This is a genomic window from Nonomuraea gerenzanensis, from assembly GCF_020215645.1.
Taxonomy (GTDB): domain Bacteria; phylum Actinomycetota; class Actinomycetes; order Streptosporangiales; family Streptosporangiaceae; genus Nonomuraea; species Nonomuraea gerenzanensis.
On record NZ_CP084058.1, the window covers coordinates 7,245,623 to 7,302,897 of the forward strand.

Consider the following 57,275-nt stretch of genomic DNA (forward strand, 5'->3'; position numbering starts at 1 on the left):
CCGAGCGGCTGACCGAGCCGGGCATCGTCCTGGTCACCGGCGCCTCAGGGGTCGGCAAGTCATCGCTGTTGCGGGCGGGGTTACTGCCTGCCCTGGCTCGCGGGTTGCTGCCGGTGCCCGGCTCCCAGGACTGGCCGTGCCTGCTGCTCACCCCGACTCGTGCCCCGTTGACCGAGCTTGCGACTCACCTGGCCGCACTCGGCGGGGCTGACCCGCTCGTCCTCCAGCGAGCGCTGACCGACCACCCCGGCGACGCCCACCTGCTGGCTCGCCAGGCCGTACTGGCGTGTGGCGCGCCGGATGGAGCCTCCGTGCTGATCGTGGTGGATCAGTTCGAGGAGCTCTTCACCTTGGCCGAGGACCCGCGCCAGGACGAGGCGTTCGTCTCGGCGCTCAGCGCGATGGCCACCGCCTCGGCCTGGCCGGACGGCGAGCAGGCCGGGCTGGTGGTGATCGGGGTGCGGGGGGACTTCCTGGACCGGTGCGCCGCGTTCCCGGCGCTGGCCGAGGCGATGAGCAACGGACAGTTCGTTCTCGGCCCGATGACGGAGAGTGAGCTTCGACGTGTCATCACGGGTCCGGCTGCCGCGGCGGGGCTAACACTTGAGCACGGGCTCGCGGAGACGGTGCTCGGGGAGCTCGGCTCGCACGACGGCTACGGCATAGGCACCCTGCCTCTGCTGTCCCAGGCGATGCTGACGACCTGGGACAACCGTGACGGCAACCGGCTGACCATCTCCGGTTACGGGAGCGGAGGCGGGGTAGCGGACGCGGTGCGGATCAGCGCGGAGGCCGCCTTCGACAGCTTGACCACCGACCAGCAGCGTCTTGCCCACCGCCTGTTCCACCGGTTGACGGTGATCTCCCGCGACGGCCAGGTGGCCTGCCGCCGCGTCAGCAGGCGGGAGCTGTACGAGCAGGCTGACAGTGACGCCGACGTCAACGCCGTCGTGGAGGCCTTCGCGGCACGGCGGCTGATCGTGCTCGGTGAGACGACCGTGGACATCGCACACGACCACCTGCTACGGGCCTGGCCGCGACTACGCGGCTGGCTCAACGAGGACCAAGCCAGCCGCGTGCTCTACAGCCAGTTGGTGGACGACGCCGCGGACTGGGACCACCATCACCGGGATCAATCGTTCCTCTACCAAGGCACTCGTCTGGCTGCCGTCCACCGGGAGCAGGACGCCTGGGAGGCGGTCGCCGGCAGGTTTGCTCCTCTGTCGGAGGTCACACGAGCGTTCCTCGCCGCGAGCGACCAAGCCGCGGCGCAGGCGCACGCGGCGGCGGCGCGGCGCAGGCGTTGGACCCGCCTGGGCGTCGCCGCACTCACGGTGCTGGCGATCCTCGCCGTGTACGCCGCGGCGACCGCCATCAGCTCGGCCGACGCGGCCGAGGCACAACGCAGGCAAGCCCTGTCGCGCCAGTTGGCGGCGCAGAGCCAGGACCTGATGGACACCGACACCACGACAGCGAGCCTGCTGGCCGCCACCGCCTGGCGCTTCGCCCCTACCGGCGAGGCCCGGCATGCCATGGTCAGCGCACTGGCCGCGCCGAGCCGCAGGGGTCTCACGTCGTACGCCGGCCCCATGGGAGTGGTGGCGTTCAGCCCGGACGGCAAGATCTTGGCGGCCAGCGAAGGCGGCTACCCGGGCAGTGTCCGCTTGTGGGAGGTGGCCACTCAGCGGCAGATCGGCGAGCCGATGTCCGGGGAAACCGGCGTGGACGTCCTGGCGTTCAGCCCGGACGGACGGACGCTGGCAGGCGCGGCCGGTGACGGGGCCGTCTGGCTGTGGGACGTCGCGACCCATGAGCAGATCGGCGTACCGTCTGCCGGGCGCGAAGGCGTGAGCGTGGTCGCGTTGAGTCCCGATGGCCGGACCGTCGCCACCGGCGAGGACGACGGGACCGTCCAGTTGTGGGACGTCGCCACGCGCACGCAGGTCGGCGAGTCGCTTCTGCACAGCCACATCGTCGAAGCGATGGCGTTCAGCCCGGACGGCAGGACGCTGGCCACCGGAGGGAACCATCAGCCGGTACACCTGTGGAACCTCGCCACCCGCGAAGAGATCGGCGCCCCGTCCATGGGACCTTCGGATGGCGCGCCCGCAATGGCCTTCGCTCCGGACGGCAAGCTACTCGCCACCAGCCTGGACGGCCGGACCGTACGGTTGTGGGACATCGCCACCCGCGAACAGATCGGCACGCCGTTCGCGGGACACGGATACATCATCGACACCCTGGCCTTCAGCCCGGACGGTCAGACCCTGGCGAGCACCGGTCTGCCTGAGGATGCCCATCTTCTGTCTTCCGACCCCTCTCGCGACAGCGGGGCCGTGTCGTTGTGGGACGTGGGCACCCACCAGCAGTCCGGCCGGCTGAACACGGGTGGCCACGACATCGTGATCGCCTTTGGTCCGGACAGCAAGATCCTGGCCGTCATCAGCGACAGATTCTCCCTCAGAGAGACCCCCGACCCGATCGAGGAAGGCGTTCGGTTGTGGGACGTGTCCACCCGGCAGCAACTGGGCGCACCCTTCACGTCCCCGTACAACGATCTCGTGCGTTCGGTGGCCTTCAGCCCGGACGGCCGGATCTTCGCCACCGCGACGAAGTCGACCATTCAATTCTGGGACGTGTCCACCCGCACTCAGGTCGGCGCACCGATCGCCCTCGATGCGAGTGAATATGGCTTGGCCTCGATTACTTTCAGCCCGGACAGCCGGACTCTCGCTGTCGATGACAATGGCGGAACGATCCGATTCTTGAGCGTGGCCACGCATGAGCAAGTGGGCGAGCCGCTGTCAGCCGGCCCCTCCGCAGACGCGATGGCGCTCAGTGCCGACGGCACGAAGATGGCCGTTTCTAATGGGACGACTGTCTGGTTGTGGGACGTCGCAGCCCACCAGCCCAGCGGTGCGCCGCTCATCTTGCCTGTCCACAGCCAGGACATGCGGTCGGTGGCACTCAGCCCCGACGGCCGGATCCTCGTCACGAGAGGACGCTCCGACTACACCATACGGCTGTGGGACCTCGCCGATCGCAGACAGCTTGGTGCGCTCGCGGAGCACGAAGGAAGCACGGAGGTGATCGCGTTCAGCCCGAACGGGGAATACCTGGCCGCCGGAGGCTATGGCGACGGAGGCGTCCGAGTGTGGCATGTCCTCAGCCAGACGGAGGTGGGTAAGCCGCTCCTCGGACACACGGAAGGCGTGAGCTCGCTGGCGTTCAGCCCGGACGGCTTGATTCTGGCGACCGGAGGAGGCAGCGGTGACGGAACAGTACGGTTGTGGGATCTGAACACGCAACAGCAGATCGGCGCACCGCTTCGTGGGCACAGCGGTCCTGTGGGCTCGGTGGTGTTCAGCCCGGATGGACGGACCCTGGCCAGCAGCAGCAGTGAAGACCCACTTACCGAGAAAGACCATGGGTCCGTCTGGCTGTGGGATCTCACCATCCACAGAGAGGCCGGTACGCTGCAGGCCTCCACAGAAGCAGGTTTCCTGCGCGTGGTGACATTCAATCCCGACGGCAAGAGCCTGGCGGTCTACACCGGCGCTCTCAGCCTGTGGGACGTGGCCACCCGCACGCGCATCGGTGAGCCGTTCACCCCACTCGGCAGCTCCTACGGCCCGATGGCGCTCACCCGTGACGGCAAGACCCTGGCCACCAGTGACGACGGCTTACCCAGCAGTGATGATGAGGGGACTGTCCGGCTGTGGGACCTTGTCGCCGGTACCCAGATCGCTGAGCTGCCCACCCGGGAGTACTCTGTGCGCTCACTCACGTTCAGCCCTGATGCCGGGACCGTGGCGGTCGGTACAGGAGACGGGAGCGTCCGGCTATGGGACATCACGGCTCGTGAGCTGACCGGCCGACTCCTCCCCGGCGAACAGGAGCCCATGTACTGGCTGACGTTCAGCCCGGACGGCGGAACACTCGCCGGCATCGATGCGAACGGCACGGTCTGGTTGTGGGACGTTTCCCTCCCTGAGCAGGGCGGCTCGCCACTCACCGGACGCAGCGGCCCTGTGTCGTCGATCGCGTTCAGCCCTGATGGCAAGACTCTCGCCACGGGTGGCTACTACGACAACGAGACCGTGCGCCTGTGGGAGGTAGCGACCGGCAGGCAACTCGGCGCGCCGCTGGCCGGACACCGCGGCCCGGTGACGGCTGTGCAGTTCAGCCCGGACGGCACGACCCTGGCCACCGGCGGACACGACAGGACCGTGCGGCTGTGGGACCTGGCCACCCACGAGCAGATCGGTATCCCGCTCACCGGACATAGTGACGGGGTGCGATCACTGGCGTTCAGCCCTGACGGCAGCATCCTGGCCTCAGGCGGTGAGTTCGACCCGACCGTTGCTCTGTGGGACGTCTCTCAGCCCACGGATCCGTCCTCGGCCATTTGCACGCGTGCGGGCCGCTCGCTCACCCGGCAGGAATGGGACCAGTACATACCCGGCGAGCCCTACCAGACGACCTGCCCCTAGGGAATAGCTTCGGCTCAGCTGGTGATCAGCGTGAGCCCGTAGGCCGACAGGGCCTCCGCCACCGGCTGGTAGAACGTGTTCCCGCCGGTGGCGCAGTTGCCCGTGCCGCCGGAGGTGATGCCCTGGGCCTGGTCGCCGGCCAGGAACGGCACGCCCCACGTGCCGGGCTCGGCGCACACGCTGGTGCGTACCAGGCCGGTGACCGTGCCGCCGGGGTAGGTGATGGTGGCGTTGCGCTGCAGGACCGTGCCGCAGAGCCAGCCGGTGACCGGGCTCGCCTGGCAGACGCGCGAGCCGACGGGGGCGGGGGCGGCGCCGTGTACCGGGCGTTCGGTGCCCAGGGCGACGACGGTGCCGCGGGGTGTCCAGCCCGGGTTGAGCGCGACCCAGGCGTGGTCGTCGCCCGGGTAGGAGGAGGCTTGGAAGACGCCGATCGGGGTGCCGCCGTAGCCGGTCAGGGCCACGTCGCCGGGCTCGCCGCAGCTTCCGGCGGTGAGGAAGCCGCCGGTGGTGCCGCGGCGCACGGTGAAGGCGACCGTGCAGCGGCCCTTGCCCTGGACGACGAAGCTGTCGCCGCCACGGATGTCACCCAGCACCGCCTGCGCCACGCCGGCCTTCGCCACGCCGGCCTGCACTGCGCCGGCCTTCGCCACGCCGACCTGCACTGCGCCGGCCTGCGCCACACCAGCCTGCGCCGTGGCGGTCTCGGCCGCGCCGGGGGCGAGGGCGGTCAAGGTGAGGGCGGCGGCCAGGGCGGTGGCGGCCGGGCGGAAGAACCTCATGCGAACCTCCCGCGCCCACCTTAACCCGATCACACCCCACCGGCACCCCTACCACTTGAGCAGGAGGCACGGCGATATGACGGCTGAAGTGACAACCCGGCCGGTTACGTTAGGTACATGACCGCTCACGATGGCGTCACGGCGTCTGGCTCGGCAGCGCCGGCGGCGGAGCGTGCGGCGATGTTCGGCGCGCTGATCTCCGCCAGCCACACCTCCACGCTGGAGCAGATCCCCGCGCTGGTGGCCGAGCAGGCGGCCAGGGTGGGCCTGCACGACGTGCTGATCTACCTGGCCGACCTGCAGCAGGAGGTGCTCTCGCCGCTGACCGCGCGCCCGGCCCCGTCCGGGGCCAAGGAGCGCGGGGAGATCTGCATCGAGGGGACGGTGGCCGGCCGCGCGTTCCAGCACGGCAAGATCTTGCCTGCCTCGGTACGCGACCCGAGCCGGTGGTGGGTGCCGCTGGTGGACGGCACGGACCGGCTCGGCGTCCTGCGGATCAGCGCCACCGGCGCCGACGCCGCGACGCTGCGGGACATGGAGCGCCTGGCCGGGCTGGTCGCCCTGCTCGTGGTCTCCAAGCGGCCCCTGAGCGACACCTACGCCAGGCTGGTGCGGCGCAGGCGGATGAGCGTGTCGGCGGAGATGGAGTGGCGGCTGATGCCGCAGCGCACGTTCGCCACCGACCGGTTGGTGATCAGCGCGGTGATGGAGCCCGCGTACGACGTCAGCGGCGACGTGTACGACTACGCCCTCGAAGGGCCCGTCGCCCATCTGGCGATCTTCGACGCGATGGGCCACGACACCGCCGCCGGCCTGACCGCCAACCTCGCCCTGACGACCCTGCGCAACAGCCGGCACGAGGGCGAGGGGCTCGTCCGGGCTGCGCGGCGGATCGACGAGGCGCTCACGGGGCAGTTCGGCGGTGAGCGGTTCGCCACCGGCGTGCTGGCCACGCTCGACATCACCAGCGGCGAGCTGGCCTGGGTCAACTGCGGGCACCACCCGCCCGTGATCGTCCGCAGGCGGGCCACCATCGAGCTGGCCTGCGATCCCGCGCCACCTGCGGGCACCGGCCTGCACCTGCCGGTGACGGCGTGCCACGACCACCTCCAGCCCGGGGACCGGCTGCTGCTCTACACCGACGGCATCACCGAGGCCCGCAACCAGGAGGGCGAGGAGTTCGGCATGGCCCGGTTCACCGACTTCCTCATCCGGCACCAGGCCGACGAGCTGCCGGTGCCCGAGACGTTGCGGCGGCTGATCCTGCATCATCTCGACTACCACGAGCGCCGGCTGCGCGACGACGCCACCGTCGTGCTCGTCGAGTGGCCGGGGACCCCGTACACCAAGAAGGAGGCCGAGGCGCTGACCGGCGTCCCCGAGGGGTCCGACGGCCTGTCCTAGCCGCCGCCGGGATGGCGCGCCGGCGCGGGCGGAGTGAGACTCGCAGGTGTGAACTCCGATCACGGCGCGAGTTTCGGTGTGCTGGGCCAGGACGCGCCGTCCAGGTGCTGGACCCCGGGACGAGGGCGCTGCGGATCGTCGCCGACCGGGGCTTCGAACAGCCCTTCCTGGACTCTTCGCGGCCGTGGCGTGCGCTCCACGCCCCTGCTCGATCGGAACGGGGAGCTGCTAGGTGTGTTGTCGGTCCATCATCGCGACCGGCAGGAGCCCGGCTCAGGGCTGCTCGGCCGCCGGGTCGAAGCGGCCGCGGGCGACGAGCTCGACCGTGACCACGGTCGCGATGGCCTCGGCGGCCAGCAGCGCCACCAGCACCACGAGCTGGACGATGCCCGCCTGGATCGGGCTCGCCCCGCCGAGCAGCACGCCCACGAACGCCCCCGGCAGCGTGACCAGCCCCACGGTCCTCGTCTGGTCCAGAGCCGGCACCAGCGCCCCGGCGGCGGACGGGCGGCAGATCTCCATGGCCGCGTCCCGTGGCAGGAACCCCAGCGCCAGCGCCGCCTCCACCTCTCCCCTGCGCCGCGCCAGCTCCTCCACGGCGCGCCGCCCGGCCAGCGCGGTGGCGGTCAGGCAGCCACCCAGCAGGATCCCCGCGATCGGGATGACCACGATCCCGGACATGGACGCCACGCCGCTGCCCGTCAGGATCGCCAGCACCGGGGCGGTCCCGGCGGCGATCGGCAGCCCCGCCCACCACCATCCCGGCCCGCCCGCGGTGATGCGCCGCCCGGCGGTGAGGGCGGCGACGCCGTACATGAGCAGGATGAAGCCCGCCACCGTCAGGGAGTACGCGACGACCCAGGTGATCACCAGGGACACGACACCGAGCTGCAGCGCGGCCCGCAGGCACGCTGTCACGACGGCGCGGCCGTGCCCCAGCCGCCCCAGCCACGCCACCGCGCCGCCCAGCGCGGTCAGCAGGAGGACGATCACGAGCAGCAGCGGCGTGACGGCGATCATGGACGAGGACGACGAAGACACGGCAGCAGTCTGGCGGAGCCACGGCGACCCGCTCTAACCGGCCTCCCGCAGGCGGACGGGGCCGAACAGGCCGGTGGTGCGCTGGCCGGGGAAGACGAAGTGGGTGGGGCTGACCTCGTCCAGGTAGGGGGCCAGGGTGCCGAGGATCAGGATCTCGACGAGGTTGTCGCCGTCGTCCAGCTCGACGTCGAACACGTACGGCGAGCACACGCGGACGCCGCACGGCCGCCCGTTCACGCGCACCTCGGCGCTGCCCCTGACCCGGCCCAGGTCCAGTTGCCCGGGGCCGGAGCGGGCGGGCACCGTGGTGCGGTAGCGCACGCCGCCGCTGTACCCGGCCAGCCCCTGCTCCTCCCAGTCGCCCAGCCGCATCCGCCCCGGCCCGCAGGTGAAGCGGACGGGACCGGCCAGGGCCGCGCCCGCCTGCGCGTCTGGAGTGGTGTGCAGCACCAGCTCGACCGGCGCGGGCGGCACGGGAGGCTTCTCCGGCGCGCCTGGGAGCGGGCGCTCAGCCTGCGTGCCCGAGAGCGGGCGCTCAGCGTGCGCGCCTGCCTGCGGGCGCTCCACCGGCGCGCCTCGGACCGGGAGCCCTGGCGGCCATCGCACCTCCCACTCGCCCACGGCGTCCACCTCGATGCCGGTCGCTCCCGGCGGCGGGTCGAGCAGGAACCGCTCGGTGCGCGACCGAGCGCCGGGCACCGCGAACGCGGCGGGCGGCGCGACGGGCCCGCCATCCAGCCAGCCCGCCTCCGGCAACGGGTGCGGCCGCCGCAGCAGCCAGAGTGCGGCGGGATCGCCGTACTGACGCCGCCGTACGCGAGGCGCAGGCGACCACCCGGGCCCGGAGACCACCAGCCCGTCCACCAGCACCCACCCCTCGCACTCGACCCGCACGCTGTTGTCCCCCTCCCGCAGGAGGTCGGTGACGTCGTACCGGCGCACACGCGGGATGTCCGCCTCCTCGTACGGATCGAACCCGCCCTGCCTGCCCGCCTCGACACCGTTCACGAGCACCCGGCAGAACGCGGTGGACGCCACCTGCAGCAGCCGCCGCCCACCCCCGTCCACGTGCACGACCGTCTCCAGCGGCGTCCCCCCGATCCACTCAGGACGGACCGCGTCGGCGGGGTCGCTCACCAGGCACGCGTACGCCCGCAGGTCCAGCTCCTCCTCCGGCACCAGCAGCACCTCCAGCAACTGCTCACCGGCAGGAAGCGGCGACCGCGTGACAGCGGAGTACCCACGGTCGTCCAGCGGTCGTTCGGCGCCGTCGATCCACACGGTCTTGGCCGCGCCCGCGCCGAGGGCCAGCCACGCGCCGCCCGCCGGGACGGTGACGAGCGTGCGGAACCGGGCCTCGCCTCCAGCCGCGACCCGCCCGAACGCCAGGAACTCGACCGGCACCCGCCCCTTGGGCCCGAGCACCTCGCGATGCACGGGGTCCTTGCGCAGCCCGCGCGAGAGCGACCACACCGACGGCGTCCAGGGCCCGTCGCCGACCCGCTGCTCGCCGCGCGGCCCGAACGTCACGTCCACCGGCTCACCGTCGGGCGTCCGCAGCGTCCAGCACTCGACGCCGCCGCCAGGCCCGGAGCCGAAGTCGGACCAGGTGTCGTCCAGGGTGGGGACCAGCTCGGCGTGCCATTCTTCGCCGAGGTCCCGTTCCACCGGGTACGCGGGGCGCGGGGCGGGCGCGGCATCCGTCCCGTCGAACACCAGCAGCGCGGCGGGCCCGTCGTCGAAGGGCACGACCACCCGTACGGTGTCGCCGTCGCGGGTGTGCGGCAGCGGCACGGGGTGGCCACCGGCGAACGGGCGCAGCAGCAGCGGCGTGCCGGAGACGCCTCTCACGGTGATCGGCATCTCGCGCGCGTAGCGGCCGGGCTCGAAGTCGATGATCGCGTCCAGCCAGCCCAGGTCCACCCCGCGCTCCTCGGGCCGTCCGACACGGATGCGGCTGGCCATGGGGAACGTGGCGGGCAGGAACACCAGCGTGGTCTCGCCGTCCTCCCGCACGAGCGCGGGCACGGGCGCCTCCACCCGCCGCTCCAGCCCGCCCAGCGCCTCCCCCAGCCGGTCGGCGGAGTCCACGAACCGAGCACCCAGCCCGGAAACGGCCGCAGCGACCGCGCCCGCCGCCGGGTCACCAACCGACGCGACCGCGCCCGCCGCCGGAACGCCAGGCCATACAGCCGCCCCCGCCGCCGGAACGCCAGGCGGCGCAGCCGCCGGCGCGCCGACCGCGACGAGCAGCCCGCCACCTTCGGCGAACTCGGCGAGCCGCGCGGCGACCTCCTCGTCCAGCGTCGTGACGGCGGGCAGGATGACCACCCGGTAAGCCTCGGTCGCCACCGTCAGCCGCCCGTCCTTGACGACCGCCCGCCGCACCGAGTCCTCATCGACGACATCCGCGTCCAGCCCCAGCCGATCGAGCACCCCAGGCGAAGTGGCGAACCACGCCATATCACCCACCAGCTCCCGATAGACCTCCTGCGCCCGCGCCGCCCCGGCACCGACCACGCCATCGGCACCGACCCCCGCCTGGGCGGTGGCGGTAGGCAGCAGGACGGCCACGTCGCAGGCGTGCCGCCCCAGCGACAGCGCCGCGCACAGCCGCGTGACGGCCTCGGCGAAGACCCGGTGGTGCCGCCAGTACGGCTGCCTCCAGTCGGTGGACGGCGGCGCCCACTCCCACCAGCCGCGCCTGGTCGTGTAGTAGACCGCGTGCGGGTTGTAGAGGGTCGCCCCGGCTCGCAGCCAGGGCACCAGCCAGTCGAACGTCTCCTCCAGCGTGCCGCCCCACCCGCTGGAGTGGAACGCCTCGATCCAGGTGCGCGGCCGCCCGTACAGGTGGGCGAGGGAGGAGTGCAGGCGGGCGTCGCCGTGGTGGTCGGAGCCGGGCGCGCCGAACCAGCGGTGGGTCCGCGCGTAGTCGGCGTACAGCCGCACCCCGTCGGCGGGATGCCCGGCGCGGGCCGGGTCCTGCTGGTCGCAGCCGTGCACCAGGCCGTGCCGTTCGTGCCACTCGGCGAGCGGCCGGAAGAACGCCTCCTCGGCCAGCTCGGCCCGGGTGAGCTGGTAGGCCCGCCGGTCCCCGGCCGAGTACGGCCGTCCCCTGCGGGCCAGGTGCTCCTCGGCGAAGCGGGCGGACCAGGTGGGCAGGGTCGGCAGCTCGTCCTGGAACGACCCGGCGATGACCTTGCCGAACCAGTGCCCGACCCGCCGCTCGAACTCGCCGTGCACCCGGTCCAGCAGCACCGCGCACGCCTCGCGCGACAGGTAGTCGAAGCCCCGCAGGCTGACGGACCCGTCGGGGGCCAGCCACTGCCCGGCGAACTCGGGCCGCTCCTGCACCAGCCGCGCCTGCAGGTCCGCGCCGGAGAAGCCGAGCTGGTCGTAGAACCACAGGTACGCGCCCAGCTCGTGGGCGTCGGCGCACACCCCGTCCAGCAGCTCCCACCACGCGTCGGACAGGAAGGGCGGGTCGTCGGCGTCGGCCCCGAACATCGGCCCGGAGGGGGCGAGGTTGAGGATGACCAGATTGTGCACTCCGCCGGCGACCAGCCGCTCCAGCTGCCAGCGCAGCCGGTCGCGGCGCAGCGGCTCGCCGCTCCACCACCAGATGGCGGCCGGCGAGTACGCCCGCGGCGGCTCGCGGAACACCTCGAAGACGCTCATCCCTTGAGTCCGCTCGCGAAGCCCTTGATGACGTAACGCTGCAGCGCCAGGAAGACCAGCACGATGGGCAGCGCGCCGAGCACCAGCCCGGCGAAGACGAGGCCGTGCTGGGAGACGTACTGGCCGACGTAGGCGAACACGCTGACCGGGACGGTCTCGTAGCCGGACCCGCCGAGGTAGACCAGCGGGGTGAAGAAGTCGTTCCAGATGAAGACGGCGTTGAGGATGAGCACGGTGCCGGTGATGGGCCGCAGCAGGGGGAAGACCACGCGGGTGAACGCCGTCAGGTGCGAGGCGCCGTCGATCTGGGCGGCGCTGGCGTACTCGCGGGGCAGCGCCCGGATGAAGCCGGTGTAGAGGAAGACGGTGAACGGGAGCTGGATGCCGGTGTAGAAGAGGATCATGCCGGCGTGCGTGCCGATCAGGCCCAGGTCGTTGACCAGCTCGTACAGCGGGATCATGCCGAGCTGGAAGGGCAGCACGATGCCGAGCAGGAACAGCACGTACAGCCCGTAGCCCAGGCGGGTCTGGACCCGGGCCAGGAAGTAGGCGGCGAACGAGCCGAGCGCGATGAGCGCGACCAGGCTGGCCGCGGTGATCACGGTGCTGTTGACCAGCGACGGGCCGAGCGCCGCCGCCGACCAGGCGCTGGCGAAGTTGTCGAAGGTGGGCGGGTTCGGCGGGGCCAGCGGCGAGCGGGCGATCTGACCGGGGTCCTTGAGTGCGAGCGAGATCAGCGTGTAGACGGGGAACAGGAACGCCACCGCCACCACGATCATGACGATCTCCAGCACGAACGTCCTTCTCACGCCGTCACCTCCCGGCTGCGCAGGTAGTAGACCTGGATGAGGGACACCGCGGCCACGAACAGGGCGAGCACCAGGGCGACGGCGGTGCTGTAGCCGAACTTGCCGAAGACGAACGCCTGCTTGTAGAGCACGGTGGACAGCGTCTCGGTGGCGTAGCCCGGGCCGCCGTTGGTGGCGGCGAAGACCTGGTCGAACAGCTTCAGCCCGCCGATCGTGGAGAGCATCAGGTTGATCGTCAGCGCGGGGGCCAGCAGCGGCCAGGTGACGTAGCGGAAGCGCTGCCAGGTGCCCGCACCGTCGATCATGGCGGCCTCGTGCAGCTCGCGCGGCACGCCTTCGAGCCCGGCCAGGAAGATGACCATGGAGTAGCCGGCGTTCTGCCACACGACCATGCCGGCGATCGACCACAGCGCGATCGACGGGTCGCCGAGCCAGTCCACCTCCAGGCCGAGCAGCCCGTTGAGGCCGGCCGTCGGGTCGGGGTTGTAGATGTACTTCCACAGGAAGGCCACCATGACGGGGCTGACGACCACGGGAGCGAAGAAGACGACCCGCAGCAGGGCCCGGCTCTTGAGCTTGACGTGCACGCCGAGCGCGAGCAGCAGCCCGACGCCGTTCTGCACGACCACGATGGCCACGGTGAGCAGCAGGGTGTTGCCGATGGAGCCCATGGCCTGCTCGTCGCCGAGCAGGGTGCGGAAGTTGGCCAGGCCGACGAACGACATGTCGCGGCCGATGCCACTCCAGTCGGTGAACGCGTAGATCACCCCCGCCACGGCCGGGTACAGCACGATCAGCGCGTACACGGCCAGGGCGGGCGCGGCGAACAGCCAGGAGGGGGCGGCCGCGGAGAAGCGTCGCCGCCGCCGGACGTGCGCGGGGCGGGCGCGGCCCGCGGTTACGGGAGTCACTTGCGGTAGGCCTCGTCCATCTTCTTCAGCGCCTCGTCGATCGTGGAGTCGCCGGCCAGCAGCTCCTGGACGACCGCGAAGTGCACGGGCTGGACCTCGGCGTTCGGCCAGCGCTGGTCCATGAACGGCACGGCGCGGTCCTTGGTGAAGGGCAGGAACGACTGGACGGCCGGGTCGATGGTGGAGCCGGCGTCCTGGGTGAGCGGGATGGCGGCGATGGCCTTGGCCCAGGCGTTGATGTTCTCCTGGCGGCCGAGGAAGTCGATGAACGCCTTGGCCTGCTCGGCGTTGCGGCCCTTGGCCGAGGCGCCGAGCCCGACGACGACACCGGCCGGGATCCACACCTGGTTCGCGTCGTCGGCCCCCGGCAGGGGGAACATCGACAGGCCGTCGGGCGAGGAGGCGGCCTTGCGGAAGTCGGGCAGGACGGCGGAGACCTGGACGGCCATGGCCGCCTTGCCGGTGGCCACCATGGAGGTCTGCTGCTCGAACGTGGTGCCGTTCGGCTTGTCGTTGAAGAAGCCGCGTTTCTGCAGCTCCAGGTACATCTCCATGGCCTGGCGCCAGCCGGAGTCGGCGAAGCTGGCCTGGCCGGCGAGCTGCTTGTCGTCGAAGGTCGGATCCTTGGCGTAGACGGTGGAGGGCACCAGCGCGTACGTGATGAGCTGGGTGACCCACGGCGTCTGGGCGCCCAGCGCGATGGGCGTCACCCCGGCCTTCTTCAGCTTGTCGCACACGGCCAGGAACTCGCTCCACGTGGTGGGCGGCGCGTCGATCCCGGCCTGCTGGAAGACCTTCTTGTTGTAGACGGCGCCGATCACGGAGGAGCCGGCCGAGTACAGGTAGGTCTTGCCGTCGAGCTGGAAGGCGGGCTTGAACCCGGCGGGGATGGTCTGCGTCCACGCCTGCGCCGACAGGTCGGCCAGCAGCCCGGCCTGGGCGATCTGGGTCATCGACATCGCGCTGCCGTTGCCCGGGTAGACGACGTGCAGGTCGGGCGCGTTGCCGGCGCCGAGCTGGGTGCGCAGGGAGGTCTGCACCTGGTCGGTGGGCGCGTAGGACGCGGTGACGCGGACGGTGGGCGTGGCCTTGGCGTAGGCGGCGACCAGCTCGTCCATGGGCGTCTTCTGGTCGGCCACGCCGATGAACTTGAGCTCGGTCGTGGCCCCGCCGCCACCGGTGGTGGCGGTGGTCTCCGGCCTGGTCGAGCAGGCCGTGGTGGCGAGGGTGGCCGCGGCCAGACCGCCCATCATGCGCAGGAACTGGCCGCGGCTGACCCTGGCGTGGTGCAGCAGGTCGGTCATGTCGCTGTCTCCTCGGTCGTGCGAAGTGCTAGAAATCCCCCGAGTGCATCCGGCGATCACGGGCCGGATGCCGATGCGAACGTTTTAATGATTGTTAAATTAACAGTCAATCGTGTTAAAAGTAGCGGTGGGTGGAGGGTACGAGTCGCCCGAGCGGGGTGTCAAGGGTAGGATGCGCAGCCGTCCGAACAGGGTGGAGACATTGGTGAATTCGCGTCAGCACACCTCCAGCAGGTCCACGCGATGGCAGGGCATGGCCGAGCACATCGTGCGCCAGGGCTCCGCCTCCGTGACCGAGCTCGCCGAGAGCTTCGGCGTGAGCCTGATGACCGTCCACCGCGACCTCGACGAGCTCGAGCGCCAGGGCATGGTGCGCAAGGTCAGGGGCGGGGCGACCGCCCAGGCCAGCAACGTGTGGGAGAGCAACATCGCCTACCGGCTCAAGGCCCACACGGCGGAGAAGGACGCCATCGCCAGGGTCGTGGCCGGGCTGATCGAGCCGGGCAGCTCGGTGATGCTCGACGACTCCACGACGGCCCTGGCCGTGGCCCGTCACCTGGGCGAGCTGGCGCCGCTGACCGTGGTGACGAACTTCCTGGAGGCGATCAGGCTGCTGGCCGCCGAACGCGACATCAGACTCATCGCGCTGGGCGGTGAATATCACGCCACCCATGACTCGTTCCTCGGGCTGGGCTGCGTGGACGCGGTGGAGGCGGTGAACACCGACCTGGCCGTGGTGTCCACCTCGGCGGTCTCCGACCAGTACGCCTACCACCAGGAGCAGGAGATCGTGCTGGTCAAGCGGGCGATGCTGCGCTCGGCGTCGCGCCGTGTGCTGGCCGTCGACGGCTCCAAGCTGGCCCGCGTGGCGCTGCACCGGGTGGCGCCGCTGGACGACTTCGACGTGGTGGTGGTGGACGCGAACGCGCCGGCGGAGCTGCTCCAGCGGCTCCGCGACCACCACGGGGACGTTCGCGTGGCGGAGATGTAACGCGAAGATGCGTTATTTGTAACTTGTATCTTGTTAAGAGCGGGCCTGCTTGCTAGAAAGTGAGGGCTTCGTCCCCCAGCTTAGGAAGCAGCATGCCGCACCCTTCACGCCGGGGCTTCCTCGGCTTAGGCAGCGCCGCCTTCGCCCTCGCCTTCACGACCAACCTGGCCGACCCCTGGACCGCGCCCGCCGCGGCCGGCACCGACTACCCCTTCCGGCTCGGCGTCGCCTCCGGTGACCCGCTGCACGACCGCGTGATCCTGTGGACCCGCCTGGCTCCCCGGCCGCTGGAGCCGCTGGGCGGCCTGCCGTTCAACCGGATCCGGGTCGACTGGGAGATCGCCGAGGACGAGGGCTTCGCCCGCCGCGTCCGCTCCGGCTCGACCTGGGCCACGCCCGAGTACGGCCACTCGGTGCACGTGGACGCCAAGGGCCTGCGCCCCGGCCGCGAGTACTTCTACCGCTTCCGCTCCGGCGGCGAGCTGAGCCCCGTCGGCCGCACCAAGACGGCGCCGGCGCCGCGCAGCAGCCCCGAGGCGCTGCGCCTGGCGTTCGCGTCGTGCGCCTCGTGGCAGGACGGCTACTACACCGCCTACCGCCACCTCGCCGAGGAGACGCCCGACGTGGTCTTCCACCTCGGCGACTACATCTACGAGTACGGCATCGTGCCGATGGGCGGCAACCGCAACACCCCGGTGCCCGAGCAGTTCCGGGTGCAGTGCGACACGCTCGACCGCTACCGCGTCCAGTACGGCCTCTACAAGAGCGACCCCGACCTCCAGGCCGCCCACCACAGCGCGCCGTGGATCGTCACCTGGGACGACCACGAGGTGCTCGACAACTGGGCCGGCCGCTTCGGCCCCGGCGGCGAGGTCACCGAGCAGGACTACCTGGTGATCCGCGCCAACGCCTTCCGCGCCTTCTGGGAGAACATGCCGGTCCGCGTCCCGTCCATCGAGGGCCCGGACGCGCGCATCTACCGCAGGTTCACCTTCGGCGACCTGGCCGAGTTCAGCGTGCTGGACACCCGGCAGTTCCGCGACGACCAGGTGTGCGGCGACGGCCAGCAGGTGGACTGCGCCGACCGGCTCGACCCGGCCCGCCAGATGCTCGGCGCCGAGCAGGAGGCGTGGCTGCTCGACGGCCTCGGCGCCTCCCGCGCCAGGTGGAACGTGCTGGCCCAGCAGATCGCCATGATGCAGCTCGACTTCGACGCCGGCCCCGCGCAGAAGCTCAGCATGGACCTGTGGGACGGCTACAAGGCCGCCAAGGACCGCCTGCTCACCGGCCTGGTCGAGCGCCGGGTCAGCAACCCGGTGGTGCTGACCGGCGACATCCACTACAACCTCGCCGGCGACCTGCGGACCGACTTCGACGACCCCGCCTCGCCCGCCGTCGGCGTCGAGTTCGTCTGCACCTCCGTCAGCAGCGGCGGCAACGGCAACCCGAACACGGGCGTGCCGCCCGGCGGCTCGGACCCGGTCAACCCGCACCTGCGCTTCTCCAGCTACCAGCGCGGCTACGTCTCCTGCGAGGTCACCCGCGGCCAGTGGCGCTCGGACTTCAAGGTCGTCCCGTACGTGGACCGCCCCGGCGCCCCCGTCTCCACCCGCGCCAGCCTGGTCACGCTCGACGGCGTGCCCGGCCTGCAGGTGCTCTAGGAAGGAGCCGATCATGCGTGTACTGGCCGCCGCCCTGGCCGCCGCCACCGCCCTGACCACCACGGCCGCCGCCTACGACCCCGAGCCGGCCCCGCCGGCCACGTCCGTCAAGGTGCAGCCGGGCGTCTCCAAGGGCACCGGCAGGCTCACCCCCGTCGCCGGCGCGGACAAGCTGGTGGCGCCGCTCGGCGTGGACCCGGCCTGCCCCGCCAAGATCAAGATCGGGATGCGCAGTGACGCCCGCAAGGCCGCGTACGCCACGATGAACGTGGAGCTGGACCCGCCGCTGACGGCCTCCCGCTCGATGCTGACCAGCTACCTGCCGCCCGGCTACCAGGTCGGCGCGAACCTGCTGGTCGCCGTCCCGCCCGGCACCCAGCAGGGCTCGTACGGACTGCGCCTGCGCACCCCGGACCGCACCCTGGAGGTGCCTGTAGAGGTGGTGCCCGTGGACGGGCTCGACAACGGCGGCAACCTCGCGCTGCGCCGCCCCGTCACCGCCTCCTCCCAGCACGTCAACGCCAACTACCCGCCGTGCAGCGTCGCCGACGGCGACCGCTCCTCCAACGGCTGGGCCGGCGGCAACGGCTGGAACGACGCCACCGCCAGGGCCTGGCCCGACACGCTGACCATCGCGCTAGGCGCCGCCCGGCAGATCTCGCGCGTGGACCTCTACACCCTCGACACCGAGCGCTACCCCGCCTCCCGGTACGGCGTGCGCGACTGGGACGTGCAGGCGCAGGTCGCCGGGCAGTGGCAGACGGTCGCGCAGGTCCGCGGCAACACCGCCGGCACGGCCCGCTCGGACTTCGCCCCGGTCACCGCGGACGCCGTCCGCATCGTCGCGCTGGCCTCGAACGGCGCGAACGACTACACGCGCGTCATCGAGGTCGAAGTGCGCTGACACTGATGAGGAGAAACCCGTGAACACCTTCCCCCACATCGCCCCGCCCCGCGTCAAGGTGGGCCTGGTCGCCGGTGGGCTGGGCGCCTACTGGCCGCAGTTCCCCGACCTGCTGCCCCAGCTCCAGCGGTCGGCGGAACGGGTGTCGGAGCGTATGCGCGGCTTCGACGCGGAGATCGTGGACGTCGGCTTCATCTCCGACGCCCGCGAGGGGGACGAGGCGGCCGAGAAGCTGCGGGCCGCCGGCTGTGACCTGATCGTCGGGTTCCTGACGACGTACATGACGGCCACCATGCTCGTCCCGATCGCGCAGCGCAGCGGCGCGCCGGTGCTGCTGATCAACCTGCAGCCCACCGAGTCGATGGACCACGCCACCTTCGACACCGGGCAGTGGCTGGCCTACTGCGGCGCCTGCCCGCTGCCGGAGATGGCCAACGCCTTCACCCGCTGCGGCATCCCGTTCCGCTCGGTGTCCGGCTACCTGGAGGACGAGCGGGCGTGGGAGCGCATCGGCCGCTGGATCAGGGCGGCGGGCGTGCGCGCGGCGCTGCGCCACGGGCGCCACGGCCTGATGGGCCATCTCTACCCGGGCATGCTGGACGTGGCCACCGACCTGACGCTGGTCAGCGCCAACTTCGGCGGTCACGTGGAGGTGCTGGAGTTCGACGACCTGCGCGTGCGTACGGAGAAGGTCACCGACGCCGAGACCGGGGAGCGGGTGAAGCTGGCGCGGGAGGTGTTCGAGCTGGCCGACTCGGTCAACGAGGAGGACCTCGCCTGGGCGGCCCGCGTCTCGGTGGGCCTGGACCGGCTGGTCGAGGACTTCGGGCTGGACAGCCTGGCCTACTACCACCGCGGCCTGGACGGCGAGATCCACGAGCGGCTCGGCGCGGGCATGATCCTGGGCGCGTCCCTGCTCACGGCCCGGGGCATCCCGGCCGCCGGCGAGTACGAGCTGCGCACCTCGCTGGCCATGCTCATCATGGACCGGCTGGGCGGCGGCGGCTCGTTCACCGAGTTGCAGGCGCTCGACTTCGCCCGCGGCCACGTCGAGATGGGTCACGACGGCCCCGCCCACCTGGCCATCAGCTCCCACCGGCCGCTGCTGCGCGGGCTGGGCGTCTACCACGGCAAGCGCGGGTGGGGCGTGTCGGTGGAGTTCGACGTGACGCGCGGCCCGGTGACCGCGTTCGGGCTGCGGCAGGCCAGGGACGGCAGCTTCGGCTTCGTCGTGTCAGAAGGCGAGGTCGTGGCGGGGCCGCTGCTGCAGATCGGCAACACGACGTCCCGGGTGGACTTCGGCTGCGACCCCGGCGAGTGGACGGACGCGTGGAGCGCCAGCGGCATCTCCCACCACTGGGCCCTGGGCACCGGCCACCGCCTGGCCGACCTGCGGGCCGTGGCCGACCTGCTCGGCGTGGAGGTCACGCACGTCCAGCCCTGACCCTCAGCCCGGCCTCTCCCGATCGCGGCCCGCCGCCGGCTCCTCCAGTGGCGCGGTCACCACCAGGGCCGCGATCAGGACGGCCTCCCCCGCGTCGCCCAGGATCGGCACCGCCGCGGCCCGCGACCGGCGGCCCCGACGGCTCGGCGGAGACCAGCCGCAGGGTGCCCGCCCCCCACCGGGGCTCCAGTCCCGTCCACGGCCCCATGGGGATGCGGGCACGCTCGAAGGACACCTGATACCGGCCCTTCCTCGCCGCACCACAGATCTCCGCACCCGCGCGGTCCTTGCGTGCGCCTCCGGTCACCTTTCTCCTCCGCGATCCGTCAGTGCGGTGACAGACCGTTGAGAATCCGGAAGGGAACCTCCCGACATGACCACGACGACCACCGACCAGTCGCGCCTGCCCAACCCCGCCAAGCTCGTGCCCGAGCTCGGTGAGGTGGGCAAGGCGCTGTTCAGGGCCGCCGGCAACGGCTCGGTCCCGCAGACCACGATCAGCCTCGTGCAGCTGCGCGCCGGTCAGCTCGTCGCCAACACGTACCTGACCGTGCTGCACACCGGCAACCTGCGCAAGGCGGGCGAGCCGGAGGAGCGCATCACCGCCGTGGCGTCCTGGCGCGACGCGCCGTACTTCACCGGCGCGGAGCGGGCCGCGCTGGCGCTGGTGGAGGCCGTCCTGACGTCGAACGCGACCGGCCAGCGCGTCTCCGACGAGCTGTACGCCGAGGCGTCGGCGCACTACGACGACCGGGCGCTGGCCACCCTGTGCATGGCGATCGGCCAGGTGTGCTTCTTCATCCCGCTGGCCCTCATCGGCAGGCCGCTGCCCGGCGTGTCCCCGGCCGAGCAGTGGCGGGACTGACGCGCCGGTGACGCCGGGCGGATCCGCTCACGCGGGGCGGATCCGCTCAGGCCACCAGGGGCTGCTCGGCCAGCTCCGTCAGCGTCACCGTGCACAGCCCGCCGCGCTCGGCCTTGACGTCCGTGACCTCCAGCTGCGTGCCCGGCGTGAGGATGAACTCCTCCTCGCCGGTGAACGCGGAGAACCTGCGGATGCCCACGGCCCTCCTGGGGCGGACCTCGAACAGCGTCCGCTTGCCGCGCCGCCCGAGGAACGCCTGCGCCACGCTCAGCTTGGACGTGCACGAGGACACGCCCCACCACGTCACCGTCCGGCCCCTCGGGTACTGCGCCCGCAGGTCGAGCGACACCCCGCGCCACAGCGGTTCCGTACGGACCGGCAGGCGCGACACGGCCGAGAACAGCAGCCGCAGGTACGGCAGGTACGGCACGATGCGGCTGCGGTCGGGGTTGCGCAGGGTGGCGTTGATCTGGCGGTAGAAGGCCGACTCGCAGGTGTAGAGGTACAGGGCCGCGATCTCGTCGGCGGACAGGCCGGAGGTGTCGGTGTCCGGCAGGGCCTCGCCGAACCGGTACGACTGCTCCACGTGCCAGTCGAGCCCGGCCAGCAGCTTGGCCACCGGGGCGACGGACTCGCGGAAGGGCATGACGGGGGTGCCGAACACGCCGGTGATCGCCGGCAGTACCAGGCCCTCGTCCTTGACGCCGGCGAGCCGCTCCAGGTAGAGCTTGTGCAGCTCCATGGTGGAGGCGATGAACGCGCCCATGCGGTCGGCCGTGTCGGCGTCCGCCCCGCCGTTCTGACCGGAGTCGTTCCAGCCCTTGCCGGGCAGCCAGTCGATCGCGTCGGCACCGAGCGCGTTCAGCGCCGCGTTCACGTGGGCGAAGTGCTCGCCGTCGCAGAAGATGTCGCCCTGCGCCGCGGGGTTGGGGTGGTCGATGTGCCGGACCTCGACGCCGGGGTACTTGCGCTGCAGCCGGAGCACGACCTCCTTGAGGTTGCGGGCGTGCACGCCCCACCACGCGAACACCACGCCCCGGTCCTGCTCGTCCTCGGCGTCCTGCTTGGCCCGCAGGATCTCCTCGACGATGCGCTCGACGACCGGCCGCCAGAACGCCGTGTGCTGGTCGGTGGCCATGGCGCCGTCGCTGCTGGCGGTGAGCGCCGCGTTCAGCAGCAGCACGCCCTGCGTGAGCATCGCCTGGAACCACTCCGGCGGCTGCACGGTGTCGTGCTGCTTGAGCAGCTTGCGGATGTCGGCGATCGGCGTCTTCTTCGGGATGCCGTGCTTCCACATCGCCGCCGCCTTGATGATGCAGCGGATCGACACGGTCTTGCCGAACTGGCTGTCGGCCCAGTCGTGGAAGGTGTTGTCGAACATCGCGATGCCGGTCGCGCTCTCGGCCCGCGGGTAGGGGTTCTGGCCGAAGACGACGACCTTCCACTTGTGCGGCGGGTTCGGCTTGAGCGCCTGGAAGGTCAGCTCCCGCACGGGCACGACGTTCGGCCCGCGGCTCGCGCCGATGAACGTGGCCGCTGCCGGACGCGCCTCGATGACCGGCTTCAGCAGCGGCAGCCAGGGCTCGCCGCCGCCGTTGAAGAGCTCGGCCAGGGCCAGCGGGTCGTTCGGATCGGCGGGGGTGGTGTCGTCGCTCATGGTCGGCTTTCGGGTCGGCTGGGCGGGCACAAGATCGGATCGGGGGAATTGTGCCGCATGTGGTGCGTGGATGCGATCCCGTCCGCGCAACCCATTCAAGATCCGGAATTGTCGGTGCCGCGCGGTATCTTCGTGGCCTCTTGGAAGATCCTCAACCCGTCCGGAGTGATTTCATGACCGTCAAGCCCGCGCAGCCGCCTCTCAAGGTCGTCCTGGTGGACGTCAACGCGAAGGTGGTGCAGGAGTGGCTGGCCGCCTTCGCCGACACCCCCGAGGTCGAGATCCACAAGGGCTCGCTCCTCGACGAGCGCGTCGACGCCTGGGTCAGCCCCACCAACGCGCGCGGCCGGATGGACGGCGGCGTCGACGCGGCCATCAAGCGTCACCTCGGGGCGGGCATCCAGCTGCGCGTCCAGCGGGCGATCCGTGACCGGTTCGGCGGCTCGATGCCGGTGGGCAGCGCCGTGTGCGTACCGTCGGGGGCGACCAACCCGCGCTTCCTGATCTCGACGCCCACCATGGTGCAGTCGGCGCAGGACGTCAGCCAGACGCTCAACGTGGCGATGGCCTGCGCCGCCGCCTTCCAGGCCATCCACATGCAGAACGAGCTCGAGCCGGGCAGCATCGGGTCGGTCGCGCTGGTCGGCATGGGCGCGGCGACGGGCCAGGTGCCGCCGCAGGTCTGCGCGAACCTGATGTGGACCGGCTACACCCTGTTCAACGACCACTCCTTCGGCGACTACGACGAGCTGCGCGCCACGATCAGGGAGCAGCTCGACGACATCGACGACCGCCCGGAGGAGCGCGTCCGCATCAAGCCGCCGGCCGCCCGCCCCCGCGGCTGACCCACCGCCACCGGCCTTCCCGGTCGCGGCCCCAGCCTGTTCCTGGCCGCCGGCCACGTCGGCAACAGCATCGACCTGGCCACGATGGAGGGCGGCAACGAGGCCGGGCTGTTCGAGCTGTACGTGCCGCGCGAGTTCAAGCTGCTGCACGACGACGCCCGTTACCTGCTGGGGCTGCCGAACAAGTTCGACCTGTTCAGCCCGTACTGGCCATGACGGTGCCCCCACCGGCCCTGTGCCTGGGAGGGGACGGCGGCGCCGAGCGGGCGGCCGGCGAGCAGGTCGGCGTGCGCCCGCCGCAGCTCGCGGTTCGGCTCCACGCCCAGCTCGCGGGTGATGGCGGCGCGGATCCGCCCGTACCAGCGCAGCGCCTCGGCCTGGCGCCCGCACCGGTCGAGCGCGACGAGCAGGCGCAGGCACAGGGACTCGCGCAGCGGGTGGCGCGTGACCCACTCGGCCAGCTCCGGCACCGTGTCGTCCGCGCGGCCCGCGAGGATGTCCAGCTCGGCCCGCCGTTCGAGGGCCGTGAGGTAACGCTCGGTCAGGCGGGGCGCCTGCACCTCCTCCAGCCAGCGGGAGGCCACACCCTCGAACGGCCGGCCCCGCCACAGCGCCAGGGCCTCCTGGATCAGGGGGCGTTCGCGGGGCGAGCCGCGCTCGGCGGACGCGCGGTGCAGGGTGCGCTCGAAGCGCAGGGCGTCCACGTCGCCGGGGTCGGCGCGCAGCAGCAGGCCGTCCTGGCGGGTCTCGATGCGCTCGCGGCCGAGCGCGTCGCGCAGCCGGGCGGCGTAGATCTGCAGGCTGCGGCGGCTGCTGCGGGGCTGCGCGTCCGACCACACCGCCTCGGACAGCCGCTGCATGGACACGGGGGCCGGGGCCGACAGGGCCAGCACGGCCAGCAGCGTCCTGAGCCTGCCGGTAGTCAGCGGCACCGGCCGGCCGTCCACCGCGACCTCCATCAGGCCGAGCACCCCCACCGTCAGCCCGGCGGCGGTCCGCTCGCGCATCGTGGTCACCTCTCCTCCTCCCCGTGCCGCGCACCGGGGGGTGCGCGGGCATGCCCAGCATCGGTGCCGGGCCCGGCGGGGTGATCGAGCCGGCGGGCGGCCCGTCCGTTCCTCTGGGGATCCTGTCCGTACGGCTCGGGTGGGGCCGTACCGTGGACCCATGGTGGAGCCGCTGATCGTCATGGTCGCCTATGACGGCATCGAGCTCGTGGACGTCGCGTCCGTGACGTCGGGGTTCGACTACGCCAACCGGCTGGGGGCGAGCCCGGCGTACGAGGTGAGGCTGGTGACCCCGCTCGGGCGCCCGGTGCGCTGCGACTCAGGGCTGGAGCTGCGCGGGCAGGGCCGCATCGAGGAGGTGGACGGCCCGATCGACACGCTGGTCGTCTCGGGCGGGCAGGGGCACGAGGCCGCCGCGGCCAACCCCCGGCTGGTCGGCCAGGTCATGCGGCTGGCCGGGCTGGCGCGGCGGGTGGCGTCGGTGTGCACCGGGGCGAGCGTGCTGGCCGCCGCCGGGCTGCTCGACAACCGCAGGGCCACCACGCACTGGTACGAGGCCGCCCGCTTCGCCGCGCGGTACCCGAAGGTGAACGTCGACCCGGCGCCCATCTTCGTCAGGGACGGCGAGATCTCCACCTCGGGCGGGGTCACGGCGGCCCTCGACCTCACCCTGTCCTTCATCGAGGAGGACCACGGGCCCGAGATCGCCCGCCGGGTGGCCATGGGCATGGTCACCTACCTGCAGCGGCCAGGCGGGCAGACGCAGCTCAGCCTGTTCACCAACCTCCCGCGCTCCGACCAGGCCCTGGTGCGGCGGGTCATCGACCACGTGATCAGCCATCTGGACGAGGATCTCGGCGTCGCCCGGCTGGCCGCGCTCGCCGGGGTGAGCGAGCGGCACCTGAGCAGGTTGTTCGTCGCGCACGTCGGCAAGACCCCGTCGCGGCTGGTCCGCGACATGCGTCTGGAGGTGGCCTCGCTCCTGCTGACCAGGACGAGCGAGCCGCTGGCGGCCATCGCGCGGCGCTGCGGCTTCGCCTCCGCCGAGACCTTCCGCCAGGCGTTCGTGGCCTGGGCGGGCGTCCCGCCGTCGCAGTTCCGCGCGGCCGGAGATTGAGCAACTCGCGTTGACTAATTCCGAAATAGTCAACTACGGTTGCTAACGCCCTGCGGGGCGCTTCTCTCATGCACAGGAGGAACGATGTCGCACGCCCAGCTCCAGCACGCGCTCGACCAGGCCGTCGCCGACGGCGGCCCAGGCGCCATCGCCGAGCTTGAAACCGGCGGCGCGAAGGTGTGGTCCGGCACGGCGGGGGTGGCCGACCTGACGACCGGCCACGCCCGCCGCGCCGACGAGCACTTCCGCATCGGCAGCTTCACCAAGGCGTTCGTCGGCACGGTGGTCCTGGGGCTGGCGGCCGAGGGCGGGCCCGGCCTGGACGACCCGGTCGCGCGGTGGCTGCCCGGCGTCGTGGAGGAGCACCTCGGCGGCGACAGCGCCAGGATCACGATCAGGCAGCTGCTCAACCACACCAGCGGCCTGCCCGACGCCTACCCCGGCCGGCAGCCGCCCGCGCCCGAGGAGCCGGGGAAACGCTTCATCTACTCCAAGGTCAACTACAACCTGGCGGGGCTGATCGTGGAGCGGGCGACGGGCGTGCCGCTCGCCGAGCAGATCGAGCGCCGCGTCGCCCGCCCGCTGGGGCTGACCGGCACGTACCTGCCGGGCACCGACAACACGCTGCGCGAGCCGCACGCCCGGCACTACTCCAAGGCCGACGAGCTGGGCCGCCCCGCCGACGTCCACGACGTGACGGGGGCGGACCTGAGCTGGGCCGGCGCCGCGGGCGGCATGGTCTCCACGATCGCGGACCTGCGCCGCTTCCTGGGCGAGCTGCTGCGTGGCCGGCTCCTCGCGCCGGAGCAGCAGCGGGAGATGTTCACCACCGTCCCGACGGACGGCGCGGACTGGGTGCCGGACACCGCGTACGGGCTCGGCGTCTACTGCCAGCGGCTGCCGTGCGGGGTCACCCTGTGGGGCGGCGGCGGTTACATCCAGGGCTCGGTCACGTACGCGATGGGCGACCGCGACGGCGGCCGGATCCTGGTGGGCAACCTCAACGGCGACTGGAACGACTTCCTGGCCACCTTCACCGCCCTCTACCAGGCGTGCTTCTGCCGGTGACCGCGGTCGTGCGGCTCCCGGTGCGGGAGCCGCACGCGCGGGCCTCAGTTGATCGTGAAGGTCGAGCCCGGCTCCCTGACGATGTCGCCGGTGGCCGAGTTCGTGATGGTGACGCCGGTCAGGGTCGCGCTGCCGCGGGCGCTGCCCTGGGCCAGGATGCCGGCGCCGTTGTTGGACCTGTCGATGCGGACATCGGTGATGGCCACGTTCGGCATGGCGCCGCCGCCGCCCTTGAACTGGATGCCGTCGTAGGTGGAGTCGTGGATCTCGGTGTCGCGGATGGTCACGCCGGTGATGTCCCTGTTCTGGGCGAACAGGGTGATGGCGCCGAACTTCTGCGCCTCGCCCCAGAAGACACCGCCGCAGCGGTACAGCGCGTTGCCGGAGATCAGCGTCTGCCCGGAGAACGGCAGCGGGTTGTGGTCGGTGGCGAGCATGATGCCGGGGTAGTTCATGGTGTCGTAGATCAGGTTGTTCTCGATCTTGTTTTTGTAGCCGCCGTAGACGGCGATGCCGTTGGCCCGCCACGGGAGCTGCACCGTGTTGTTGAGGAACTGGTTGTCGTGGGCGATGTCCACCGACGGGTCCTTGACGTACGGGTTCGCCCAGACGGCCAACGAGTCGTCGCCCGTGGTGCGGAAGGAGGAGTTGAAGACGCGCGAGTTGCGGGTGCCGTTGCTGAAGTTGATGCCGTCGGCGTAGGTGTTGCGGATGCGCATGCCGCTGAACTGCAGCCCGTCGGCGGGCCCCCACAGCTCGGGGATGTTGTCGTAGTCGCGGCCGACCCACACGCCCACGTTGGCGTGCTCGATCCAGACGTCCGAGATCTTCGTGTTCCGGCCGAACCGCCCGTTCAGCCCGACCCCGCCCTCGGCGCCGCCGGGGCCGCCGCGGATCCGGCCGGAGCCGAAGATGGCCAGGTCGGAGATCTGCACGTTGTCGTCGATGTCGAAGCCGAAGTTGCCCTCGTGCGGGTGGTTGATGCCGCCCGTGGCCAGGTGCGGCTCGGTCAGGGTGTAGAGCTGGGAGTGCCACATGCCCGCGCCCCTGATCGTGACGTCCCTGATGCCGACCTGGTTGTACGGGCCGCGGTTCAGCGGGTCGTCGGTGAGGATCTTCTTCTCCTGGCGCCACTGGCCCGGCGGGATCCACACGCAGTCGATGACGCCGTTCTGGTCGTCGGTGACCGCCCGCTGGATGGCCGCCGTGTCGTCGTCGCCGTCGCCGGGCACGGCGCCGTACTCGGTGATCGAGGTGCAGGCGGCCGGCTTGGCGGCCGCCGGCGCGACGTCCTCCAGGTCGATCAGGTCGATGATGTAGAAGGCGGCGCTGTCGCCGGCGTCCCGCTGGAGGCGGAACTTCGTGCCTGCCGGGTACGAGCGGGTCAGCAGCGCGTGCGACTCGTCGAACAGCCGCCTGGCGTCGGCCTGCGGCGTGTTGGTCAGCGCCTCCGGATCGTCGCTGGTGCCGTACAGCCAGCTGTGCTTGGAGGAGAGGGTGAGCTTGCGGGCGAACGTGCCGTCGATGTAGAGGCTGATCGTGGCCTCGATGCCGCCGCCGCCCGGCGCGTCCGGGATCGAGTTGCGCACCACGATCGAGTTGGCGGGGCTGGTGGAGGTGAACTCGACGTACTGGCCTGTGCTGTCGAGGCGCACTGACTTCCTGCCCGAGGACTCGGTGGCGAAGTTGGTGTGGCCGAAGGTGCGCAGCGGGTCCGACTGCAGCAGGGTGCCCTGGTAGGCGGCGGACTCGGCCTCGTACTCGATGTACGGCACCGAGGCCCCCCGGCCGACGGTGATCGCCTGCGAGAGCGTGTTGTTGCTCTCGTCGGTCTCGGTGACGGCGCCGGTCGCGTCGGCGGTGACGGTGATGGTGGCGCCGCCGCTGGTGGCGGTCCAGCCGCCGGTGACGGCCACGCCGGCCGTCGCGCCCGCGGCGACCGCCGCGGTGTTCGTGTCGAGCGTGGTGCCGCCCACCACCAGCCGGGTGACCGTGGTGGCGCCGGTGGTGGTGGTCCCGCGGTTCCTGACGGTCACGGTGAACGTGACGCGGGCGCCGACGGCGGGGTTCGGCGGGGTGGCGCTGATGCTCAGCACCTGAAGGTCGGGGCCGGGGGCCTCGGCGACCACCAGGGAGGTGGGCGCGGTGAAGCCGTTGTTGGCCTCGTTCTGCTCGGCGACCTTGCCGTCCTCGTCCACCTTGGCCGACACCTGGTACATGCCAGCCCTCCTTGTCCCGATATTTGCCGACACAGTGGTGGAGGCGCCGGCGGCCAGGGCACCCACGTCGGCGGAGCCGGCCTTGGCCGTGCCCGCGTAGAGGTTCACCGAGGTCGCCGCCGAGGCGGCGGTGCCGGCGTTCCTGATCGTGGCCGACATCGTGATCGCGGTCGTCGCGGTGGGCGAGGCGGGCGTCCAGGTGAGGCCGGTGACGACCAGGTCGGGGTCGGGGGCGGGGGTGCCGAAGATCTGGAGCTCGGCGACCTGGCCGCTGGGCGCGCCGGAGTTGGCGGTGAACTGCAGCCGGACGTCTGCGGCCCGGCCGGTGACCGGGATGGTCACGGCGTTGCCGGAGGCGGGGTCGAAGGTGTGGGTGGCCTGGGCGGCCAGCGTGGTGAAGGCCGTGGCCGACTGCGCGCGGCCGAGCACCTGGAAGGTCTGGGTGCGGCGGCCCCAGATCGGGTCCGGGTTGAGCTTGACGGTGACGGAGGTCAGGTCGGCGTCGGCGCCGAGCTGCGCGGTGAGCGTGGCCGGGTAGGCGCCGCCCTCCCAGTACGTGGCCACGTTGTCGTCGTTGGCGTTGGCGGCCACATAGGTGTGGGTGTGTCCTGACTCGGTCATCGTCTTGCCGAGAGCCAGGTTGGCGCCCGGGTCGCCGGGGTTGTCCGGGGCGCTCCCCCACACCTCGACCTCGGAGAGCTGACCGGCGGGCCAGCCCGAGTTGGCGGTGATGTGCACGCGGACGTAGCGGGCGGTGGCGGCGGGGAAGGTGATGGTGGCGGCCGGGCTGATGGAGTGGGTGGCCGAGGCGGACAGGGTGGTGAAGCTGGAGCCGTTCGTGCTGCCCTGCACGGTCAGCGTCTCGGTGCGGCTGGGCCAGCCGGTGGGCAGCTTCAGCACCACCTTGCCGACGTTCGCGCTCGCGCCCAGATCGACCTGGACCCACTGCGGGAAGGCGTTGTTGGCCGACTCCCAGTACGTGGCCTGGTTGCCGTCGGTGACGTTCGCGGGCCGGTAGACGTCGTTGGAACTGCTGGCGGTCGCGCTCTTGCCGGCGGCGAGGTTGGTGTCGGCCGCCGCGTGTGCGGCGGGTGCGGCGAGGAATCCGATGAGTAACGTAAGGGCGGCTAGCAGTGCTCTCATGGGGGTGGCCCTTCGGGTAAGGCGGATGGCCGAACCATAGGATGTCGAGCAGATAGCCGCAATATTTCGACTAGATTGCGCAAAGAGATAACTTCGCTGCTCCACCCCGTGAAGGATCTTCGCCCTGGTGACGCCCGCGAGCTGGGCAGGTGAGAAATCGCGGCGGAGCGCAAGCGGCCCTGTCAGGCCGGCGCAAGAAGACGCAAGACTTGCGCTCCGCAGCGCGTCGATCAGCGCAAGAACTGCGTCACAGCCCCACGAGCGCGATGATCATCGACGTGACCGCGATCGGCCCCATGACGGCCACCGTCACCACGGTCGCGCTGTGGCCGGGCAGGATCCGGGCCAGGATGCCGGAGGCGGCCCGGCGCACCGCCCCCGCTCCGGGCAGCACGAACAACCCCAGCGTGAAGGCGCCCGCCGCCAGCGACTCGGCGTGGCTGGTGCTCAGCCGCCCGGCGAGGTGCAGCAGGCTCGCCGCGACGATGCCGAAGGCCAGCGACAGGAGCAGGTGCCCCATCGCCACCAGCGCGGCCCTGGTCAGCTCCGGCGGATCCTCGTCGAAGTAGTGGTCGACGGCGCGCAGCGCCAGCGAGAGCCCCGCCACCACCAGGCCCACCGCCACCGGCATCACGACGGTCAGCGCCACCAGCGTCACCAGCGCGAGCACCCCGACGAAGCCGCTGCTCTTGAGGAAGCGCCGCCACTCGAAGGGCTCGGCCGGCCGTGGCGGCGCGAGTGGCCGCCGCTCGCGCGGCTGCTCGGCGTGCACGGTCGGCGTGGGCGGCTGCTGCGGCCCGCCGCCCCTGGCGTACTCGACGGGCGGGAGCAGGTCGGAGACGGTGTTCATGAGCGCCGTGCGCCCCCCGCGCGCCGGCTGCGGCCCGCGACCGGCGGGATCGAGCGCCCCGGCCATCCGCAGCAGCTCCCCCGCACCGGGCCGGGCCGACGGATCGACCTGCAGCGCCCGGCTCAGCCACGGACGCAGCCAGGCCGGCGCCTTGTCGATCTGCGAGCGCCCCTCCATGGTGTTGAAGCAGACCGCCTCGAACGTCCCCGAGCCGAACGGCGGCAGCCCCGTGGCGGCGAAGAACACCGTGGAGGCCAGCGCGTGCACGTCGGCCGCCTGCGTGATCTGCGAGCCGCGGATGATCTCCGGCGCCAGGTAGCCCGGCGTGCCGACGAACATCCCGCTCTGCGTCAGCCTGGCGGCGTCGACCAGGTGCGCGATGCCGAAGTCGATGACCAGCGGCCGGCCCTGCACCATCATCACATTGGACGGCTTGAGGTCGCGGTGGATCACGCCGGCCGCGTGGATGTCCACCAGCGCCTGGCACAGCCCCTGCGCGAGCCGGATGACCTCGTGCGGCGGCAGCGGGCCCGCGCTCAGCACGGTGTCCTCCAGCGTGCGGCCGGGCGCGAACCGGGTCACGACGTACGGCCGCGCGCCCGTCAGCTCGGCGTCGAGCACCTCGGCGACGAACGAGCTGCGCACCCGCCGCATGGTCTCCACCTCGCGGAAGAGCCGGTCACGCGCCTTGAGATCGGCCGCCACGTGCGGGTGCAGCACCTTGATGGCGACCTCCCGGCCCGCGCCGTCGAGACCGAGGTGGGCGACCCCCATGCCGCCCTCGCCGATCTTCCTGACCACCCGGTAAGGGCCGAGATGCTCGTACGTCTGAGCGCTCATTCCCGACGTCATCCTCCGTTTCCCCCGTGCGCGGCGCTGCGCCGGATGCACCGGCCCGGGACATTCTCCCGCAGCGCTTCCCCCAGAATGCACAGTAAGCGAAGATCTGCCCGAGTGCGGCGCCTGTCTGTTTCACCGGCGCCGCACCCCGGCGCGCGTCAGATCTCTTCCACGCTGCTCGGCTCACGCCGGGACAGGTCGATGCCGAGCTCCTCCGCGGCGCGGAAGACGTCCTCGTCGGTGTCGCGCATCTCGATGGACATGCCGTCGCTGGAGAGCACCTCGACGTTGAGGCACAGCGACTGCATCTCCTTGATGAGCACCTTGAAGGACTCGGGGATGCCCGGCTCGGGGATGTTCTCGCCCTTGACGATGGCCTCGTAGACCTTCACCCGGCCCTGGACGTCGTCGGACTTGATGGTCAGCAGTTCCTGCAGGGCGTAGGCGGCGCCGTACGCCTCCATGGCCCAGACCTCCATCTCGCCGAAGCGCTGGCCGCCGAACTGGGCCTTACCGCCGAGCGGCTGCTGGGTGATCATGGAGTACGGGCCGGTCGACCGGGCGTGGATCTTGTCGTCGACCAGGTGCAGCAGCTTGAGGATGTAGATGTAGCCGACCGCGATCGGGTACGGGAACGGCTCGCCGGAGCGGCCGTCGAACAGCCGGGCCTTACCGCTGCTCTGCACGAGCCGATCACCGTCGCGCGTCGGGACGGTGTTGCCGAGCAGCCCGATGATCTCCTCCTCGTGGGCGCCGTCGAAGACCGGGGTGGCCATGTTGGTGCGCGGGGCGACCTGCTCGAAGCCCTTGTCACGCAGCCGCTCGGCCCACGCCTCCTGGATGCCCGAGATGTCCCACCCACGCGCGGCGATCCATCCGAGATGGGTCTCCAGCACCTGGCCGACGTTCATCCGGCCGGGCACACCGAGGGGGTTGAGGATGATGTCGACCGGGGTGCCGTCCTCCAGGAACGGCATGTCCTCGACCGGCAGGATCTTGGAGATGACGCCCTTGTTGCCGTGCCGGCCGGCCAGCTTGTCACCGTCAGTGATCTTACGCTTCTGCGCCACGAGGACGCGGACCAGCACGTTCACCCCCGGCGGCAGCTCGTCGCCCTCGTCGCGGCTGAACACCTGCGTGTGGATCACCCGGCCGGACTCGCCGTGCGGCACCTTCAGCGAGGTGTCACGGACCTCACGGGCCTTCTCCCCGAAGATGGCGCGCAGCAGCCGCTCCTCCGGGGTCAGCTCGGTCTCCCCCTTGGGCGTGACCTTGCCGACCAGGATGTCGCCGGGCACGACCTCGGCGCCGATCCGGATGATGCCGCGCTCGTCGAGGTCGGCCAGGACCTCCTCGGAGACGTTCGGGATGTCCCGGGTGATCTCCTCGGGGCCCAGCTTGGTGTCACGGGCGTCGACCTCGTGCTCCTCGATGTGGATCGAGGACAGGACGTCGTCCTGGACCAGCCGCTGGGACAGGATGATCGCGTCTTCGTAGTTGTGACCCTCCCACGGCATGAACGCCACGAGCAGGTTCTTGCCCAGCGCCATCTCGCCCTGGTCCGTGCAGGGACCGTCGGCGATGACCTGGTTGACCTCCACCCGGTCACCCTCGGCCACGATCGGCTTCTGGTTGAAGCTGGTGCCCTGGTTGGAGCGCTTGAACTTGGCCACCCGGTAGGTGGTGCGGGTGCCGTCGTCGTTCATGACCGTGACGTAGTCGGCGGAGACCTCCTCCACCACGCCGGCCTTCTCGGCGCTGATGACGTCGCCGGTGTCGGTCGCGGCACGGTACTCCATGCCGGTGCCGACCAGCGGCGCCTCGCTCTTGAGCAGCGGCACCGACTGCCTCTGCATGTTCGCGCCCATCAGGGCCCGGTTGGCGTCGTCGTGCTCGAGGAACGGGATCATCGCGGTGGCCACCGACACCATCTGGCGCGGCGACACGTCCATGTAGTCGACCTCGCCCGAGCGTACGTACTCGAACTCGCCGCCCTTGGTACGGACCAGCACGCGGTGGTCGGCGAAGGCGCCGTCGGCCGTCAGCGGCGAGTTGGCCTGCGCGATGACGAACTGGTCCTCCTCGTCGGCCGTGAGGTAGTCGATCTGATCGGTGACCCTGCCGTCCACCACCTTGCGGTACGGCGTCTCGATGAAGCCGAAGGCGTTGAGGCGGCCGAAGCACGCGAGGTAGCCGATCAGGCCGATGTTGGGGCCTTCCGGGGTCTCGATCGGGCACATCCGGCCGTAGTGGGACGGGTGCACGTCGCGCACCTCCATGCCCGCCCGCTCCCGGGACAGGCCGCCGGGGCCCAGCGCGTTCAGCCGCCGCTTGTTCGTCAGGCCGGCCAGCGGGTTGGTCTGGTCCATGAACTGCGACAGCTGCGAGGTGCCGTAGAACTCCCTGATCGACGCCACGACCGGGCGGATGTTGATCAGGCTCTGCGGCGTGATGGCCTCGACGTCCTGCGTGGTCATGCGCTCACGCACGACGCGCTCCATACGGGACAGGCCCAGGCGGACCTGGTTCTGGATGAGCTCGCCGACGCTGCGCACCCGGCGGTTGCCGAAGTGGTCGATGTCGTCGACCTCCAGGGGCAGGCCCGTGGACTCCTCGCCGGCGTGCAGCCGCACCAGGTACTCGATGGTCGCCACGATGTCGTCCTCGGTCAGGACGGTGACGTCGATGTCGAGGTCCAGGCCGAGCTTCTTGTTGACCTTGTAGCGGCCGACCTTGGCGAGGTCGTAGCGCTTGGGGTTGAAGTAGAGGTTCTCCAGCAGGGTCTGCGCCGACTCCTTGGTCGGCGGCTCGCCCGGCCGCAGCTTGCGGTAGATGTCGAGCAGGGCGTCGTCCTGGCCGGCGGTGTGGTCCTTCTCCAGGGTGGCCCGCATCGACTCGAAGCGGCCGAAGCGCTCCAGGATGCGCTCGCTCGTCCAGCCGAGCGCCTTGAGCAGCACGGTGACGGGCTGCTTGCGCTTGCGGTCGATGCGCACCCCGACGCTGTCGCGCTTGTCGATCTCGAACTCCAGCCACGCGCCACGCGACGGGATGACCTTGCAGCCGTACAGGTCCTTGTCGGAGGTCTTGTCGACGGTGCGCTCGAAGTAGACGCCGGGCGAGCGGATGAGCTGCGAGGTGACGACCCGCTCGGTGCCGTTGACGATGAAGCTGCCCTTCGGCGTCATGAGCGGGAAGTCGCCCATGAACACCGTCTGGCTCTTGATCTCACCGGTGGTGTTGTTGATGAACTCCGCCGTCACGAACATCGGGGCGGAGAAGGTCATGTCCTTCTCCTTGCACTCCTCCACGGAGTACTTCGGCGGCTCGAACCGGTGGTCGCGGAACGACAGGGACATGGATCCGGAGAAGTCCTCGATCGGACTGATCTCTTCGAAGATCTCCTGGAGACCCGACTGGGACGGGACATTCCTGCGCCCGGCCTGGCGAGCGGCCTCGACCCGGGCCTTCCACCTGTCGTTGCCGAGCAGCCAGTCGAACGACTCGGTCTGCAGGGCGAGAAGGTCGGGAACTTCGAGAGGCTCCTGGATGCGCGCGAAGGAGACGCGGCGGGGACCGGCGGGTACGGGAGAGGCGTTGCGCGAGGCTGCCAACAGAGGTCCTTCCGGAGGATACGAAGGCGAGGGAGGGCAGCATAACGCAATAGGCAAACGGAAGTCCACACCTATTTATGGTGTCAACTCCATCTGCCGCCATCAATATCCCACAACCCCCGCCCCCTCGTCAAACCATGGCCAGATCAACCCGTAGATGCAATTTGCTGGCAATTGCGGGATATGTGCACAATGGTCCCCGATCGTCCACCGTTCGCCTTCACCATCGGAGACCTCGCCAGATGAGCCGCCCGCTCCGTACCGTCCCAGCCAGGCTGCTCGCGCTCGCGCTGGCGGCCGTGACGCTGACCGCGTGCGGTCAGGCCCCGGCCGCCCAGCAGGCGCAACCGTCCGCGGCGGCCCCGCAGGCCGGCTTCCCCGTCACGATCGAGAACTGCGGGCGCAAGCTCACCTTCGACCGGCCGCCGGCCAAGGTGGTGACCGGCTACCACCCGTCGCTGGAGACCCTGCTCGCCCTCGGCCTGGGCGACCGGATCGCCGGGCGCACCTACTTCGGCGAGAGCGCGTTCCTGCCCGGCCAGAAGGAGCAGTACGACAGGATCCCGCAGATCTCCGAGACGATCATGCTGCCGCAGAAGGAGGTCATGCTGGCCCAGGGCGCGGACTTCGTCCTGGACAACGCGATGGCCAGCTTCGACGCCGCCGGCGGCTACGCCACCGTGGCGGAGCTGGACGCGGCGGGCAGCCCGGTCTACATCCTCGGCGGGTGGTGCAGCCCCGAGGAGACGCTCCAGTACACCCTGGACGAGACCTTCACCGACATCCAGAACCTGGGCAGGATCTTCGGGGTGCCGGACCGCGCCGAGCAGCTGGTCAGCCAGTTGCGGGGCAGCCTGGCCGACGTCAAGCAGCGGGTCGGGGGCCGTACCCCGGTCAAGGTGCTGGCCACCGACGGCGGCAAGGGCCCGGTCAACGCCTACGGCGGCTCCGGGATCACCGACCAGCTGATCACCGCGGCCGGCGGCGAGAACGTCCTCAAGGACGTCAAGGGCGACTACACCGAGGTCAGCGTCGAGCGGGTGAGCGCCGCCCAGCCCGAGGCCGTCCTGGTCAGCGACTACGCCACGCTGCGCGGCGAGGACATGCCGAGCTCGCCCGCCAAGGCCGAGGAGACGTTCGCGATCGCCAGGAACAGCCCGGCCGCCAAGGAGAAGCGCTACCTGGCGCTGCCGGTGGCGGCCCAGCACCCGGGCTACCGCAACATCCTGGCCGTCGCCGAGATCGCCAGGTTCCTGCACCCGGACGCCTTCGCGCAATGACCGCCCAGGACGTGGCGCCCGCCGTGACGGCGAGCGCCGGCCAGGCCCGCCGGCGCGGCGGCCGGTTCGTGCTGCTCCTCGCCGCCCTCGCCGTGGCCGCCGTCGCCTCCACCTGGCTGGCGGTGAGCATCGGCGCCGTGCACGTCGCCCTGCCGCAGGCGTGGGGCATCGTCGCCGACAGGCTCGTGCCCGGCCTGGTGCCGCGCACCTGGGCCCCGGCGCAGGAGCAGATCGTGTGGGAGTTCCGGCTGCCGCGCGCCCTGCTCGCGCTGCTGGTCGGGGCCGGGCTGGCGGTCGTCGGCGCGGTGCTGCAGGCGCTGGTGCGCAACCCGCTCGCCGACCCGTTCCTGCTCGGCATCTCCTCCGGCGCCTCGTTCGGCGCGGTGTGCGTGTTCATCCTGGGGGCCTCGGCGCTGGGCGGGCTGTCGCTGTCGGCCGCCGCCTTCGCCGGCTCGCTGCTCGCCCTCGGCCTGGTGTACGTGCTGGCGCAGCGCTCCGGGCGGATCACCCCGTCGCGGCTGGTGCTGGCAGGGGTGGCGCTGGCCTACCTGTTCCAGGCGGCCTACAGCTTCGTCCTGCAACTGGCGCAGAGCGGGCGGGCCGCGCAGCAGGTGCTGTTCTGGCTGATGGGCAGCCTGGGCGGGGCCCGCTGGCACATGCTGCCGCTGCCGGCCGTCGTGCTGGCCGCCGGGGTGACGTACCTGCTGCTGCAGCACCGCCCGCTGAACGCGATCGCCGCCGGCGAGGAGACCGCCGTCTCGCTCGGCGTGAACGTCAACCGCTTCCGGCTGACGCTGTTCGTGCTGACCTCGCTGCTGGTCGGCGTGCTGGTGGCCACCAGCGGCGCGATCGCGTTCGTCGGCCTGATCGTGCCGCACGCCGCCCGGCTGCTGGTCGGCGCCGACCACCGCCGGGTGCTGCCCGTCACCGCCCTGCTGGGCGCCGTCTTCCTGCAACTGGTGGACATCGCCGCCCGCACCGTCAACGCCCCGCAGGAGCTGGCGCTGAGCATCGTCACCGCACTGTTCGGGGTGCCGTTCTTCCTGTGGCTGCTGCGCCGCCGCTCGGCGGACCGGGCGGTGAGCGTCCAGTGAAGCTCGACCTGAGCGGGGTGTCCGTCGGCGTGGACGGCCACCCGATCGTGCACGGCGCCGACCTGAGCGTGGCCGACGGCGAGTTCGTGGCCCTCGTCGGGCCGAACGGCTGCGGCAAGTCCACCCTGATGCGGACGATCTACCGGGCGCTGCGTCCCACCGCCGGGCTCATCGCCGTGGACGGTGACGACGTGCACCGGCTGCCCGCCCGCCAGGCCGCCCGGCGCACCGCCGTCGTCGCCCAGGAGACCCCGGCCGACCTCGACTTCACCGTGGCCGAGATCGTCTCCATGGGCCGCACCCCGTACCGGGCCGAGGCCGCCGCCGACGCGGAGCGGGGCGCGCGGGCGCTGGACCGCGTCGGCCTGACGGGCGCCGCCGACCGGATCTTCGCCACCCTGTCCGGCGGCGAGAAGCAGCGCGTCCTGCTGGCCCGCGCGCTGGTCCAGGAGACCCGCCTGCTCCTGCTGGACGAGCCCACCTCGCACCTGGACATCCGGCACCAGCTGGAGATCCTGCACCTGGTGCGCGAGCTGGGCATCGCCACGCTCGCGGTGCTGCACGACCTCAACCAGGCCGCCGCCTTCTGCGACCGCCTCTACGTGATGAGCGCCGGCCGCATCGTGGCCGGCGGCCCGCCCGGCCAGGTCCTCACCCCCGAGCTGATCTCGCAGGTGTACGGCGTGCGCGCCGTCCAGCGCACCCAGCTCGTCTTCGAACGGCTCAAGGACGAGCCGTGAGGTCCCGGCCCTGAGCCTGCGCGGGAGGACGGGTGCCGAGCAGCGCCGCGACGGTCGGGGCGACGTCGATCAGGCGGGCGCCGCGCGGGCGGGCACCGGGCCGGATCCCCGCGCCGGACAGCAGCAGCGGCACCTTGATCTCGCCCAGGCTGCCGTGAGCGCCGCGCCACTGGCCGGCCGGGGGGTCGAGGGCGAAGCCGTACGGGGGCCGCGCCTCGGCCACCAGGTCGCCGAGCTTGTCACTGGCGTGCAGCGCGCGCAGCGCGGGCTCGTCCAGCACCCGGCTGATCTCCGGGAGCCCGCGCAGCGCGGACCTGATCCTGCGGCGGGCGGCCGGCTCGGCCGCGGTGCCGCGCAGCGTGAAGTCGCCCAGGCGGACCGCGTTGGGCACGATGACGACCTCCGTGCCGGCGGCCGGGGCGGAGCCCGAGGGCACGACCTCGACGCTGTGGCCGAGGGCCTGCACGGCCTCGACGACCTGCGGGAGCAGGGTGCGGTTCCAGCCCGTCATGCCGTGATCGCTGGTGAGCAGAAACGCCGTGTCCTGAAAAATCCCTGCATCTTGGGTGGCCTGGATCAGGCGGCCGAGCTGGTGGTCGTGCTCGGCGAGCAGCGGGCCGAGGTTCGGGCTGTCGGGGCCCTCGTTGTGGCCGAGCCCGTCGAGGTCGGAGCTGTAGACGGCGAGCAGGTCGGGAATCCTCGGCACGGTCACCGGCTGCCCGCCCGAGTCGACCGGCCGCAGGTGGAGAATGTCGATCGCCACGTCCACGCGCTGGGCGAACCCGCCGCCCGGCTGCACGTACAGGTGCTCGGGGTCGCCGTAACGCACGCCGTGGTCCTGGATCATGTACCACTGGACGGAGGCGACCGTGCGCCCCTCGGCCGCCAGCGACTCGGCGATGGTCTCGGCCGCCAGGAACCGGCTCTGGCCCTGCGCCCTGCCGCTCGCCGCGTCGAAGACGTAGGCGACGTTGCCGTGCACCTCCGGGTAAGCGCCCGTGCTCATGGACGCGCGGCAGGGGTTGGAGACCGTGTGGTAGGTGGCCTCGGCGACCGTGAGCACGCCCCGGGCCGCCAGCCGGTCGAGGTTCGGGGTGGGCACGCGGCCCAGGTAGGCCGGGTCGAAGCCGTCCCAGTCCACCAGGACGACGTGCCGCGCCCTGCGCCGCCGGCCGGCGCCGGCCGCTGCGGCGGGCGCTGCGGCGGGCGCCGTGCCCGCGAGGGTGCCGGCCGCCGCCAGGCCGCTGAGCATGGTGCGCCGAGAAATCGACATGGACGATCCTCGCCTTCGCGGCCGCCGCCGCGACGGCCCCGACCAACGTAGAGGACGCCGGGCGTCGATCACACCGGCTTCGGGTGACAACCGCGTGAACGCACTACGGTGTGCGGATCGCCTGTCACCTACGACGAGGAGAGCATCCCCTGTGACCTGGGACCCCTTCGGCACGCTGGGCAACACGCTGTGGATCGGCGGCGGGCAGTGGGCCGGCAAGTCGACCGTGGCCCGGCTGCTGGCCCAGCGGTACGGGCTGACCGCCTACCACTACGACTACCACGACGCCCGCGGCCACGAGGACCGCCGCGTCGCCCGCCGCCTCAGGCTGGGCGAGCCGCCCGCCGGGCCTGACCCCGACACGATGTGGGTGCGCCCCACGCCGGCGGAGCTGGCGGAGGAGACCCTGGACGGGTTCCCCGTCCGGTTCGAGTGGGCCCTGGACGACCTGCGCGGCCTGGTCTCCGGGCGGCCGATCATCGCCGAGGGCTGGGGGTTGCGGCCGGAGCTGGTCGCGCCGATCGCCGGCTCGCCGCGCCGGATGGTCGTCATGGTGCCCACCGCGGCGTTCCGCGAGCGGCAGGTGCGCGAGCTGCCCAGGGCCGCCGCCGTCGGGGCCGGAGTCAGCGATCCGGACCGGGCCCAGCGCAACCGGCTCGAACGCGACCGGCTCGTCGCCGAGGACGCCGTACGCTCGGCGCGCGGCCTGGGCATCCGCGTGATCGAGGTGGACGGCGCCCTCGACGCCGGCGCGGTGGCGGGGCAGGTGGCCGACCACTTCCGCCCGTACCTGCCGGCCGCTGAGAACCGCTTCGGCCCGCGTCTGCCCGCCACCGAGGACCGCGGGTGAGCGGGCGCTCGCGGGCACGCGACCTCGGCGTGCTCGTCGGCCCGCTGCCGACCGGCCCGCTCAACGCGATCACCGACGTCGCCGGGGTGCTGGTCGGGCAGACCACCATCGACGACGGCGCCGACCTGCACACCGGGGTCACCGCGATCGTGCCCGGCCCCATGACGGCGCTGCCCGCCGCGGTCTGCACCGGCAACGGCTACGGCAAGCTGGTCGGCTCGACCCAGGTGGACGAGCTGGGCGTGCTGGAGTCGCCGATCGTGCTGACCGGCACGCTGTCGGTGTTCCGCGCGGCGGACGCGGTGCTCACGTACCTGATGGGGCGGCACCCGGAGGGGCTCTCCTTCAACCCGCTCGTCGGGGAGACCAACGACGGCTTCCTGTCCGACATCCGGCGCCGCCCGATCAGCGAGCGGCACGTCCTGGGCGCGCTGGAGGGCGCGTCCGCCGGCCTGCCCGCCGAGGGATGCGCGGGCGCGGGCACGGGGACGACGGCCCTGGGGTTCAAGGCCGGGATCGGCACCTCGTCCAGGCGGCTGGTGGTGCGGGACCTCCCCGTCACGGTGGGGGCGCTGGTGCAGGCCAACTTCGGCGGCGTGCTGACCGTCCGGGGCGTGCCGATGCCGGTCGAGGAGCTGGTTCCGGAGGCGTCCCGGATGGAGCCGCCGGGCAACTCGTGCATGATCGTGGTGGCCACGGACGCGCCGCTCGACGCCCGCCGCCTCGGCCGGCTGGCCCGCCGGGCGATCTTCGCGATGGGGCGGGTGGGGGCGTCGTACTCGCACGGGAGCGGTGACTACGCGATCGCGTTCAGCACGGCGGCACAGTCGCCGGTGCTGCCGGATGCCGCGTTGAACCCGGTGTTCGCGGCGGTCATGGACGCGGTGGAGGAGGCACTGCTCAACTCCCTGTTCATGGCCACCACCACGACCGGGATCCACGGTCACACGAGTTACGCGGTGCCTTACGACCGACTCGCGATGCACTAATTTCATCGCCTCTCTGAAATATTTCGGCGACTTTATTCCAGCTAGGAAGCGTTGCTCAGCAATTGATCAAGCACAGGATCCCGAAACCTTTCCACCCCTCGTTGACATGTTTCGGGACCGTCCCCACAATGACCGCAGGCCACCCCTCAACGATCAAGGGGATCAGCGATGATCGATCGGAAACGCGGTTCATCCCTCGCCGCCGGGCTCCTGGGCGCCATCCTCACCGTCTGCCTCGCCGTCACCGCCACAGCGGCGCTGGCCGCCGGGCGCAGAGCCGCCGCCGACTGCAGCGCGGGCTACGTCGGCCTGACCTACGACGACGGCCCCAACGCCGGCAACACCACCAACCTGCTCAACGCGCTGACCTCGAACGGCCTGCGCGCCACGATGTTCAACACCGGCCAGAACGCCCAGAACAACCAGGGCCTGGTCAGGGCGCAGCGCGACGCCGGCATGTGGATCGGCAACCACAGCTGGTCGCACCCGCACCTGACCCAGCTCAGCAGCGCCCAGATGCAGTCGGAGCTGCAGCGCACCCAGCAGGTCATCCAGCAGGCCACCGGCACCGCGCCACGGTTGTTCCGCCCGCCGTACGGGGAGACCAACGCCACCCTGCGGTCGGTGGAGCAGCAGCTCGGCCTGACCGAGGTGCTCTGGGACGTCGACTCCCAGGACTGGAACGGCGCCGGCACCGCGCAGATCGTGCAGGCCGCGAGCCGGCTGCAGAACGGCCAGGTCATCCTCATGCACGACCAGTACGCCACGACGCTGGCCGCCGTCCCGCAGATCGCCGCGAACCTGCGCAGCCGCAACCTGTGCGCCGGGATGATCTCCCCGGTCACCGGCAGGGCCGTCGCCCCCGACGGTGGCTCGAACCCGCCGTCCTCCCCGCCGCCCGGCGGCACCTGCACGGCCACGATCACGCAGGGCCAGCAGTGGAGCGACCGCTTCAACCTGTCGGTGACGCTCTCGGGCACCAGCTCGTGGGTCGCCACGGTCACCCTGAACCGGCCGCAGCGCATCATCGCGACCTGGAACGGCACCCCGTCATGGGACTCCAGCGGCTATGTGATGACGATGCGGCCGAACGGTAGCGGCAACACCTTCGGCTTCACCGTCCAGCACAACGGCACCTGGACCTGGCCGTCGGTCTCCTGCCGCGCGGGCTGACGCGGGACGGTACGACCTGTCATACAGGCTAGAGTCCTGTATGACAGGTTTGTCCTACCGCGAGGAGAACGTCACGTGTCCGATCGAGCCGCCTACGACGTGGTGCTGGTGGGTGGCGGCATCATGAGCGCCACCCTCGGCGCGCTGCTGCGCCGGATACGGCCCGACTGGTCGCTCCTCGTGCTCGAACGGCTGGACGGCCTGGGCCTGGAGAGCTCCTCCGGCTGGAACAACGCGGGCACCGGGCACGCCGGGCTGTGCGAGTTCAACTACACGCCGCTCACCGCGTCCGGCTCGATCGACGTGAGCGGCGCCATCGCGGTCAACGAGCAGTTCCAGCTCTCCCGGCAGCTCTGGGCGCGGCTGGCCGAGGAGGGCACGCTCGGCGATCCCACGGGCTTCATCCGGCCGGTCCCGCACTACGCTTTCGCCCACGGCGCCGCCGGGGTCGCGCACCTGCGGCTGCGGCACGCGGCGTTGCGCGGGCACCCGCTGTTCGAGGGCATGGAGCTGACCACCGATCCCGCTGTGCTGGCGCGGTGGCTGCCGCTGATGTTCGACGGCCGCTCGGAGCGCGAGCCGGTGGCCGTCTGCCGCACCCGTGGCGGCACGGACGTCGACTACGGGGTGCTCACCCGCCGGTTGTTCGCCGCCCTGGCGGGCGACGGCGCCGACGTGCGGACCGGCCACGAGGTGCGGGCGCTGCGCCGCGACGGGCGGTCCTGGCTGCTGCGGGTGCGGGATCTGCACGGCGCCCGCGATCACGTCGTACGCGCCGGGTTCGTGTTCCTCGGCGCGGGCGGCGGGACGTTGCCCCTGCTGCAGAGCGCCGGCGTGCCGGAGACGCGCGGCTACGGCGGCTTCCCCATCAGCGGCCGGTTCCTCCGCGCGGCCGATCCGGGGCTGGTGGCCCGCCATCACGCCAAGGTCTACAGCCATGCCGAGCCCGGCGCGCCGTCGTTGTCGGTGCCGCACCTGGACACGCGGGTCGTGGACGGGCGGGCGTACCTCATGTTCGGCCCCTTCGCCGCGTTCTCCCCGCGCTTCCTCAAGCGCGGGCGGCTGACCGACCTGCCGCGCTCGGTGCACGCGCGCAACGCGGGCACGCTGCTCGGCGCGGCCCGCCACCACGGTGACCTCGTGCGTTACCTCGTCGGGCAGCTCACGCAGACGCCTGGCGGGCGGTTGCGGGCGCTGCGCCGGTTCGTCCCCGACGCGCGGGCGCGCGACTGGGAGCTCGTCACCGCCGGCCAGCGGGTGCAGGTGGTCAAGCGGGTGAACGGCCGGGGCTCGATCGCCGGCTTCGGCACCGAGGTCGTGACGTCGTCCCACGGCGGCCTCGCCCCCCTGCTCGGTGCCTCCCCCGGCGCCTCCGCCTCCGTGGCGATCATGCTGGACGTGCTCGAACGGGCCTTCCCTGACGACGTACGCGACTGGCGTCCGGCCCTGCGCGACCTGCTCCCCTCCTACGGCGTCCCCCTGTCACAGGACCCCGCCCTGCTGCGGGACCTCACCCGGCGCACCGGCACCGCCCTGGGCCTGGACCATGGCTGACGGTCACGGCGCGAGCCTCGCCGACCGGGTGGAGGGCGAGCTGCGGCGCGGCATCGCCGGCGGTGAGTGGCAGCCGGGCGGGCTGCTGCCGTCGGAGGGCGAGCTGGCCTTCCGGTTCGGTGTCAGCCGCACCGTCGTCCGCGAGGCCATCTCCCGGCTGCGCGCGGCGGGGCTGGTCGAGACGCGGCGCGGGCGCGGCTCGTCCGTCCTGGCCAGGCCCGCGGCGCAGGACCTGACCCACTCGCTCGGCACGGTGCGCACCGCGCAGGACCGGCTGCACCTGCTGGAGCTGCGGCGCGGCATCGAGGTGGAGGCCGCCGCGCTCGCCGCCACCCGCCGCACCCCGGCCGCGCTGGCCGCCCTCGACGCCGCACTGCGCCGCACGGCCACGGTCCGTGGCGGCCCCAGCGCCGCGGTCGAGGCCGACTTCGCCTTCCACCGGGCCGTCGCCGCCGCCACGGGGAACCGGTTCTACCTGGATCTGCTCGACACGCTCGGTGCGGGGGCGATCACCCGGCCGTTCGCCGGGGGCGAGCCCGATCCTGGGCATCTCGACCAGGTGCATGGTGAGCATCGGCGGGTTCGGGATGCGATCGCGGCGGGTGATGCGATGGGGGCGGCGGCGGCCATGCGCACCCACCTCGATGCCTCCATGGCGCGGCTCAACGGCTGAACGCCGCCCGCCGACCGCTCCGGCTGAGCGCGCCGTTACGACCGCTCACCCACCCGGTCCGCGGGGCGTTCCCCTGGACGCTCCTCCTGCGCCTGCCCCTCCTGCGCCTCCTGCTCCGGTGCAGGCCGCCTGTGCAGCAGGAGCGCGGTCAGGCAGCCCGCCACCAGGCCCCAGAACGCCGCGCCGATGCTCAAAATCGTCATCCCGGACGCGGTGACCACGAACGTGACCACCGCAGCCTCGCGTCCCTCCGGCTCGGTCACCGCGCCCGCCAGCGAGGAGCCCAGCGCCGACAGCAACGCGAGCCCGGCCACCGCGGTGACCAGCACCGGCGGGGACAGCAGCACCAACGCCATGGCCAGGCCCGCACCGAGGCCGAGCGCCAGCTGCCCGGCGCCGAGCGCCACCGTCGCGATCCACCGGCGGCCGGGGTCGGGATGGGTGTCCGGGCCGGCGGTCAGCGCCGCGGTGATCGCGGCCAGGTTGACGGCGTGCCCACCGAACGGCGCAGCCGCCGCACTCGCCAGACCGGTCGCGACCAGGATCGGGCGCAGGGGCGGCGCGTACCCGTAGGTCGCCATGACCGCCATGCCCGGAACGTTCTGCGCCGCCATGGTGACGAGGAACAGCGGGACGGCGATGCTCACCACCGCCGACAGGCTCAGCGACGGGACGGTCACCTCGACGGCGGGCCGCAACGCCGCACCGGACAGCCCGCCGCCCGTCCCCTGCACCGCGATGGCGATGACCGCCACGACGAGCGCGCCGGGAACGGCCCACCGCCGCTGGTACCGCTGCAACACCGCCCACGTCAGGACGACGGGCACCGCCAGCAACGGGACGTCCACGATCGCGCGGACCGGTGCGGTGCACAGGCTGAGGATGACGCCCGCCAGCATGGCGGCGGCGATCGGGCGCGGGATGGCGGCGATCGCCCGAGCCGGCCAGGGTGACAGGCCGGCCAGGACGATGAGCCCGGCGCAGACGACGAACGCGCCGACCGCGGCGGGAAAACCGCCGGGCACGGGGCCGGTCGCCATCAGCAGCGCCGCGCCGGGGGTGGACCAGGCGATGCTGATCGGCATGCGGTGGCGCAACCCGAGGAAGATCGCCGCCGCGCCGACGCCGCAGCACAGGGCGAGCAGCCCGGACGCCGCCTGTCCCGGCGTCGCCCCTACGGCTCGCAGCCCGGCGAGCACGACGGTGAACGAGCTGGCGTAGCCGACCACCGCGCTGACCAGGCCCGCCAAGACGGCATGCACGCGCATGTCCGCTCCTCCCCCGCCGCCGCCACCGTTCCGCATACGGAACGAACCATAGCCACGAGGTCATCGCGGGACAAGCCCGGCCCCTCGGAGCGGTGGAGCGCCGGGCGCGCCGAGCGGGGCGTCAGAGCTCCGCGCCGAGCCCCAGCTCATCCACGACGACAGGCCCGCCGGTGAGCAGCGACTGGTTGGCGGCGATGCCGACGGCGACCGCCCGCAGGCCGTCGCGGTAGTCGGCGGCCCGGCCGAGCGGGTCGGGCCCGATGCGCAGGTCCCGGCGGAAGACGTCCATGAGCAGGATGGCGTCGCCACCGCCGTGGCCCCCGATGCCCGCGGGGATCGGCACCTCCTCGGGCCGCTGCCAGTGCCGCTGGACGACGAGGCGCTCGCCTTCCGGCCGCAGAGGGTCGTGCGCCCCGAGCGGGGTGGCCGACGGGTCGAGCACCGCGTTGCCGTCGGCGTCCAGCTCGATGAAGCCGCGCTCGACGACCTCCAGCTCGGCACGCCCGGCGGTGCCGTTGACGGTGACGCGGTAGCCCTCCCAGGGGCTGTGCGCGTTGAGCGAGTACGTCAGCCGCGCACCCCGCCGATAGTCGACCAGGACGGCCATGTTGTCCTCGATCGTGATGCCGGGCGCGAACGGGTCCTGGTCGCGGCGGTAGCCGTCGTGCCGCTCGGCCTGCAGGTAGAGGGCGTCGAGGCGGGGGTCGGCGCGCAGGTCCAGGGAGAACGGGTCGCCGTGGGTGCCGGTGCCGCGCTCGGGGCGCTCCCCCATGCCGCGGGCGGCGGCGTTCTCGTCGCCGTAGAAGCGCAGCGCGCCGGAGGCGTAGACCTTGGCGGGGATGTCGCCGAGCCACCAGTTGATCAGGTCGAAGTGGTGGCTGGCCTTGTGGATCAGCAGGCCGCCTGAGTTGCTCTTGTCGCGGTGCCAGCGGCGGAAGTAGTCGGCGCCGTGCACGGTGTCCAGCGCCCACTCGAAGTGCACGCTGGTCACCTCGCCGATCGTGCCTGAGGCGATCACCTGGCGCAGGGTGGAGTTGCGGGGGGCGTAGCGGTAGTTGAAGGTCATCACGACGTCGCGGCCGGTGTCGGCGACGGCCTTGGTGATCCGGCGGCACCCGTCGGCGTCGATGGTGAGCGGCTTCTCCACCACGACGTCCGCGCCGGCCCGCAGCGCCCGGTCGACGAGGTCGGCGTGGGTGCGGTCCAGGCTGGTGACGATGACGGTCTCGACGCGCTGCTCGGCGACCATCCGCTCCAGGTCGCCGGGCTCGTGGCGCGGCAGCCCGGCGGGGCCGCCGAGGCCCTGTGCGGCGCCGACCTGGGCGTCGTAGTAGTCGATGCGGGCCGGGTTCGGGTCCAGCCAGGCGACGAGCTCGCCCACGTCGGCGTGCTCGCCGGTCAGCGCGGCGACGTACATGCCGGCCCGGTGCCCGGTGCCCGCCACCGCGTAGCGGCGGCGGGCGCGCGAGGGCGGCGGGGCGGCGAACTGCGGCACCACGCCGGCGCCCGGTTCGGTGCTGGTGTGGGACGCGGGGGCGGGGGCAGTGGGGTTCTGGTCGACGGGGTGGGTCACGAAGGTCCTTCTCGACTAAAGTGAACGTTCATCTTGGAACGCTAGTGAACGAACACTCAAGGGTCAAGGACGGCCTCCCCGAAGTCCCTGTACGCTGAACGCGCGTACCAGACGGCCCGGCCCGAGCGAGGAGCACCACGTGAGCAAGGGCGCGACCGCGAAGCGGCCGACCATCATGGAGGTCGCGCGGCTCGCCGGCGTGTCCCACCAGACGGTGTCGCGTTACCTGAAGTTCAACGGCGACGGCATGCGGCCGGCGACCAGCGAGCGCATCAAGACGGCGATCGAGCAGCTCGACTACCGACCCAACCTGGTCGCCCGCGCCATGCGCAACCGCCGCACCGGCCGGCTGGCGATCCTCCTGCCCGCCGGCACCGCCGTCAGCTCCTTGGAGCTGCTGTCCGGCGCCACCGCGTCGGCCCACGAGGCGGGCTACGTGGTCGAGGTCGTCACGCTGGGCGGTGCTTCGCGCACCTGGTCGCAGCGGGCGCTGGAGCTGTCCGATTCCGGGCTGTTCGAGGGCATCCTGTCGCTGACGCCGATGCCCCTGCCCACCCAGCGGCCCGGCAGCGTGCCGATCGTCGTGTCCCCCGACTACGACGATCACATGCGCGGCGTCGGGGAGCTCGCCGACGCCTCCCACCTGGCCGAGCTGGTCGAACGGCTGGCCGCGTACGGGCACCGGCGGTTCATGCACCTGGCGGGCGACTACGCGCACACCTCGGCGCGCCGGCGCAGGCAGGTCTATCTCGACACCCTGGGGCGGCTGGGGCTGGAGTCGTACACGGTGGCCGACTGCGGCTGGTCGGCGCAGGCGGCGCGGCAGGCGGTGCTCGATCTTCCGGGTGGCAGCGGGGTCACGGCGATCATCGGGGCGAATGACCTGGTGGCGGCGGGGGCGATTCGGGGGGCCTGGGAGCGTGGGTGGCGGGTGCCGGGGGACGTGAGTGTCACGGGGTGGGACAACAATCCGGTGACCGAGTTCCTGCCGCCGGCGCTCACCACCGTGGATGTGGATCATGAGAGGCTGGGGCGGCGGGTGGTGGGGCGGCTGTTGGCTGCGTTGCGGGGTGAGGCGGCGCCTGATGAGGATGAGCGGCTTACGCGGGTGATCTGGCGCGAGTCGACCGGTCCCGCTCCCGACCGGGCGCACTGAGCCTCTGCCTTCGGCGGGCTGGCATCGGCGCTCGCGGTGATCGTTCACTCTCAGATGGCAGTGAACGATCACTCTGCCGGGCCGATCAGGAAGGACAGGGACAGGCGGGGCAGGCCCTGAGCGAGGGCGTCACCGGGCGCAGGGCGGGCGCGAGCGTGGGGCGGGACGAGAAGAACGCGGGATCGTCGCGAGGCGGCGGCGCGGGGCGACGCAAGCGCGGGGCGACGCAAGCGCGGGGCGAAGGCTCTGGACGGTGTGGGCGTGGGCGGCGTGAGCGGGGGCTGGGCGAGCCGCGTGGGTGGGGTCGAGGTCGTGGGTGGGGTCGGGTGCCGGCTCACTCGTCCTCGGGCATGAGGCCGGCGCGCCTGGCCAGCACCACGGTTCCCGGGCCGGAGGCGGCGCCCGGTCCTGGTAGCGCCGTCACGTTGGTGGCGGTGGCCGGTTCGCCGCAGGCCGAGCAGCAGACCTGGGGGGTGAATTCGGCGCCGCACTCCTGGTGCAGGAGGCGGACCGGCGGGCCGCCGGCCGGGGTCGCCCACTTGTCGCCCCAGGCCATCAGCGCCATCAGGACCGGCACCAGCTCGCCGCCGGCCTCCGTGAGGTGGTACTCGTGCCGCGGCGGCCGCTCCTGGTACGCCCGGCGCTCCACGATGCCGTCGGTGACCAGCGTCTCCAGGCGGCGGGTGAGCAGGTTGCGGGCGATGCCGAGGTTCTCCGCGAGCTCGTCGAAGCGATGCAGGCCGAGGTAGAGGTCGCGCACGATCAGCGGCGTCCACCACTCGCCGACGCGTTCCAGGGACTGCCCGATCGAGCAGTGCATCTGGGCGAAGCTGGTCCGTTGCATGTTCACAGTGTAGAGGGTTGCTTGATTAAACCCGTCGCTGTACGTTGCGAAGGGTGAGGGTTTAATGAAAGGACTTACTCATGCCGTTCGTAGAGCTGTTCCTTCCCAAGGGCTCGCTCGATCAGGAGCAGCGCGAGAAGATCGGCGGGAGGCTGGTCTCGGAGGTGATGATCGCCGAGGGCGCCCCGGACAACGAGATCGCCAGGGCCATCTCCTGGCTGGTCGTGAACGAGATCGACGCCTGGTTCGTGGGCGGCCGGCCGCTGCCCGCCGGGGAGAAGCCGAAGTACGTGGTGCGGGTGGGGGTGCCCGCCGGGTCCATGGACGACGGCAAGCGCCGTGACATCGTGCGGCGCGTCACGCGGGTGCTCGCGGACGCCGACGCCGATCCGGGACGGTTCGCCCAGCCCACCGCCGCGTGGGTGCACATCGACGAGATCCCGGAGGGCAACTGGGGGGCGGGCGGCGAGATCGTCCGCATCGAGGACATCGCGGCCCTGGTGATCGGCGCCTAGCCACCGTTCCGTTACCAGGGGGCTCCCTCGGCGCCGCCCCGCTTCAGGCATTCCACGCGATGTCCGAAGACGTCCGCAAGCGCCAGGTCACCTCCGGAGACGTCCGCGCAAGCGCCACGTCACATCCGGAGACGTCCGCAAGCGCCAGGTGGCGTCCGGAGACGTCCCGCAGGGACGGTCAGAGACGTCTCGGACATCACACCTGACGTCCGAAGACGTCTCCTCAGAGGGTCCAAGGACGCCCGCACCGTCCGAGGTCACCAGGTCTTGCCGGCCTGCTCCCCCGTAGCCCGGTTGATCCGGTTGAACATGTTCGTCAGCGAGACCTCCAGCAGGATCGAGGGGAGCTGCCGGTCGTCGAAGTGGGCGGCGGCGGCCTCCCAGATCTCGTCGGTGACGCCCGGGGCGCCGTCCTGGATCCGGGTGGCGGCCTCGGCCAGCGCGAGCGCCGCCCGCTCCGCGTCGGTGAAGAACGGCGTCTCGCGCCACGCGACCACGCTGTGCAGCCGCTCGTCGCTCTCCCCGTGCTTCCTGGCCGAGTGGACGGCGGCGTACACGCACGGGCTGCAGCCGTTGATCTGGCTGACCCGCAGGTGGACCAGGTCCATCACGAGCGGGGCGACGCCGCTGGAGTGGATCGCCTTGTACAGGTGCTGGATCGCGGTGGTGACGTCGGCGTTCGGCTCGCTCTTCAGTCGTGCTTCCATCGTTGGTGCTCCTTCATCGGTTACGTGGGCCCTTCCGGGCCCGTCATCCCTCATGACGGAGCAGTACGGAGGAAGGTAACGACATGTCCGAGACCAGCCCGGCGGACCTGGTGGCCGCGGCGTTCGAGGCGCAGCGCGACCGGCTGCGCGCGGTGGCCTACCGCATGCTCGGCTCGCACGCCGACGCCGACGACGTGGTGCAGGAGGCCTGGCTGCGGCTCTCCCGCCAGGACGCGGCGGCGATCGCGAACCTCGCCGGCTGGCTGACCACCGTGGTCGGCCGGATCAGCCTGGACGTCCTGCGCTCGCGCCAGACCCGCCCCGAGGCGTCCTACGACGACGGGCTGCCCGAGCTGGAGACGGCGGTGGACGACGGCCGCGCGCCGGAGGACGACGTGGCGCTCGCCGACTCGGTCGGGCTGGCGCTGCTGGTCGTGCTGGAGTCGCTCGGGCCGAGCGAGCGGCTGGCGTTCGTGCTGCACGACCTGTTCGCGGTGCCGTTCGACGAGATCGGGCAGATTCTCGGCAGGTCCGCCGACGCCGCCAAGATGCTCGCCAGCCGCGCCCGCAGGAAGGTGCGGACGGGCGAGCGGCCGGCGTCCGCCGGACGGGAGCACCGGGAGGCGGTGCAGGCCTTCCTGACGGCGGCTCGGCAGGGGGATTTCGAGGGGCTGTTGCGGGTGCTCGATCCCGAGGTGCGGCTGGTCACCGACACTCCCGGCGGCTTGGTGGTCACGCTCGGCGCCACCGAGGTGGCTTCCAGCGCGAAGCTGGCCTCCGGGGCGGCGACGCGCGGTGGTTGGGTGCTCGTGGACGGCCTGCCCGCGATCGTGGCGTGGCGGGAGGACGGCAGCCCGCTGTCGCTCATGACGTTCACCGTGGTGCGGGGCCGGATCGCGGGGATCACGGTGGTGGTCGATCCGGTGAAGCTGGCGGCGATGGATCTGCACGGCACGGGGCCGGACAACCCGCCGGCCCCCGTCGACAGCTGAGGAGCGCCGCCAGGCTGGGGCTCCCACGGGCCGACCGCCGGGCCGGTGCGCCGAAGGGCCGCTGGAACGGCAGACGGCCGCCGGGCTGATGCCCTGGCGGCCGTCGGTGTCCCGCGCCTGTTCACGCCATCCGGTCCCGGGCGGGGACCAGGCGGGCGCCCAGGGCGCGGGCGCCGATCACCATGGCCGCCGCGGCCAGGACGATGTCCTTGAAGATGTACTGGGCCTCAAGGGTGGGCGCACCGGGGAAGAGGTTCGTGAAGAAGAACACGTACGGGGCGAAGAAGCCGGCCAGCGCCCCCGTCATCACCACCAGCCCCGTCTTCAGCAGCTTGCCGGTCACCAGGGTGAGCCCGATGAAGACCTCCATCGCGGCGATCACGGCCTGGGCGGCGTAGCCCGACAGCAGGCCGAGGGAGAGCTTCTCCAGCGTGGCCACCGACAGCGCCTCCGCCGGGCTCACCCCCGGGAAGAACTTCAGCGTGCCGAAGGCCACGAAGACCAGCCCGAGACTGACCCGCAGGACGTCGATGCTGTGCCGGGCCAGCCAGCCGGACAGTCTGGTGATCATGGTTTCGATGGTGGCGGTCATGTCGTGCTCCCCTGTCGCTCGAGGTCGTTTCCGTCTGTGGGTAAGACTCGCGAAAGCGGCGGCGGGGGTCGTCGGGCCGTGGGAGACACCTGGGCTACGTCCTCGCACGTACGCGGGGGTCGGTACGTACCGCAGCGGGCCTCAGGGGTTCGCCCTAGGGGAAGGCGATCACCAGGTCGGGACGTACGCCGGCGGTGGTAGGCGGCGGGTCAGAGATGATCGGCGGTGTGCCGTTGGCCAGGACGTCGCGCAGCACGAGGTCCCGCACGTGCTCCACCACGCTGGGGGTGGCGATGGTGCCGACGTCCACGTCGGTCAGGGTGACGCCGGTGATCGGCGCGATCGCGCAGGTTCAGTGCCCGGTCGGCGGTGCGCACGGTCATGTCGCGCGCGCCGATCCCGCCCACCACGGGGATGCCATGTCAACCCCTTGCACTGATCCAGAGCACAGCACCCCGGGAACAGGCCGCAACCGGTTGCAGGATCGCCTCGGCGCGACGTCAGCGGTCCTCCACGTCGGGGCCAGGCGGCCCGACGGGCCGAACCCGCGCATGTGGGAGCTCGCCGGCGCCTCGCACGCCGACACCTACCGCAACACCACCGGCCGCTTCGACCTCACCCGCGCCACGCCCCGGGAGCTGGCCGCCGCGCTGGCCCCGGCCACCCGCGTGATCGGCATGGACCTGCTGCACCTGGCCGACTCCGGCCCCCAGCACCACTACGTCGCCAAGGCGGCGGTCCGGCGGCTCGACGCGTGGGTGCGCGAGGCCGTCCGCCGCCGCACGCTCCCCCGCCGGCCACCGGGCCGGTCGTTCTCTCCGCTCTCCTGGAGAGTCTGTACGGCGAGGACGGTTACCTGCCCGCCTTCGAGGGCCACTGACGACGCCGTTGCCCGGGGGTTCCTTCTCGCGGACGACGCGCCGTCGATCAAGGCCCTGGCTGCGGCGGCGATGGAGCTCAGGGCGCCGTGAGCCCTCCTGTTCCGAGGGCGGCTCGTGGTCCTCAGACGCTCAGCACCTTGCGGAGCAGCTCGCCGAACTGGGCGGGGTGCGTGGTCAGGCCCACGTGGCCGCCCGGGAAGTGCACCAGCTCCGCGCCTGACCGCTCGGCCAGGCAGGCGACGGCGCGGTAGGGCAGCTCGCCGCGCGAGTCCTCGCCGGCCGCGAGCACGAGCCGGTCCGACAGGGCGTGCAGGCGCTCCACGTCGGGGGTGTAGGCCATGAAGCTCGGCACGATCCGCCCGAGGAAGTACGGCATGTCCGCCATCGTCCGTTCCGCCCGCGCCGCCGCCTCCGGTGGCAACTCGGCGACCGCCGGCGCTGCGGCGGGCTCAGCGGCGGGCTCAGCGGCCCCCGCAGCGGCCTGCGCAGCGGCGGCCGGCGGAGCGGCCCCGGTGGAGGCGGCGGCGCCTGGGGAGGCGGGGCGGCTGAGACCTGCCGCGAAGACGGCCGCCGCGGGCATCAGCCCCTCCCGTTCGAAGGTCTCCTGGACCCGGGCCAGCATCGCCCGATGCGTGGCCGCGTCCGGCAGCACCTCCACCACCGGCGGCTCGTGCGCCACGACGCGCTCGACCCGCTCAGGATGGCTGACGAGCAGATGCAACGCGACGATCGCCCCCGAACTGCACCCCGCCACCCGAGCGGGCGCATCCGGCGACAGCAACTCCAGCAGCCGATAGGCGTCATCGGCATGCTGCCCGACCGACTGCCGGGCTTCGGGATCATCCAGCGGGCTGCGGGACAGCCCGCGCGGGTCGTAGGACACCACCGTGTACTCGGTGGCCAACTCGCCCGCGACGCCGTCGAACGAGGCCGCGCCGCCCGTGCCGCCGGGGATCAGCAGCAGGAGCGGGCCGCTGCCGCGCACCTCGTAACGCAGGTCGGCGCCGTCCACCCGCAGGTGGCCGATGGTGGGGCCGGTCATGTCGATTCTCCTTCGTGTGCGGGCCAGTGCTCCAGGAGGATGTGCAGGGCGTCGAGGCAGCGCAGCCAGGTGGCCTCCGCCGGGCGCGCGTGTGCGAAACCGCCCGCCGCCTCGAGGCTGACGAAGCCGTGCAGCGTGCTGCGCATGAGCCGGACCGCGTCGGTCAGGTCGGGCTCGGCCAGCTCGTAGGCGCGCAGCATGCTGTAGGTCAGCTCGATCGCGCGCCGCGGCCCCGATGCCCGGGCGACGAGCTCGGGATCGATCTCCATCGGGGTCTGCGTCGCGGTGTAGCGGCCCGGGTGGTCGTGGGCGTAGCTCCGCCACGCGGTCGCGTACGCCACGAGCGCGTCCCTGCCGGCCCGGCCGGCGGTGGCCTCCGCGATGCGGACGGTCTTCTCCTCCGCCGCCAGCAGCGCGATCCGGCCCCGCAGGTCGTCGAGGCTGCGGACGTGCGCGTACAGGCTGGCGTCCTTCACCCCCAGCCGGCGGGCCACCGCGGACATGGTCACGTGCTCCAGCCCGACCTCGTCGGCCAGCTCGGCACCGACGAGCGTCACCCGCTCGGCCGTCAGCCCCATGCGCGCCATGCACGTCACTCCTTTCCTAGGACCACTAGATTACACCTAATAATCCTAGGCAACGCACAAGGGGCAAATTTTCGGGGCTCGACTGAAAATTTCAGCACCCGACCCGCACACCGCCAACCATGGCAACCAGGACATTCACGCATCCCGCCACTCCCCTCCCTCACAACCTGACGGGACTCATTGACAAGCCTCCACAATGCGCCCGATACTTTCGCCACCGTTCCGATAGTTTCGGCGATGCCCGCCTTCACGAGAAGGAAGCATGCAGATGAACGACACCCCCCATCCCCCGCAGCGCCGCCGACGCGGCCGACTCCGGCGGTTCGCAGGCAGGGCCTGTGCCGTGGCCGCCGCGCTGGCCGTGGCGATGCTGCCCAGCGTCGCGTACGCGGCGATCACCACCAACCAGACCGGCACCAACAACGGCTACTTCTACTCGTTCTGGACCGACAGCCAGGGAACGGTCTCCATGGAGCTCGGGTCCGGCGGCAACTACAGCACGTCGTGGCGGAACACCGGGAACTTCGTGGCCGGCAAGGGGTGGAACCCCGGCGGGCGCAGGACGGTGACCTACTCCGGCAGCTTCAACCCGTCGGGCAACGCCTACCTGACGCTGTACGGATGGACGAGGAACCCGCTCATCGAGTACTACATCGTCGACAACTGGGGCACCTACCGGCCCACCGGCACGTACAAGGGCACGGTGACCACCGACGGCGGCACGTACGACATCTACCAGACGACGCGCTACAACGCCCCGTCGATCGAGGGCACCCGCACCTTCAACCAGTACTGGAGCGTGCGCCAGTCGAAGAAGACCGGCGGCACCATCACGGCCGGCAACCACTTCGACGCCTGGGCCCGCTACGGCATGAACCTGGGCAGCCATGACTACCAGATCATGGCCACCGAGGGTTACCAGAGCAGCGGCAGCTCCAACATCACGATCGGCGGCTCCGGCGGTGGTGGTGGCGGCGGTGGCGGTGGCGGCGGCGGGGGTTGCACCGCCACGCTCTCCGCCGGCCAGCAGTGGAGCGACCGCTACAACCTGAACGTCGCGGTCAGCGGCTCCAGCAACTGGACCGTCACGATGAACGTGCCGTCCCCGGCGAAGGTCCTGTCCACCTGGAACATCAGCGCCAGCTACCCGAGCGCCCAGGTGCTCACCGCCAGGCCCAACGGCAGCGGCAACAACTGGGGCGTGACCATCCAGCACAACGGCAACTACACCTGGCCGACGGTCTCCTGCAGCGCGAGCTGACCTTCGGGCACCCGCGGCACGGCGGCGCCTCACCTGCCGCCGCGCCGCGCACGCGTGCCCGTTCAGAACGGGAAGGCGCGATCCTGGTCGCGTACGGTCACCCACTGCAGCTCGCAGAACTCCTCGGCCGCGAACCCCATCCCGAACCGCCCCCACCCGCTGTCCTTGACCCCGCCGAACGGCATGTGCGGCTCGTCGTTGACGGGCTGGTCGTTGACGTGCACGATGCCGACGTCCAGCGCGGCGGCCAGCCGCAGGCCGCGGCGGCTGTCGCCGGTGATGACGGAGGCGACCAGCCCGAAGTCGGAGGCGTTGGCGCGGGCGACCGCCTGCTCGGCCGACTCGACCGGCTCCAGCACCACCACGGGCCCGAACGTCTCCCCCTGCGCGATCTCGGCCTCGTCGGGCACGTCGGTGAGCACCGTGGCCGGGTAGCACGGCGGCGCGGGGACGCCGCCGGCCAGGACGCGGGCGCCGAGCGCGACCGCCTCCTTGACCCGGCGGTCGAGCAGGGCCAGCGCCCATTCGTTGATCACGGGGCCGACGACGGTGCCGGGGTCTGCCGGGTCGCCGGTGGGCAGCGCCGCCACCCTGGCCGCGAACCGCTCGGCGAACGCCGCCGCCAGCGGGCGCTCGACGTAGATCCGGCGGGCGCACATGCACACCTGCCCCTGGTGCACGAACGCGCCGAAGGTGGCGGCGTCCACGGCGTAGCCGAGGTCGGCGTCGGCCGCCACGATGAGCGGGTTCTGGCCGCTGAGCTGCAGCACCACCCGCTTGAGGTGCCGCCCGGCCTTCTCCGCCAGCCGCCTGCCGGTCGGCGTGGAGCCGGTGAAGTTGACGCGCTTGACGAGCGGGGCGGCCAGCAGCGCGTCGGCGACGGCGCCGGCCTCGCCCGGCGCGTGGGTGACGACGTTGAGCGCGCCGGCGGGCAGGCCCGCCTCCGCGAGGATCTCCGCCCACAACGCGCCCCCGGTGTACGGGGCCTCCTCGGACGGTTTGAGCACCACGGTGTTGCCGAGCGCGAGCGGCCCGATGACGGCCCGGCCCGACAGGGTGAGGGAGGCGTTCCACGGCGCGATGGCGGCCACCACGCCGACCGGGCGGCGCACGGCCATGGCCTGGGTGCCCGGCACGTCGGAGGGCAGCAGCTCACCCGCCGGCTGGTAGGCCAGGTGGGCGGCCTGGCGCAGCGACTTGGTCGCGAAGTCGAGCTGGATCTCACCGAAGTGGCGGCCGCAGCCGGTCTCGGCGGCCAGCGCGGCGAGCACCTCGCCGCCGCGCCGCTCCAGGATGCCGGCGGCGCGCAGGAAGACCTGCTGCCGCTGCCCCGGCAGCGCCCGCGCCCACTCGCCGAACGCCTCGTGGGCGGCGGCGACGGCCCGGTCGGCGTCCTCGCCGTCGCCCGCGGCGACCTCGCCGAGCGTCTCGCCGGACCACGGGGAGCGGTCGGGGTACCAGCGCCCTGAGCCGGCCTCCTGCCACTCCCCGCCGATGAAGTGGCCGATCCGCGGCCTGTCCCAGCCGCCCCCGATGAGCTGCGCTCCGGCCATCAAGCTCGTCTCTCCTCGCTGGTGTCGTCGGCAC

The 57,275-nt window shown here is 71.9% G+C and carries 46 protein-coding genes (1 of these 46 cut by a window edge); 25 read left to right on the forward strand and 21 right to left on the reverse strand.

Annotated elements, in window-relative coordinates:
• Nucleotides 1-4,493, forward strand: partial view of an NACHT and WD repeat domain-containing protein gene (locus LCN96_RS33755; RefSeq protein ID WP_225266472.1) — the 3' portion only. The gene continues 808 nt to the left of window position 1, outside the view; 4,493 of the gene's 5,301 nt are visible here — the last part of the coding sequence; its start codon lies beyond the left edge, outside the window; the stop codon is at nt 4,491-4,493.
• A 14-nt stretch (nt 4,494-4,507) separates the two neighbouring features.
• Here the strand turns inward: LCN96_RS33755 and LCN96_RS33760 are convergent, their stop codons facing one another.
• The gene (locus LCN96_RS33760) at nt 4,508-5,275 is read right to left on the reverse strand and encodes a S1 family peptidase (RefSeq protein ID WP_225266473.1); all 768 of its coding nucleotides are present in this window, start codon (nt 5,273-5,275) and stop codon (nt 4,508-4,510) included.
• 117 nt (nt 5,276-5,392) lie between these two features.
• On the opposite strand from LCN96_RS33760, the gene LCN96_RS33765 reads away from it, so the two are divergent.
• Nucleotides 5,393-6,679 carry a PP2C family protein-serine/threonine phosphatase gene (locus tag LCN96_RS33765; protein WP_225266474.1) on the forward strand — a complete coding sequence of 429 codons (1,287 nt, stop codon included), beginning with the start codon at nt 5,393-5,395 and terminating at the stop codon, nt 6,677-6,679.
• 273 nt (nt 6,680-6,952) lie between these two features.
• On the opposite strand, the gene LCN96_RS33770 is transcribed toward LCN96_RS33765, so the two are convergent.
• Genes LCN96_RS33770 through LCN96_RS33790 form a run of 5 tightly spaced genes read right to left on the reverse strand, consistent with a single transcriptional unit; the run spans nt 6,953 to nt 14,422 of the window.
• Nucleotides 6,953-7,720: an ABC transporter permease gene (locus LCN96_RS33770; protein ID WP_225266475.1), complete on the reverse strand. Its 768-nt coding sequence runs from the start codon at nt 7,718-7,720 to the stop codon at nt 6,953-6,955.
• 33 nt (nt 7,721-7,753) lie between these two features.
• On the reverse strand, nt 7,754-11,398 hold the full coding sequence (locus LCN96_RS33775) for a hypothetical protein (RefSeq protein WP_225266476.1): 3,645 nt from the start codon (nt 11,396-11,398) through the stop codon (nt 7,754-7,756).
• On the reverse strand, nt 11,395-12,207 hold the full coding sequence (locus LCN96_RS33780) for a carbohydrate ABC transporter permease (RefSeq protein ID WP_225266477.1): 813 nt from the start codon (nt 12,205-12,207) through the stop codon (nt 11,395-11,397). The genes LCN96_RS33775 and LCN96_RS33780 overlap by 4 nt, the downstream gene beginning before the upstream one ends.
• Entirely contained in the window at nt 12,204-13,118 is a 915-nt protein-coding gene (locus LCN96_RS33785; protein WP_225266478.1) for a carbohydrate ABC transporter permease, read from the reverse strand. The genes LCN96_RS33780 and LCN96_RS33785 overlap by 4 nt, the downstream gene beginning before the upstream one ends.
• On the reverse strand, nt 13,115-14,422 hold the full coding sequence (locus LCN96_RS33790; RefSeq protein ID WP_225266479.1) for an extracellular solute-binding protein: 1,308 nt from the start codon (nt 14,420-14,422) through the stop codon (nt 13,115-13,117). Before LCN96_RS33790 ends, LCN96_RS33785 begins: the two co-directional genes overlap by 4 nt.
• A 205-nt stretch (nt 14,423-14,627) precedes the next feature.
• Here LCN96_RS33790 and LCN96_RS33795 point away from each other — a divergent pair, with 205 nt between their 5' ends.
• From LCN96_RS33795 to LCN96_RS33815, 5 genes are all read left to right on the forward strand, one after another.
• Complete coding sequence (locus LCN96_RS33795) at nt 14,628-15,413, forward strand: DeoR/GlpR family DNA-binding transcription regulator (protein WP_225266480.1); 786 nt, start codon at nt 14,628-14,630, stop codon at nt 15,411-15,413.
• Nucleotides 15,414-15,505: 92 nt separating this feature from the next.
• On the forward strand, nt 15,506-17,074 hold the full coding sequence (locus LCN96_RS33800; RefSeq protein ID WP_225266481.1) for an alkaline phosphatase D family protein: 1,569 nt from the start codon (nt 15,506-15,508) through the stop codon (nt 17,072-17,074).
• Nucleotides 17,075-17,087: 13 nt separating this feature from the next.
• Nucleotides 17,088-17,978, forward strand: a complete 891-nt coding sequence (locus tag LCN96_RS33805) for a discoidin domain-containing protein (RefSeq protein ID WP_225266482.1) — start codon at nt 17,088-17,090, stop codon at nt 17,976-17,978.
• Nucleotides 17,979-17,997: 19 nt separating this feature from the next.
• On the forward strand, nt 17,998-19,422 hold the full coding sequence (locus LCN96_RS33810) for an L-fucose/L-arabinose isomerase family protein (protein ID WP_225266483.1): 1,425 nt from the start codon (nt 17,998-18,000) through the stop codon (nt 19,420-19,422).
• A gap of 373 nt (nt 19,423-19,795) precedes the next feature.
• Nucleotides 19,796-20,287: a carboxymuconolactone decarboxylase family protein gene (locus LCN96_RS33815; protein ID WP_225266484.1), complete on the forward strand. Its 492-nt coding sequence runs from the start codon at nt 19,796-19,798 to the stop codon at nt 20,285-20,287.
• 46 nt (nt 20,288-20,333) lie between these two features.
• Here LCN96_RS33815 and LCN96_RS33820 read toward each other — a convergent pair whose 3' ends face one another.
• Nucleotides 20,334-21,944 (reverse strand): ADP-ribosyltransferase domain-containing protein, encoded by a 1,611-nt coding sequence (locus LCN96_RS33820; RefSeq protein ID WP_225266485.1) that lies wholly within the window; start codon nt 21,942-21,944, stop codon nt 20,334-20,336.
• Nucleotides 21,945-22,117: 173 nt separating this feature from the next.
• Between LCN96_RS33820 and LCN96_RS33825 the strand changes: the two genes are divergently transcribed.
• Both LCN96_RS33825 and LCN96_RS56810 read left to right on the forward strand, forming a co-directional pair.
• Nucleotides 22,118-22,789: a macro domain-containing protein gene (locus tag LCN96_RS33825; RefSeq protein ID WP_225266486.1), complete on the forward strand. Its 672-nt coding sequence runs from the start codon at nt 22,118-22,120 to the stop codon at nt 22,787-22,789.
• A gap of 84 nt (nt 22,790-22,873) precedes the next feature.
• The gene (locus LCN96_RS56810; RefSeq protein WP_263657350.1) at nt 22,874-23,005 is read left to right on the forward strand and encodes a hypothetical protein; all 132 of its coding nucleotides are present in this window, start codon (nt 22,874-22,876) and stop codon (nt 23,003-23,005) included.
• On the opposite strand, the gene LCN96_RS33830 is transcribed toward LCN96_RS56810, so the two are convergent.
• Nucleotides 22,951-23,796, reverse strand: a complete 846-nt coding sequence (locus LCN96_RS33830; RefSeq protein ID WP_225276119.1) for an AfsR/SARP family transcriptional regulator — start codon at nt 23,794-23,796, stop codon at nt 22,951-22,953. The two genes, LCN96_RS56810 and LCN96_RS33830, sit on opposite strands and share 55 nt — an antisense overlap.
• A 50-nt stretch (nt 23,797-23,846) precedes the next feature.
• Between LCN96_RS33830 and LCN96_RS56815 the strand changes: the two genes are divergently transcribed.
• The 3 genes from LCN96_RS56815 (at nt 23,847) to LCN96_RS33840 (ending at nt 25,981) form a co-directional block, all read left to right on the forward strand.
• On the forward strand, nt 23,847-23,972 hold the full coding sequence (locus LCN96_RS56815) for a hypothetical protein (protein WP_263657351.1): 126 nt from the start codon (nt 23,847-23,849) through the stop codon (nt 23,970-23,972).
• Nucleotides 23,957-24,913 carry a GlxA family transcriptional regulator gene (locus tag LCN96_RS33835; RefSeq protein ID WP_225266487.1) on the forward strand — a complete coding sequence of 319 codons (957 nt, stop codon included), beginning with the start codon at nt 23,957-23,959 and terminating at the stop codon, nt 24,911-24,913. Before LCN96_RS56815 ends, LCN96_RS33835 begins: the two co-directional genes overlap by 16 nt.
• An 84-nt stretch (nt 24,914-24,997) precedes the next feature.
• Nucleotides 24,998-25,981, forward strand: a complete 984-nt coding sequence (locus tag LCN96_RS33840; RefSeq protein WP_225266488.1) for a serine hydrolase domain-containing protein — start codon at nt 24,998-25,000, stop codon at nt 25,979-25,981.
• A gap of 44 nt (nt 25,982-26,025) precedes the next feature.
• Here LCN96_RS33840 and LCN96_RS33845 read toward each other — a convergent pair whose 3' ends face one another.
• From LCN96_RS33845 to rpoB, 3 genes are all read right to left on the reverse strand, one after another.
• Nucleotides 26,026-29,343: a CARDB domain-containing protein gene (locus tag LCN96_RS33845; RefSeq protein WP_263657352.1), complete on the reverse strand. Its 3,318-nt coding sequence runs from the start codon at nt 29,341-29,343 to the stop codon at nt 26,026-26,028.
• A 247-nt stretch (nt 29,344-29,590) separates the two neighbouring features.
• The gene (locus LCN96_RS33860) at nt 29,591-31,033 is read right to left on the reverse strand and encodes a serine/threonine-protein kinase (protein ID WP_225266489.1); all 1,443 of its coding nucleotides are present in this window, start codon (nt 31,031-31,033) and stop codon (nt 29,591-29,593) included.
• A gap of 158 nt (nt 31,034-31,191) precedes the next feature.
• The gene (rpoB, locus tag LCN96_RS33865) at nt 31,192-34,644 is read right to left on the reverse strand and encodes a DNA-directed RNA polymerase subunit beta (protein ID WP_225266490.1); all 3,453 of its coding nucleotides are present in this window, start codon (nt 34,642-34,644) and stop codon (nt 31,192-31,194) included.
• Nucleotides 34,645-34,886: 242 nt separating this feature from the next.
• Between rpoB and LCN96_RS33870 the strand changes: the two genes are divergently transcribed.
• The 3 genes from LCN96_RS33870 to LCN96_RS33880 are packed head-to-tail and all read left to right on the forward strand — an operon-like array spanning nt 34,887 to nt 37,758.
• Nucleotides 34,887-35,924, forward strand: a complete 1,038-nt coding sequence (locus LCN96_RS33870; protein ID WP_225266491.1) for an ABC transporter substrate-binding protein — start codon at nt 34,887-34,889, stop codon at nt 35,922-35,924.
• Nucleotides 35,921-37,018, forward strand: a complete 1,098-nt coding sequence (locus tag LCN96_RS33875; RefSeq protein ID WP_225266492.1) for a FecCD family ABC transporter permease — start codon at nt 35,921-35,923, stop codon at nt 37,016-37,018. The genes LCN96_RS33870 and LCN96_RS33875 overlap by 4 nt, the downstream gene beginning before the upstream one ends.
• A complete protein-coding gene (locus LCN96_RS33880) occupies nt 37,015-37,758 on the forward strand; it encodes an ABC transporter ATP-binding protein (protein WP_225266493.1) in 744 nt (247 codons plus the stop codon). The genes LCN96_RS33875 and LCN96_RS33880 overlap by 4 nt, the downstream gene beginning before the upstream one ends.
• On the opposite strand, the gene LCN96_RS33885 is transcribed toward LCN96_RS33880, so the two are convergent.
• Nucleotides 37,742-39,031: an alkaline phosphatase family protein gene (locus tag LCN96_RS33885; protein ID WP_225266494.1), complete on the reverse strand. Its 1,290-nt coding sequence runs from the start codon at nt 39,029-39,031 to the stop codon at nt 37,742-37,744. The genes LCN96_RS33880 and LCN96_RS33885 overlap by 17 nt on opposite strands.
• Nucleotides 39,032-39,182: 151 nt before the next feature.
• On the opposite strand from LCN96_RS33885, the gene LCN96_RS33890 reads away from it, so the two are divergent.
• The 5 genes from LCN96_RS33890 (at nt 39,183) to LCN96_RS33910 (ending at nt 44,270) form a co-directional block, all read left to right on the forward strand.
• Entirely contained in the window at nt 39,183-39,881 is a 699-nt protein-coding gene (locus tag LCN96_RS33890; RefSeq protein WP_225266495.1) for a hypothetical protein, read from the forward strand.
• Nucleotides 39,878-40,870 carry a P1 family peptidase gene (locus tag LCN96_RS33895; RefSeq protein WP_225266496.1) on the forward strand — a complete coding sequence of 331 codons (993 nt, stop codon included), beginning with the start codon at nt 39,878-39,880 and terminating at the stop codon, nt 40,868-40,870. The genes LCN96_RS33890 and LCN96_RS33895 overlap by 4 nt, the downstream gene beginning before the upstream one ends.
• A 168-nt stretch (nt 40,871-41,038) precedes the next feature.
• The gene (locus LCN96_RS33900) at nt 41,039-42,043 is read left to right on the forward strand and encodes a polysaccharide deacetylase family protein (RefSeq protein ID WP_225266497.1); all 1,005 of its coding nucleotides are present in this window, start codon (nt 41,039-41,041) and stop codon (nt 42,041-42,043) included.
• Between the two features lie 75 nt (nt 42,044-42,118).
• Nucleotides 42,119-43,597, forward strand: a complete 1,479-nt coding sequence (gene mqo, locus LCN96_RS33905; protein WP_225266498.1) for a malate dehydrogenase (quinone) — start codon at nt 42,119-42,121, stop codon at nt 43,595-43,597.
• Nucleotides 43,590-44,270 carry a FadR/GntR family transcriptional regulator gene (locus LCN96_RS33910; protein ID WP_225266499.1) on the forward strand — a complete coding sequence of 227 codons (681 nt, stop codon included), beginning with the start codon at nt 43,590-43,592 and terminating at the stop codon, nt 44,268-44,270. The genes mqo and LCN96_RS33910 overlap by 8 nt, the downstream gene beginning before the upstream one ends.
• Nucleotides 44,271-44,305: 35 nt before the next feature.
• Here the strand turns inward: LCN96_RS33910 and LCN96_RS33915 are convergent, their stop codons facing one another.
• Both LCN96_RS33915 and LCN96_RS33920 read right to left on the reverse strand, forming a co-directional pair.
• Entirely contained in the window at nt 44,306-45,538 is a 1,233-nt protein-coding gene (locus LCN96_RS33915; protein ID WP_263657353.1) for a benzoate/H(+) symporter BenE family transporter, read from the reverse strand.
• A 121-nt stretch (nt 45,539-45,659) separates the two neighbouring features.
• Nucleotides 45,660-47,111 (reverse strand): Gfo/Idh/MocA family protein, encoded by a 1,452-nt coding sequence (locus LCN96_RS33920; protein WP_225266501.1) that lies wholly within the window; start codon nt 47,109-47,111, stop codon nt 45,660-45,662.
• Nucleotides 47,112-47,250: 139 nt separating this feature from the next.
• On the opposite strand from LCN96_RS33920, the gene LCN96_RS33925 reads away from it, so the two are divergent.
• Nucleotides 47,251-48,267 carry a LacI family DNA-binding transcriptional regulator gene (locus tag LCN96_RS33925; protein WP_225266502.1) on the forward strand — a complete coding sequence of 339 codons (1,017 nt, stop codon included), beginning with the start codon at nt 47,251-47,253 and terminating at the stop codon, nt 48,265-48,267.
• A gap of 334 nt (nt 48,268-48,601) precedes the next feature.
• Here the strand turns inward: LCN96_RS33925 and LCN96_RS33930 are convergent, their stop codons facing one another.
• On the reverse strand, nt 48,602-49,111 hold the full coding sequence (locus LCN96_RS33930; protein WP_225266503.1) for a winged helix-turn-helix transcriptional regulator: 510 nt from the start codon (nt 49,109-49,111) through the stop codon (nt 48,602-48,604).
• An 80-nt stretch (nt 49,112-49,191) separates the two neighbouring features.
• On the opposite strand from LCN96_RS33930, the gene LCN96_RS33935 reads away from it, so the two are divergent.
• Nucleotides 49,192-49,626, forward strand: coding sequence for a tautomerase family protein (locus tag LCN96_RS33935; RefSeq protein WP_225266504.1), 435 nt, complete (start codon nt 49,192-49,194; stop codon nt 49,624-49,626).
• A 257-nt stretch (nt 49,627-49,883) separates the two neighbouring features.
• Here the strand turns inward: LCN96_RS33935 and LCN96_RS33940 are convergent, their stop codons facing one another.
• A complete protein-coding gene (locus LCN96_RS33940) occupies nt 49,884-50,333 on the reverse strand; it encodes a carboxymuconolactone decarboxylase family protein (RefSeq protein WP_225266505.1) in 450 nt (149 codons plus the stop codon).
• An 83-nt stretch (nt 50,334-50,416) separates the two neighbouring features.
• On the opposite strand from LCN96_RS33940, the gene LCN96_RS33945 reads away from it, so the two are divergent.
• Nucleotides 50,417-51,325: a sigma-70 family RNA polymerase sigma factor gene (locus tag LCN96_RS33945; protein WP_225266506.1), complete on the forward strand. Its 909-nt coding sequence runs from the start codon at nt 50,417-50,419 to the stop codon at nt 51,323-51,325.
• A 121-nt stretch (nt 51,326-51,446) separates the two neighbouring features.
• Here LCN96_RS33945 and LCN96_RS33950 read toward each other — a convergent pair whose 3' ends face one another.
• Entirely contained in the window at nt 51,447-51,896 is a 450-nt protein-coding gene (locus LCN96_RS33950) for a DoxX family protein (RefSeq protein WP_225266507.1), read from the reverse strand.
• A gap of 175 nt (nt 51,897-52,071) precedes the next feature.
• The gene (locus tag LCN96_RS33955) at nt 52,072-52,227 is read right to left on the reverse strand and encodes a hypothetical protein (protein WP_225266508.1); all 156 of its coding nucleotides are present in this window, start codon (nt 52,225-52,227) and stop codon (nt 52,072-52,074) included.
• A 166-nt stretch (nt 52,228-52,393) separates the two neighbouring features.
• On the opposite strand from LCN96_RS33955, the gene LCN96_RS33960 reads away from it, so the two are divergent.
• Nucleotides 52,394-52,888, forward strand: a complete 495-nt coding sequence (locus LCN96_RS33960; protein WP_225266509.1) for an alpha/beta hydrolase domain-containing protein — start codon at nt 52,394-52,396, stop codon at nt 52,886-52,888.
• 31 nt (nt 52,889-52,919) lie between these two features.
• Here the strand turns inward: LCN96_RS33960 and LCN96_RS33965 are convergent, their stop codons facing one another.
• Nucleotides 52,920-53,840 (reverse strand): alpha/beta fold hydrolase, encoded by a 921-nt coding sequence (locus tag LCN96_RS33965; RefSeq protein WP_225266510.1) that lies wholly within the window; start codon nt 53,838-53,840, stop codon nt 52,920-52,922.
• Nucleotides 53,837-54,427, reverse strand: coding sequence for a TetR/AcrR family transcriptional regulator (locus tag LCN96_RS33970; RefSeq protein ID WP_225266511.1), 591 nt, complete (start codon nt 54,425-54,427; stop codon nt 53,837-53,839). Before LCN96_RS33970 ends, LCN96_RS33965 begins: the two co-directional genes overlap by 4 nt.
• 268 nt (nt 54,428-54,695) lie before the next feature.
• On the opposite strand from LCN96_RS33970, the gene LCN96_RS33975 reads away from it, so the two are divergent.
• The gene (locus tag LCN96_RS33975) at nt 54,696-55,688 is read left to right on the forward strand and encodes a glycoside hydrolase family 11 protein (RefSeq protein WP_225266512.1); all 993 of its coding nucleotides are present in this window, start codon (nt 54,696-54,698) and stop codon (nt 55,686-55,688) included.
• Nucleotides 55,689-55,750: 62 nt separating this feature from the next.
• Here the strand turns inward: LCN96_RS33975 and LCN96_RS33980 are convergent, their stop codons facing one another.
• Entirely contained in the window at nt 55,751-57,241 is a 1,491-nt protein-coding gene (locus tag LCN96_RS33980) for an aldehyde dehydrogenase family protein (RefSeq protein WP_225266513.1), read from the reverse strand.
• Nucleotides 57,242-57,275: the final 34 nt, after the last annotated feature.

What these genes read in the sequence shown, in the direction of transcription:
- LCN96_RS33760 (WP_225266473.1), bottom strand. Translation starts at nt 5,275, where the DNA reads ATGAGGTTCTTCCGCCCGGCCGCCACCGCCCTGGCCGCCGCCCTCACC.
- LCN96_RS33765 (WP_225266474.1), top strand. Translation starts at nt 5,393, where the DNA reads ATGACCGCTCACGATGGCGTCACGGCGTCTGGCTCGGCAGCGCCGGCG.
- LCN96_RS33775 (WP_225266476.1), bottom strand. Translation starts at nt 11,398, where the DNA reads ATGAGCGTCTTCGAGGTGTTCCGCGAGCCGCCGCGGGCGTACTCGCCG.
- LCN96_RS33790 (WP_225266479.1), bottom strand. Translation starts at nt 14,422, where the DNA reads ATGACCGACCTGCTGCACCACGCCAGGGTCAGCCGCGGCCAGTTCCTG.
- LCN96_RS33800 (WP_225266481.1), top strand. Translation starts at nt 15,506, where the DNA reads ATGCCGCACCCTTCACGCCGGGGCTTCCTCGGCTTAGGCAGCGCCGCC.
- LCN96_RS33805 (WP_225266482.1), top strand. Translation starts at nt 17,088, where the DNA reads ATGCGTGTACTGGCCGCCGCCCTGGCCGCCGCCACCGCCCTGACCACC.
- LCN96_RS33815 (WP_225266484.1), top strand. Translation starts at nt 19,796, where the DNA reads ATGACCACGACGACCACCGACCAGTCGCGCCTGCCCAACCCCGCCAAG.
- LCN96_RS33820 (WP_225266485.1), bottom strand. Translation starts at nt 21,944, where the DNA reads ATGAGCGACGACACCACCCCCGCCGATCCGAACGACCCGCTGGCCCTG.
- LCN96_RS33825 (WP_225266486.1), top strand. Translation starts at nt 22,118, where the DNA reads ATGACCGTCAAGCCCGCGCAGCCGCCTCTCAAGGTCGTCCTGGTGGAC.
- LCN96_RS56810 (WP_263657350.1), top strand. Translation starts at nt 22,874, where the DNA reads ATGGAGGGCGGCAACGAGGCCGGGCTGTTCGAGCTGTACGTGCCGCGC.
- LCN96_RS33830 (WP_225276119.1), bottom strand. Translation starts at nt 23,796, where the DNA reads ATGCGCGAGCGGACCGCCGCCGGGCTGACGGTGGGGGTGCTCGGCCTG.
- LCN96_RS56815 (WP_263657351.1), top strand. Translation starts at nt 23,847, where the DNA reads ATGCCCAGCATCGGTGCCGGGCCCGGCGGGGTGATCGAGCCGGCGGGC.
- LCN96_RS33835 (WP_225266487.1), top strand. Translation starts at nt 23,957, where the DNA reads ATGGTGGAGCCGCTGATCGTCATGGTCGCCTATGACGGCATCGAGCTC.
- LCN96_RS33840 (WP_225266488.1), top strand. Translation starts at nt 24,998, where the DNA reads ATGTCGCACGCCCAGCTCCAGCACGCGCTCGACCAGGCCGTCGCCGAC.
- LCN96_RS33845 (WP_263657352.1), bottom strand. Translation starts at nt 29,343, where the DNA reads ATGAGAGCACTGCTAGCCGCCCTTACGTTACTCATCGGATTCCTCGCC.
- LCN96_RS33860 (WP_225266489.1), bottom strand. Translation starts at nt 31,033, where the DNA reads ATGAGCGCTCAGACGTACGAGCATCTCGGCCCTTACCGGGTGGTCAGG.
- LCN96_RS33870 (WP_225266491.1), top strand. Translation starts at nt 34,887, where the DNA reads ATGAGCCGCCCGCTCCGTACCGTCCCAGCCAGGCTGCTCGCGCTCGCG.
- LCN96_RS33875 (WP_225266492.1), top strand. Translation starts at nt 35,921, where the DNA reads ATGACCGCCCAGGACGTGGCGCCCGCCGTGACGGCGAGCGCCGGCCAG.
- LCN96_RS33885 (WP_225266494.1), bottom strand. Translation starts at nt 39,031, where the DNA reads ATGTCGATTTCTCGGCGCACCATGCTCAGCGGCCTGGCGGCGGCCGGC.
- LCN96_RS33900 (WP_225266497.1), top strand. Translation starts at nt 41,039, where the DNA reads ATGATCGATCGGAAACGCGGTTCATCCCTCGCCGCCGGGCTCCTGGGC.
- LCN96_RS33910 (WP_225266499.1), top strand. Translation starts at nt 43,590, where the DNA reads ATGGCTGACGGTCACGGCGCGAGCCTCGCCGACCGGGTGGAGGGCGAG.
- LCN96_RS33915 (WP_263657353.1), bottom strand. Translation starts at nt 45,538, where the DNA reads ATGCGCGTGCATGCCGTCTTGGCGGGCCTGGTCAGCGCGGTGGTCGGC.
- LCN96_RS33930 (WP_225266503.1), bottom strand. Translation starts at nt 49,111, where the DNA reads ATGCAACGGACCAGCTTCGCCCAGATGCACTGCTCGATCGGGCAGTCC.
- LCN96_RS33935 (WP_225266504.1), top strand. Translation starts at nt 49,192, where the DNA reads ATGCCGTTCGTAGAGCTGTTCCTTCCCAAGGGCTCGCTCGATCAGGAG.
- LCN96_RS33940 (WP_225266505.1), bottom strand. Translation starts at nt 50,333, where the DNA reads ATGGAAGCACGACTGAAGAGCGAGCCGAACGCCGACGTCACCACCGCG.
- LCN96_RS33945 (WP_225266506.1), top strand. Translation starts at nt 50,417, where the DNA reads ATGTCCGAGACCAGCCCGGCGGACCTGGTGGCCGCGGCGTTCGAGGCG.
- LCN96_RS33950 (WP_225266507.1), bottom strand. Translation starts at nt 51,896, where the DNA reads ATGATCACCAGACTGTCCGGCTGGCTGGCCCGGCACAGCATCGACGTC.
- LCN96_RS33965 (WP_225266510.1), bottom strand. Translation starts at nt 53,840, where the DNA reads ATGACCGGCCCCACCATCGGCCACCTGCGGGTGGACGGCGCCGACCTG.
- LCN96_RS33970 (WP_225266511.1), bottom strand. Translation starts at nt 54,427, where the DNA reads ATGGCGCGCATGGGGCTGACGGCCGAGCGGGTGACGCTCGTCGGTGCC.
- LCN96_RS33975 (WP_225266512.1), top strand. Translation starts at nt 54,696, where the DNA reads ATGAACGACACCCCCCATCCCCCGCAGCGCCGCCGACGCGGCCGACTC.
- LCN96_RS33980 (WP_225266513.1), bottom strand. Translation starts at nt 57,241, where the DNA reads ATGGCCGGAGCGCAGCTCATCGGGGGCGGCTGGGACAGGCCGCGGATC.